Annotated in this window: 58 protein-coding genes, 2 tRNA genes, 3 rRNA genes, 1 pseudogene and 2 riboswitches (1 of these 66 only partly in view); of the genes and pseudogenes, 25 read left to right on the top strand and 39 right to left on the bottom strand. The window is 62.4% G+C overall.

The window, feature by feature from the left end; genetic code table 11:
- Positions 1-78 precede the first annotated feature (78 nt).
- The 5 genes from rrf to OKW43_RS00025 form a co-directional block, all read right to left on the bottom strand.
- Positions 79-192 (bottom strand): 5S ribosomal RNA (rrf, locus tag OKW43_RS00005).
- 211 nt (positions 193-403) lie between these two features.
- Positions 404-3285: ribosomal RNA gene (locus OKW43_RS00010) — 23S ribosomal RNA — on the bottom strand.
- Between the two features lie 366 nt (positions 3286-3651).
- A tRNA-Ala gene (locus tag OKW43_RS00015) sits at positions 3652-3727 on the bottom strand.
- 53 nt (positions 3728-3780) lie between these two features.
- Positions 3781-3857, bottom strand: a tRNA-Ile gene (locus OKW43_RS00020).
- Positions 3858-3934: 77 nt separating this feature from the next.
- Positions 3935-5467 (bottom strand): 16S ribosomal RNA (locus tag OKW43_RS00025).
- Together the 16S, 23S and 5S rRNA genes with 2 tRNA genes alongside form the textbook arrangement of a ribosomal RNA operon.
- Positions 5468-6010: 543 nt before the next feature.
- On the opposite strand from OKW43_RS00025, the gene OKW43_RS00030 reads away from it, so the two are divergent.
- The gene (locus tag OKW43_RS00030; RefSeq protein ID WP_429444376.1) at positions 6011-6955 is read left to right on the top strand and encodes a flagellar brake protein; all 945 of its coding nucleotides are present in this window, start codon (positions 6011-6013) and stop codon (positions 6953-6955) included.
- A gap of 72 nt (positions 6956-7027) precedes the next feature.
- Here the strand turns inward: OKW43_RS00030 and OKW43_RS00035 are convergent, their stop codons facing one another.
- The 4 genes from OKW43_RS00035 to cobW all read right to left on the bottom strand — a co-directional run bounded on the left by OKW43_RS00035 (position 7028) and on the right by cobW (position 13719).
- Complete coding sequence (locus OKW43_RS00035) at positions 7028-7567, bottom strand: vWA domain-containing protein (RefSeq protein WP_429444378.1); 540 nt, start codon at positions 7565-7567, stop codon at positions 7028-7030.
- 131 nt (positions 7568-7698) lie between these two features.
- Complete coding sequence (locus OKW43_RS00040; protein WP_429444380.1) at positions 7699-8799, bottom strand: ATP-binding protein; 1101 nt, start codon at positions 8797-8799, stop codon at positions 7699-7701.
- Positions 8796-12614: a cobaltochelatase subunit CobN gene (gene cobN / locus OKW43_RS00045; protein WP_429444382.1), complete on the bottom strand. Its 3819-nt coding sequence runs from the start codon at positions 12612-12614 to the stop codon at positions 8796-8798. Before cobN ends, OKW43_RS00040 begins: the two co-directional genes overlap by 4 nt.
- A 13-nt stretch (positions 12615-12627) precedes the next feature.
- Positions 12628-13719 (bottom strand): cobalamin biosynthesis protein CobW, encoded by a 1092-nt coding sequence (gene cobW, locus OKW43_RS00050; protein ID WP_429444384.1) that lies wholly within the window; start codon positions 13717-13719, stop codon positions 12628-12630.
- Between the two features lie 95 nt (positions 13720-13814).
- Positions 13815-14093: riboswitch (cobalamin riboswitch) on the bottom strand.
- Positions 14094-14173: 80 nt separating this feature from the next.
- Positions 14174-14432: riboswitch (cobalamin riboswitch) on the top strand.
- Between the two features lie 194 nt (positions 14433-14626).
- On the opposite strand from cobW, the pseudogene cobA reads away from it, so the two are divergent.
- The 5 genes and pseudogenes from cobA to bluB form a co-directional block, all read left to right on the top strand.
- A pseudogene (gene cobA / locus OKW43_RS00055) lies at positions 14627-15364 on the top strand (uroporphyrinogen-III C-methyltransferase); the annotation flags it as partial.
- A gap of 75 nt (positions 15365-15439) precedes the next feature.
- Complete coding sequence (locus OKW43_RS00060) at positions 15440-15874, top strand: cobalamin biosynthesis protein (RefSeq protein ID WP_429447269.1); 435 nt, start codon at positions 15440-15442, stop codon at positions 15872-15874.
- Entirely contained in the window at positions 15871-16473 is a 603-nt protein-coding gene (gene cobO / locus OKW43_RS00065) for a cob(I)yrinic acid a,c-diamide adenosyltransferase (RefSeq protein WP_429444386.1), read from the top strand. Before OKW43_RS00060 ends, cobO begins: the two co-directional genes overlap by 4 nt.
- 99 nt (positions 16474-16572) lie before the next feature.
- Positions 16573-17853: a cobyrinate a,c-diamide synthase gene (locus OKW43_RS00070; RefSeq protein WP_429447271.1), complete on the top strand. Its 1281-nt coding sequence runs from the start codon at positions 16573-16575 to the stop codon at positions 17851-17853.
- Complete coding sequence (gene bluB / locus OKW43_RS00075) at positions 17837-18496, top strand: 5,6-dimethylbenzimidazole synthase (protein ID WP_429444388.1); 660 nt, start codon at positions 17837-17839, stop codon at positions 18494-18496. Before OKW43_RS00070 ends, bluB begins: the two co-directional genes overlap by 17 nt.
- A 35-nt stretch (positions 18497-18531) precedes the next feature.
- Here the strand turns inward: bluB and OKW43_RS00080 are convergent, their stop codons facing one another.
- The 4 genes from OKW43_RS00080 to OKW43_RS00095 all read right to left on the bottom strand — a co-directional run bounded on the left by OKW43_RS00080 (position 18532) and on the right by OKW43_RS00095 (position 23926).
- On the bottom strand, positions 18532-19146 hold the full coding sequence (locus tag OKW43_RS00080; protein WP_429444390.1) for a DUF4136 domain-containing protein: 615 nt from the start codon (positions 19144-19146) through the stop codon (positions 18532-18534).
- Positions 19147-19187: 41 nt separating this feature from the next.
- Positions 19188-21671 (bottom strand): CHASE2 domain-containing protein, encoded by a 2484-nt coding sequence (locus tag OKW43_RS00085; protein ID WP_429444392.1) that lies wholly within the window; start codon positions 21669-21671, stop codon positions 19188-19190.
- A gap of 66 nt (positions 21672-21737) precedes the next feature.
- A complete protein-coding gene (locus OKW43_RS00090) occupies positions 21738-23189 on the bottom strand; it encodes a FecR domain-containing protein (protein ID WP_429444394.1) in 1452 nt (483 codons plus the stop codon).
- A complete protein-coding gene (locus OKW43_RS00095; protein WP_187637599.1) occupies positions 23186-23926 on the bottom strand; it encodes a response regulator transcription factor in 741 nt (246 codons plus the stop codon). Before OKW43_RS00095 ends, OKW43_RS00090 begins: the two co-directional genes overlap by 4 nt.
- A 684-nt stretch (positions 23927-24610) precedes the next feature.
- Between OKW43_RS00095 and OKW43_RS00100 the strand changes: the two genes are divergently transcribed.
- On the top strand, positions 24611-25909 hold the full coding sequence (locus tag OKW43_RS00100; RefSeq protein WP_429444397.1) for a tyrosine-type recombinase/integrase: 1299 nt from the start codon (positions 24611-24613) through the stop codon (positions 25907-25909).
- Here the strand turns inward: OKW43_RS00100 and OKW43_RS00105 are convergent.
- From OKW43_RS00105 to OKW43_RS00190, 18 genes are all read right to left on the bottom strand, one after another.
- Positions 25866-26111 carry a helix-turn-helix transcriptional regulator gene (locus OKW43_RS00105; RefSeq protein ID WP_429444399.1) on the bottom strand — a complete coding sequence of 82 codons (246 nt, stop codon included), beginning with the start codon at positions 26109-26111 and terminating at the stop codon, positions 25866-25868. The genes OKW43_RS00100 and OKW43_RS00105 overlap by 44 nt on opposite strands.
- A 61-nt stretch (positions 26112-26172) precedes the next feature.
- The gene (locus OKW43_RS00110) at positions 26173-26445 is read right to left on the bottom strand and encodes a hypothetical protein (RefSeq protein ID WP_429444401.1); all 273 of its coding nucleotides are present in this window, start codon (positions 26443-26445) and stop codon (positions 26173-26175) included.
- Entirely contained in the window at positions 26442-26579 is a 138-nt protein-coding gene (locus OKW43_RS00115; protein WP_429444403.1) for a hypothetical protein, read from the bottom strand. The genes OKW43_RS00110 and OKW43_RS00115 overlap by 4 nt, the downstream gene beginning before the upstream one ends.
- Positions 26580-26906: 327 nt before the next feature.
- Positions 26907-27455, bottom strand: coding sequence for an ASCH domain-containing protein (locus tag OKW43_RS00120; RefSeq protein WP_429444405.1), 549 nt, complete (start codon positions 27453-27455; stop codon positions 26907-26909).
- Positions 27452-27742, bottom strand: coding sequence for a hypothetical protein (locus OKW43_RS00125; protein WP_429444407.1), 291 nt, complete (start codon positions 27740-27742; stop codon positions 27452-27454). The genes OKW43_RS00120 and OKW43_RS00125 overlap by 4 nt, the downstream gene beginning before the upstream one ends.
- Positions 27739-28350 (bottom strand): hypothetical protein, encoded by a 612-nt coding sequence (locus tag OKW43_RS00130; protein WP_429444409.1) that lies wholly within the window; start codon positions 28348-28350, stop codon positions 27739-27741. The genes OKW43_RS00125 and OKW43_RS00130 overlap by 4 nt, the downstream gene beginning before the upstream one ends.
- Entirely contained in the window at positions 28347-28994 is a 648-nt protein-coding gene (locus OKW43_RS00135) for a hypothetical protein (RefSeq protein WP_429444411.1), read from the bottom strand. The genes OKW43_RS00130 and OKW43_RS00135 overlap by 4 nt, the downstream gene beginning before the upstream one ends.
- Positions 28991-29821: a hypothetical protein gene (locus tag OKW43_RS00140; protein WP_429444413.1), complete on the bottom strand. Its 831-nt coding sequence runs from the start codon at positions 29819-29821 to the stop codon at positions 28991-28993. The genes OKW43_RS00135 and OKW43_RS00140 overlap by 4 nt, the downstream gene beginning before the upstream one ends.
- 20 nt (positions 29822-29841) lie before the next feature.
- Positions 29842-30258: a hypothetical protein gene (locus OKW43_RS00145; RefSeq protein ID WP_429444415.1), complete on the bottom strand. Its 417-nt coding sequence runs from the start codon at positions 30256-30258 to the stop codon at positions 29842-29844.
- A 153-nt stretch (positions 30259-30411) separates the two neighbouring features.
- The gene (locus OKW43_RS00150; protein ID WP_429444417.1) at positions 30412-32013 is read right to left on the bottom strand and encodes a YqaJ viral recombinase family protein; all 1602 of its coding nucleotides are present in this window, start codon (positions 32011-32013) and stop codon (positions 30412-30414) included.
- Positions 32006-33061, bottom strand: a complete 1056-nt coding sequence (locus tag OKW43_RS00155) for a hypothetical protein (protein ID WP_429444419.1) — start codon at positions 33059-33061, stop codon at positions 32006-32008. Before OKW43_RS00155 ends, OKW43_RS00150 begins: the two co-directional genes overlap by 8 nt.
- Positions 33058-33243 carry a hypothetical protein gene (locus OKW43_RS00160; protein WP_429444421.1) on the bottom strand — a complete coding sequence of 62 codons (186 nt, stop codon included), beginning with the start codon at positions 33241-33243 and terminating at the stop codon, positions 33058-33060. The genes OKW43_RS00155 and OKW43_RS00160 overlap by 4 nt, the downstream gene beginning before the upstream one ends.
- Entirely contained in the window at positions 33240-33425 is a 186-nt protein-coding gene (locus OKW43_RS00165) for a hypothetical protein (protein WP_429444423.1), read from the bottom strand. The genes OKW43_RS00160 and OKW43_RS00165 overlap by 4 nt, the downstream gene beginning before the upstream one ends.
- Positions 33422-33757, bottom strand: coding sequence for a hypothetical protein (locus tag OKW43_RS00170; protein ID WP_429444425.1), 336 nt, complete (start codon positions 33755-33757; stop codon positions 33422-33424). Before OKW43_RS00170 ends, OKW43_RS00165 begins: the two co-directional genes overlap by 4 nt.
- 173 nt (positions 33758-33930) lie before the next feature.
- Positions 33931-34116: a hypothetical protein gene (locus OKW43_RS00175; protein WP_429444427.1), complete on the bottom strand. Its 186-nt coding sequence runs from the start codon at positions 34114-34116 to the stop codon at positions 33931-33933.
- A 447-nt stretch (positions 34117-34563) separates the two neighbouring features.
- A complete protein-coding gene (locus OKW43_RS00180; protein ID WP_429444429.1) occupies positions 34564-34689 on the bottom strand; it encodes a hypothetical protein in 126 nt (41 codons plus the stop codon).
- A gap of 2 nt (positions 34690-34691) precedes the next feature.
- Positions 34692-34835 carry a hypothetical protein gene (locus OKW43_RS00185; protein WP_429444431.1) on the bottom strand — a complete coding sequence of 48 codons (144 nt, stop codon included), beginning with the start codon at positions 34833-34835 and terminating at the stop codon, positions 34692-34694.
- A gap of 55 nt (positions 34836-34890) precedes the next feature.
- A complete protein-coding gene (locus OKW43_RS00190; RefSeq protein ID WP_429444433.1) occupies positions 34891-35550 on the bottom strand; it encodes a hypothetical protein in 660 nt (219 codons plus the stop codon).
- 34 nt (positions 35551-35584) lie between these two features.
- Between OKW43_RS00190 and OKW43_RS00195 the strand changes: the two genes are divergently transcribed.
- The 13 genes from OKW43_RS00195 (at position 35585) to OKW43_RS00255 (ending at position 44535) form a co-directional block, all read left to right on the top strand.
- Positions 35585-35872 carry a toxin-antitoxin system HicB family antitoxin gene (locus OKW43_RS00195; protein ID WP_429444435.1) on the top strand — a complete coding sequence of 96 codons (288 nt, stop codon included), beginning with the start codon at positions 35585-35587 and terminating at the stop codon, positions 35870-35872.
- Positions 35873-35910: 38 nt separating this feature from the next.
- Positions 35911-37695 carry a hypothetical protein gene (locus OKW43_RS00200; RefSeq protein WP_429444437.1) on the top strand — a complete coding sequence of 595 codons (1785 nt, stop codon included), beginning with the start codon at positions 35911-35913 and terminating at the stop codon, positions 37693-37695.
- 94 nt (positions 37696-37789) lie between these two features.
- Positions 37790-38008 (top strand): hypothetical protein, encoded by a 219-nt coding sequence (locus OKW43_RS00205; RefSeq protein ID WP_429444439.1) that lies wholly within the window; start codon positions 37790-37792, stop codon positions 38006-38008.
- 3 nt (positions 38009-38011) lie between these two features.
- Entirely contained in the window at positions 38012-38458 is a 447-nt protein-coding gene (locus OKW43_RS00210; protein WP_429444441.1) for a glycoside hydrolase family 73 protein, read from the top strand.
- A gap of 67 nt (positions 38459-38525) precedes the next feature.
- The gene (locus OKW43_RS00215) at positions 38526-38927 is read left to right on the top strand and encodes a hypothetical protein (RefSeq protein ID WP_429444443.1); all 402 of its coding nucleotides are present in this window, start codon (positions 38526-38528) and stop codon (positions 38925-38927) included.
- Between the two features lie 10 nt (positions 38928-38937).
- Positions 38938-39426 carry a carbohydrate-binding protein gene (locus OKW43_RS00220; RefSeq protein ID WP_429444445.1) on the top strand — a complete coding sequence of 163 codons (489 nt, stop codon included), beginning with the start codon at positions 38938-38940 and terminating at the stop codon, positions 39424-39426.
- A gap of 7 nt (positions 39427-39433) precedes the next feature.
- Entirely contained in the window at positions 39434-40120 is a 687-nt protein-coding gene (locus OKW43_RS00225; protein ID WP_429444447.1) for a hypothetical protein, read from the top strand.
- Between the two features lie 407 nt (positions 40121-40527).
- On the top strand, positions 40528-42027 hold the full coding sequence (locus tag OKW43_RS00230; protein WP_429444449.1) for a NosD domain-containing protein: 1500 nt from the start codon (positions 40528-40530) through the stop codon (positions 42025-42027).
- Between the two features lie 80 nt (positions 42028-42107).
- Positions 42108-42674 (top strand): hypothetical protein, encoded by a 567-nt coding sequence (locus OKW43_RS00235; protein WP_429444451.1) that lies wholly within the window; start codon positions 42108-42110, stop codon positions 42672-42674.
- A 2-nt stretch (positions 42675-42676) separates the two neighbouring features.
- Positions 42677-42964 (top strand): hypothetical protein, encoded by a 288-nt coding sequence (locus OKW43_RS00240; protein WP_429444453.1) that lies wholly within the window; start codon positions 42677-42679, stop codon positions 42962-42964.
- Entirely contained in the window at positions 42961-43278 is a 318-nt protein-coding gene (locus OKW43_RS00245) for a hypothetical protein (RefSeq protein ID WP_429444455.1), read from the top strand. Before OKW43_RS00240 ends, OKW43_RS00245 begins: the two co-directional genes overlap by 4 nt.
- A gap of 65 nt (positions 43279-43343) precedes the next feature.
- Complete coding sequence (locus OKW43_RS00250) at positions 43344-43802, top strand: hypothetical protein (RefSeq protein ID WP_429444457.1); 459 nt, start codon at positions 43344-43346, stop codon at positions 43800-43802.
- Between the two features lies 1 nt (position 43803).
- Entirely contained in the window at positions 43804-44535 is a 732-nt protein-coding gene (locus OKW43_RS00255; protein WP_429444459.1) for a hypothetical protein, read from the top strand.
- On the opposite strand, the gene OKW43_RS00260 is transcribed toward OKW43_RS00255, so the two are convergent.
- The 6 genes from OKW43_RS00260 to OKW43_RS00285 all read right to left on the bottom strand — a co-directional run bounded on the left by OKW43_RS00260 (position 44532) and on the right by OKW43_RS00285 (position 50927).
- Positions 44532-45158 (bottom strand): hypothetical protein, encoded by a 627-nt coding sequence (locus OKW43_RS00260; protein ID WP_429444461.1) that lies wholly within the window; start codon positions 45156-45158, stop codon positions 44532-44534. The two genes, OKW43_RS00255 and OKW43_RS00260, sit on opposite strands and share 4 nt — an antisense overlap.
- Positions 45159-45411: 253 nt before the next feature.
- Positions 45412-45804, bottom strand: a complete 393-nt coding sequence (locus OKW43_RS00265; RefSeq protein ID WP_429444463.1) for a hypothetical protein — start codon at positions 45802-45804, stop codon at positions 45412-45414.
- Positions 45805-45835: 31 nt separating this feature from the next.
- Entirely contained in the window at positions 45836-46150 is a 315-nt protein-coding gene (locus OKW43_RS00270; protein WP_429444465.1) for a hypothetical protein, read from the bottom strand.
- A gap of 233 nt (positions 46151-46383) precedes the next feature.
- Positions 46384-46614 (bottom strand): hypothetical protein, encoded by a 231-nt coding sequence (locus tag OKW43_RS00275; protein ID WP_429444467.1) that lies wholly within the window; start codon positions 46612-46614, stop codon positions 46384-46386.
- Positions 46615-46907: 293 nt separating this feature from the next.
- Positions 46908-50408, bottom strand: a complete 3501-nt coding sequence (locus tag OKW43_RS00280) for an SNF2-related protein (protein WP_429444469.1) — start codon at positions 50406-50408, stop codon at positions 46908-46910.
- Between the two features lie 246 nt (positions 50409-50654).
- Positions 50655-50927: a DUF4148 domain-containing protein gene (locus OKW43_RS00285; protein ID WP_429444471.1), complete on the bottom strand. Its 273-nt coding sequence runs from the start codon at positions 50925-50927 to the stop codon at positions 50655-50657.
- 166 nt (positions 50928-51093) lie between these two features.
- Between OKW43_RS00285 and OKW43_RS00290 the strand changes: the two genes are divergently transcribed.
- The 3 genes from OKW43_RS00290 to OKW43_RS00300 all read left to right on the top strand — a co-directional run bounded on the left by OKW43_RS00290 (position 51094) and on the right by OKW43_RS00300 (position 53357).
- Positions 51094-51849: an anti-sigma factor family protein gene (locus OKW43_RS00290; protein ID WP_429444473.1), complete on the top strand. Its 756-nt coding sequence runs from the start codon at positions 51094-51096 to the stop codon at positions 51847-51849.
- Between the two features lie 129 nt (positions 51850-51978).
- Positions 51979-52497 carry an RNA polymerase sigma factor gene (locus tag OKW43_RS00295; RefSeq protein WP_429444475.1) on the top strand — a complete coding sequence of 173 codons (519 nt, stop codon included), beginning with the start codon at positions 51979-51981 and terminating at the stop codon, positions 52495-52497.
- The gene (locus OKW43_RS00300) at positions 52494-53357 is read left to right on the top strand and encodes an anti-sigma factor family protein (protein ID WP_429444477.1); all 864 of its coding nucleotides are present in this window, start codon (positions 52494-52496) and stop codon (positions 53355-53357) included. Before OKW43_RS00295 ends, OKW43_RS00300 begins: the two co-directional genes overlap by 4 nt.
- Positions 53358-53390: 33 nt before the next feature.
- On the opposite strand, the gene OKW43_RS00305 is transcribed toward OKW43_RS00300, so the two are convergent.
- On the bottom strand, positions 53391-54302 hold the full coding sequence (locus OKW43_RS00305; RefSeq protein WP_187637593.1) for an AraC family transcriptional regulator: 912 nt from the start codon (positions 54300-54302) through the stop codon (positions 53391-53393).
- Between the two features lie 237 nt (positions 54303-54539).
- On the opposite strand from OKW43_RS00305, the gene OKW43_RS00310 reads away from it, so the two are divergent.
- Both OKW43_RS00310 and OKW43_RS00315 read left to right on the top strand, forming a co-directional pair.
- Positions 54540-55445: an NmrA family NAD(P)-binding protein gene (locus tag OKW43_RS00310; RefSeq protein WP_187637592.1), complete on the top strand. Its 906-nt coding sequence runs from the start codon at positions 54540-54542 to the stop codon at positions 55443-55445.
- Positions 55446-55477: 32 nt separating this feature from the next.
- On the top strand, positions 55478-55645 hold the full coding sequence (locus OKW43_RS00315) for a hypothetical protein (RefSeq protein WP_429444480.1): 168 nt from the start codon (positions 55478-55480) through the stop codon (positions 55643-55645).
- Between the two features lie 53 nt (positions 55646-55698).
- On the opposite strand, the gene OKW43_RS00320 is transcribed toward OKW43_RS00315, so the two are convergent.
- On the bottom strand, positions 55699-55902 hold the 3' portion of the coding sequence (locus OKW43_RS00320; protein WP_187637591.1) for a zinc ribbon domain-containing protein YjdM. Its footprint extends 141 nt past the window's final position; the window shows 204 of its 345 coding nt (coding positions 142-345); the start codon falls outside the window, past its right edge; the stop codon is at positions 55699-55701.

Genomic DNA, 55902 nt, shown 5'->3' on the forward strand with positions numbered 1-55902 from the left:
AGTGATGAAACGCGCGATATCGGCCGTGTAAACGCAAAAACCCCACCGCGAGGGGTGGGGTTTCTGACGGGGTAAGGAGCCTGACGATTACCTACTTTCACACGGGCAATCCGCACTATCATTGGCGTGGAGTCGTTTCACGGTCCTGTTCGGGATGGGAAGGGGTGGGACCGACTCGCTATGGTCATCAGGCATGACGGGTTGCTGCGTCGCGGGGTGCGCGCCACAGCCAATCTGGAAGAAGTAGTTTCTGGTGATGCTCACCAGGGTAAGGCAGGTTGTGTTGTTTCTGGCACAACACTGATCTCAACCGTGTGTGGTCTGCATAAGACCCTGCGCTTTGCGCAGGGTGGGGCATCCATAAGCGCTGAAGCGCTAACGGCTGCCGACACACACCGGTTATAGGATCAAGCCTTACGGGCAATTAGTATCAGTTAGCTCAGTACATTACTGTACGTGCACACCTGACCTATCAACGTCCTGGTCTTGAACGACCCTTCAAGGGGCTCGAAGCCCCGGGGATATCTCATCTTAAGGCGAGTTTCCCGCTTAGATGCTTTCAGCGGTTATCTCTTCCGAACATAGCTACCCGGCGATGCCACTGGCGTGACAACCGGTACACCAGAGGTTCGTCCACTCCGGTCCTCTCGTACTAGGAGCAGCCCCCTTCAAATATCCAGCGCCCACGGCAGATAGGGACCAAACTGTCTCACGACGTTTTAAACCCAGCTCACGTACCTCTTTAAATGGCGAACAGCCATACCCTTGGGACCGGCTACAGCCCCAGGATGAGATGAGCCGACATCGAGGTGCCAAACACCGCCGTCGATATGAACTCTTGGGCGGTATCAGCCTGTTATCCCCAGAGTACCTTTTATCCGTTGAGCGATGGCCCTTCCATACAGAACCACCGGATCACTATGACCTGCTTTCGCACCTGTTCGACTTGTCAGTCTCACAGTCAAGCACGCTTATGCCATTGCACTATCAGCACGATTTCCGACCGTACCTAGCGTACCTTCGTACTCCTCCGTTACACTTTGGGAGGAGACCGCCCCAGTCAAACTGCCTACCATGCACTGTCCCCGATCCGGATCACGGACCAGGGTTAGAACCTCAAACAGATCAGGGTGGTATTTCAAGGTCGGCTCCACGCAAACTGGCGTTCACGCTTCACAGCCTCCCACCTATCCTACACAGACCGGTTCAAAGTCCAATGCAAAGCTACAGTAAAGGTTCATGGGGTCTTTCCGTCTAGCCGCGGGGAGATTGCATCATCACAAACACTTCAACTTCGCTGAGTCTCGGGAGGAGACAGTGTGGCCATCGTTACGCCATTCGTGCAGGTCGGAACTTACCCGACAAGGAATTTCGCTACCTTAGGACCGTTATAGTTACGGCCGCCGTTTACCGGGACTTCAATCAGGAGCTTGCACCCCATCATTTAATCTTCCGGCACCGGGCAGGCGTCACACCCTATACGTCCACTTTCGTGTTTGCAGAGTGCTGTGTTTTTATTAAACAGTCGCAGCCACCAGTTTATTGCAACCCTTTCACCCTTCTGGCGCAGGCCAGTCAGGCTATGAGGGCGTACCTTATCCCGAAGTTACGGTACCAATTTGCCGAGTTCCTTCTCCCGAGTTCTCTCAAGCGCCTTAGAATACTCATCTCGCCCACCTGTGTCGGTTTGCGGTACGGTCACTGTGAAACTGAAGCTTAGAGGCTTTTCCTGGAACCCCTTCCAGTTGCTTCGTCGCCTAAGCGACTCGCCTCGCACCCTTGAATCCCGCGCCCGGATTTGCCAAAGCGCCTTCTCCAATGCAAGGACCGGGACTTCCAACACCCGGACAACCTTCCGCGATCCGTCCCCCCATCGCATTTCACAATGGTGCAGAAATATTAATCTGCTTCCCATCAGCTACGCATTTCTGCCTCGCCTTAGGGGCCGACTCACCCTACGCCGATGAACGTTGCGTAGGAAACCTTGGGCTTACGGCGAGGGGGCCTTTCACCCCCTTTATCGCTACTCATGTCAGCATTCGCACTTCCGATACCTCCAGCACACTTTCCAGTGCACCTTCGCAGGCTTACGGAACGCTCTCCTACCATGCACATTACTGTGCATCCGCAGCTTCGGTATATGGCTTAGCCCCGTTACATCTTCCGCGCAGGACGACTCGATCAGTGAGCTATTACGCTTTCTTTAAAGGGTGGCTGCTTCTAAGCCAACCTCCTGACTGTTTTAGCCTTCCCACTTCGTTTCCCACTTAGCCATATTTGGGGACCTTAGCTGGCGGTCTGGGTTGTTTCCCTCTTGACACCGGACGTTAGCACCCGATGTCTGTCTCCCGTGATTGCACTCTTCGGTATTCGGAGTTTGCTATGGCGTAGTAATCCGCAATGGACCCCACAACCATGACAGTGCTCTACCCCCGAAGGTGATACACGAGGCACTACCTAAATAGTTTTCGGAGAGAACCAGCTATTTCCAGGTTTGTTTAGCCTTTCACCCCTATCCACAGCTCATCCCCTAACTTTTCAACGTTAGTGGGTTCGGTCCTCCAGCACGTGTTACCGTGCCTTCAACCTGGCCATGGATAGATCACCTGGTTTCGGGTCTACACCCAGCGACTGGACGCCCTGTTCGGACTCGCTTTCGCTACGCCTGCCCTAATCGGTTAAGCTCGCCACTGAATGTAAGTCGCTGACCCATTATACAAAAGGTACGCCGTCACCCCTTCGCAGAGGCTCCGACTGTTTGTATGCATGCGGTTTCAGGATCTGTTTCACTCCCCTCCCGGGGTTCTTTTCGCCTTTCCCTCACGGTACTGGTTCACTATCGGTCGATCACGAGTATTTAGCCTTGGAGGATGGTCCCCCCATCTTCAGACAGGATTTCACGTGTCCCGCCCTACTTCTCGTACACCCAGTCCTTCCATGCTGTTTTCGTCTACAGGGCTATCACCTGCTATGGCCGCACTTTCCAGAGCGTTCGACTAACAATACAGATAACGTGTACAGGCTGCTCCCATTTCGCTCGCCACTACTCTGGGAATCTCGGTTGATTTCTTTTCCTGCGGTTACTTAGATGTTTCAGTTCACCGCGTTCGCTTCGCGTAGCCTATGGATTCAGCTACGGATACCTCAGAAGAGGTGGGTTTCCCCATTCGGACATCTCCGGATCAAGGCTCGTTTGCCAGCTCCCCGGAGCTTTTCGCAGGCTACCGCGTCCTTCATCGCCTGTGATCGCCAAGGCATCCACCACATGCACTTGTTCGCTTGACCCTATAACGGGTGTGTCTCTGTCGACCAGTGTTAGCGCTTTAGCGCTTACTCTGGTCCCATCCCCGGAGGGGACAGGTTCCCGAAGGAGTCGACCATTCACGTTCCGCTACAGGTTGAGTATTCGTGTTGCGCCGTATTCCAAAGCGATCTCTCGATCACCTTTAAAATACATCGATACAATCACAACCCTGATTCACCTACTCACACACCCATCTCCAGGCACGCTTTCGTGAATCTCCTTACTACTTCTTCCTGATTGTTAAAGAACGACAGCCGATATAAAGCTCGTGCCTCATACCGCCCTGACTGGCTCAATCGCCAATGCGCAACGCTCTGCCTTCATGCAGAGCCCTGCGCATTGAGGATTGGTGGAGGATGACGGGATCGAACCGACGACCCCCTGCTTGCAAAGCAGGTGCTCTCCCAGCTGAGCTAATCCCCCAGTCCCACAGCTATTCCAGAGGCCCCAGCCCTTCAGCTCACCAGACAAGACACTGGTGGGTCTGGATGGATTCGAACCATCGACCCCCGCCTTATCAAGACGGTGCTCTAACCGGCTGAGCTACAGACCCCTGAGCCTGTCTGCGTTTTCTTTCATCACCACAGCCGATAAGCGTGAGCACTTGATGCGAGCAATGCTCGACTCTGGAAAGGAGGTGATCCAGCCGCACCTTCCGATACGGCTACCTTGTTACGACTTCACCCCAGTCATGAATCCTACCGTGGTGACCGTCCTCCTTGCGGTTAGACTAGCCACTTCTGGTAAAACCCACTCCCATGGTGTGACGGGCGGTGTGTACAAGACCCGGGAACGTATTCACCGCGGCATGCTGATCCGCGATTACTAGCGATTCCAGCTTCACGCACTCGAGTTGCAGAGTGCGATCCGGACTACGATCGGTTTTCCGGGATTGGCTCCACCTCGCGGCTTGGCAACCCTCTGTTCCGACCATTGTATGACGTGTGAAGCCCTACCCATAAGGGCCATGAGGACTTGACGTCATCCCCACCTTCCTCCGGTTTGTCACCGGCAGTCTCCCTGGAGTGCTCTTGCGTAGCAACTAGGGACAAGGGTTGCGCTCGTTGCGGGACTTAACCCAACATCTCACGACACGAGCTGACGACAGCCATGCAGCACCTGTGTTATGGCTCCCTTTCGGGCACCCCCGGCTCTCGCCAGGATTCCATACATGTCAAGGGTAGGTAAGGTTTTTCGCGTTGCATCGAATTAATCCACATCATCCACCGCTTGTGCGGGTCCCCGTCAATTCCTTTGAGTTTTAATCTTGCGACCGTACTCCCCAGGCGGTCAACTTCACGCGTTAGCTTCGTTACCAAGCCAATGAAGGCCCGACAACCAGTTGACATCGTTTAGGGCGTGGACTACCAGGGTATCTAATCCTGTTTGCTCCCCACGCTTTCGTGCATGAGCGTCAGTATTGGCCCAGGGGGCTGCCTTCGCCATCGGTGTTCCTCCACATCTCTACGCATTTCACTGCTACACGTGGAATTCCACCCCCCTCTGCCATACTCCAGCGCTGCAGTCACCAATGCAGTTCCCAGGTTAAGCCCGGGGATTTCACATCGGTCTTACAGCACCGCCTGCGCACGCTTTACGCCCAGTAATTCCGATTAACGCTCGCACCCTACGTATTACCGCGGCTGCTGGCACGTAGTTAGCCGGTGCTTATTCTTCCGGTACCGTCATCCCCCAGGGGTATTAGCCCCGGAGCTTTCTTTCCGGACAAAAGTGCTTTACAACCCGAAGGCCTTCTTCACACACGCGGCATTGCTGGATCAGGGTTGCCCCCATTGTCCAAAATTCCCCACTGCTGCCTCCCGTAGGAGTCTGGGCCGTGTCTCAGTCCCAGTGTGGCTGGTCGTCCTCTCAGACCAGCTACAGATCGTCGGCTTGGTAGGCCTTTACCCCACCAACTACCTAATCTGCCATCGGCCGCCCCTTGAGCGCGAGGTCCCGAAAGATCCCCCGCTTTCCTCCTCAGAGCGTATGCGGTATTAATCCGGCTTTCGCCGGGCTATCCCCCACTCCAGGACACGTTCCGATGTATTACTCACCCGTTCGCCACTCGCCACCAGACCGAAGTCCGTGCTGCCGTCCGACTTGCATGTGTAAGGCATGCCGCCAGCGTTCAATCTGAGCCAGGATCAAACTCTTCAGTTCAAACCTGTTACTGTTTTCGGTCCATCTCTGAACCGGTCGCTCACTCAACGTACTGACGATGATCAATCCGTCTTCCGACAGATCAACCTTCCTCTGATACTGTGTGAGGCTTCTCGATACTGTTGCCTGACAGCAGGTTCCGCAGAACCCGCCGTCGCACCGCGCATCAAGCGCCCACACTTATCGGCTGTTAGTTTTTAAAGATCGTTCCGCCCAACCCGCAGCACCTGCACCACAACCACCGGCACCGCTTCGTTTGCGTCGCTGCATCTGCAGCAGAGAAACGAGATTATGGAGAGCGGCCCGTGCCCCGTCAATACCCTTCTCACCATTTATTTTAAAAAGTTGAAGAGCTTAAAAATTGAGCAACCTCGCGCGAGATTCCAATTGCTTAGACATCCGAGTTAATTTGCCAAAAACCCAACAAGGACAAATCAAAGTAGTCCGCGCACAGCTCGAACCCACCACCCTCCCCCAAAATTAAAGTTTTACTCTTCCCTGCCGAGAACCAGATCATCCCGCAACTTAAATCAGCCGCCGAATATGGATCATCCCGTCGACGCACACGTCGATGAAGAGCCGCCCGCCGCTGCATCGCCGGCGCTCGAGCCTGAAACGGTGCCGGTAGGCACGCCCCTACCGTGGCCGATCGTCGATGCCGACGGCACGTTGCTCTTCGCAAGCGCCACGACACTCGCGACCACCGACGAGCGTGCCTTCCTGTTTCAACACTTCCACCCGCAACGCGGCGACCTGCCCGGCCTCAGCGCACAACAACCGCCGGCGCCCACGGCCCAGCCTGAGCACGCCGGTGAACTGACGCTCAAGGAGATGCACCTCGAGATCGGCGCATTGATCGGCATGCGCTCGCAGCCCGGCAGCGGCGCCACGATGCACCCTTGCCGCATCATCGGTTTCGCGCCGAATCATGCGCTGTTCGTCACGCCGCCGATACAGCAGGGCCAACCGCTGCCGCTCACGCCCGGCGAGAATGTCGAGATCGTCGCGATCGCGAGTCAAGCCGTGTTCCGTTTCGTCTGCACGGTCGAAGCAGTCTGCCGCCTGCCGTTCGACTATGTGGTGTTGTCGCGGCCTGGCGCGGTCCGCCGGTTACGCGAGCGCAAATCGATCCGCGTCCATACGCACCTGCCCGTGCGATTTGGCATCGGCGGGGACGGCGATACCTACGAGGGCCTCGGACTCGCGAACGGCATCAGCACGCTCGGCATGTCGTTGAGTGCGCCATGGACACTCGGCGAGCTAGGCGAGCGCTTGCGCATAGCGTTCCGGCTGAAGTCGGCCGAATACGATTCGCAGATCGAGACGACGGCCGTGATCCGCAACGTTCAGAAGGGCAAAACGCCTGGCGAACCGTCCATGCACGGGCTTGAACTGGGTCAACTCGATGCCGCTCAACAGATGGCGATGAAGGTGTTCGTGTTCGATCGTCAAGAGAATGTGCAGCACTGGTCCAACGGTCTGAAATGAGCGGTACGGCTGGGAAGCAACGCACCTGCAGATGCAGATGCAGCGGGGCCGACCACGCTACGCACGCATCGATCAGCCGATCAGGTCTTCCAGCGTCAACCGCCGCGCTCCCCACGCATTGGCGAGCACTTCGCAGCGGCCGAGCCTGATCGCACCACGCTCGAAATCGACGAATACGACTTCATCGGCGCCGGCCGGACGCGCGGGTTCGTCGCGCGTGCGGCCGTCGGTCAGAATCCATAGCCAACGCTGCTGGGCCGGCCGTCGCCGCGCGCTGCGCTCGAGCAGTTGCTTGGCGCGGCGCACGCCCGACGCGAGCGGCGAACCGCCGCCTCCGCCGACCGGCGCGAGCCATCGCTCGTTCCACCAGCGCGGCACGGCGGGGCCGAAGCGCACGTCCGCGCCCGCACCGCCGAAGCAGATCAGCGCGGCCTCGGCGCGCATCGCACTCGCACGGTCGAACAAACTGATCAGCAGACCCTTCGCGAGCGCGAGGCGCTGGCCCGCCAGCATCGACCCGGAGCAATCGAGCACGAAGCAATGCAGCACCCCGCCGCGCGGCATTTCGCGTACGAAGCGCAGATGCTCGCGACGCAGCGTGCGCCCGCGCATCGCGGCGAGCGTCGCTGGCCATGCGATGCGCCGGCCCGGTGCGGCACGCGATGTATCGCGCGAACCCGCCCCCGCCCCTTGCCGCCATCGAAAACCGCTGCGCGAGTCAGCGGCGGCGCCTTTCCGATGGCTCAGCGTTTTTTTGCGTCGAGCGGAATCACGCCTTTGACAGGCACAGCCGCCATCGGCTCGGGCGGCAGGTAGCCCCAGTCGGGGTCGGCGGAAGACGTCGTGGATGCAGCTGGATGGCCAGACGCACTGCCTGCGACGTCCTGTGGCCGCGCCTCGCCTTCCTGCTGGCGCTGATTCGCATGTGGCGCATCATGCTGACGCCGCCGATGAAGCAGCACCGCATCGGCAACGCGCTCCACATGTCGCACCGTCACCGCATCCGCCCGTTCGAAAGCAGCCAGCGCGCGCGCCGCGCGCAGCATCACGAGGTCGGCGCGCAGGCCGTCGACGGCCGCGTCGATGCATAGGGCGCTCACGCGCGCATGGACGGCGTCATCGAACGACAGCAGCGGCAGCGCCGCGCGCGCCGCGCAAATTTGCTGCACGTACGAAGCCTGTTGCGCCGCATAAGCGGCACGAAAGCCAGTGGGGTCGACATCGAACGCAAACCGCGCTTTCACGATCGCTTGCCGCACCTGCGGCTCGAACGCATTCTGCAACTCCACCATCAGACCGAAACGGTCGATCAGTTGCGGCCGCAACTCGCCCTCTTCGGGATTCATCGTGCCGATCAGCACGAAGCTCGCGTCATGACTATGCGACACGCCATCGCGTTCCACGGTATTCACGCCGCTCGCCGCCGCATCGAGCAACGCATCGACGAGCGCGTCGGACAGCAGATTGACTTCGTCGACGTACAGCACGCCACGGTGCGCCTTCGCGAGCAGCCCCGGCGAGAAGCGCACCGACCCGTCGCGCAGCACGGTTTCGATATCGAGCGTGCCGATCAGGCGATCCTCGCTCGCGCCAAGCGGCAGATCGACGAACCGTCCTTCCGGCAGCAACTCGGCAAGCGCGCGCGCGGCGGTCGACTTCGCGGTGCCACGCGGTCCGCTGATCAGTACGCCACCCAGGCCCGGATCGATCGCCGCGAGCACCAGCGCCTGCTGCAACGAGGTCTGGCCGATCAGCGCCGCAAACGGAAAAACCGGCCGCAGCGCCGTGCCCGACGCACAGCCTGCGCTGCCAACGTCGTCCGCTCCCCGCATCGCTCCATTCATGTTTGTCTTCCTTCGATCTGCTGTTCGCTCGCGAGCAGATGCGTTTCCACCTGCGCGGTATAGTCGCCCGGTTGCTGCCACAGGCCGCGCTGCATCGCTTCGAGCAAACGCTCGCAGATCGAATGCAGCGCATGCGGATTGTGCCGTTGCATGAACGCGCGCGTATCGGCGTCATTCAGATAAGCGTCGGCGACGAGCGCGTATTGATGATCCGCGATCACGCGCGCGGTCGCGTCGTAGCCATACAGATAATCGACGGTCGCGGCGATCTCGGCCGCACCCTTGTAGCCGTGACGCTTCACGCCGTCGAGCCATTTCGGATTGACCACGCGCGAGCGGATCACGCGCGCGATCTCCTCGTGCAACGTCCGCACGCGCGGCGCGGCCGGATTGCTGTGATCGGCATGATAGATACGCGGCTGCTGACCGGCCAGATGCCGCACCGCCGCGACCATGCCGCCCTGAAACTGGTAGTAGTCGTTCGAATCGAGCACGTCGTGCTCGCGGTTGTCCTGGTTCTGCAGCACGAGGTCCATCGCCGCGAGGCGGGCGCCAAACGCTTGATGCGCTTGCTCGCCCGCGCTGTTCTGCGCGTACGCATATCCGCCCCACGCCTGATACGCGTTCGCGAGATCGGCGTCGCTCTGCCATTGGCGTGAGTCGATCATCTGTTGCAGACCCGCGCCGTACGCGCCGGGCCGCGCGCTGAACACGCGCCAGCCGGCGCGCTTGCGCGCTTCGGCCGGGTCCATGCCGCGCGCGATCAACGCATCGCGTTCACGCTGCACGCGCGCGCGAACCGGATTCAGCTGCGCGGGTTCGTCGAGTTCGGCAACCGCTTGCACAGCCGCATCGAACAGATGCATCACGTTCGCGAACGCATCGCGAAAGAAACCGGATACGCGCAACGTGACGTCGATACGCGGCCGGTCGAACGCCTCGATCGGCATGATCTCGAAGTCCGTCACGCGATGGCTGCCGGGCGCCCACTTCGGCCGCACGCCGAGCAACGCGAGCGCCTGCGCGATATCGTCGCCGCCGGTGCGCATCGTCGCGGTGCCCCAGACCGACAGGCCGATCGCGCGCGGATAATCGCCGTGCTCCTGCAGATGCCGCTCGATCAGTTGCTGCGCCGATTTCAAGCCGAGTGCCCACGCGGCTTGCGTCGGCACCGCGCGCGTGTCGACCGAATAGAAGTTGCGGCCGGTGGGCAGCACGTCGGGCCGTCCGCGCGACGGCGAGCCGCTCGGACCCGGCGGCACGAAACGTCCTTCGAGGCCGCGCTTCAGTTGCGTCATTTCCTGCGGACCGCAGGCGTCGAGGCGCGGCAGCACGTCGTCGCGCAGGCGCGCGATCACCTGTGCCGCATGCGGCAGACTTTTGTCGGCTACCGGTACGGCTCGCGAACCATTCGCGTCATCCCAATCGACACCGCACACGCCGCGCAACAACTCGCCCGCGAGCAACTCCAACCGCTCGCGCGTATCGCCGGAATGTCGCCATGGTGCGTCGCTGACCTGCTGCAATACTTCGGGACGTGGGCCGTCCCATACGGCTGCCCAATCCACGGTCAACGGATCGAACCGATGATCGATGCGCAGATCGCGCGCCAGCGCGTCGACGAGCCCCGCATTGCCGCGCTGTCCATCGCCGATCGGAAAGCGCCCCAGCGCGAGCAGCGTATCGCGCCGCTGCACGCCGCGCGGCGACTGCCCGAACGTATGCAGGCCATCGCGAATCTGCGCTTCCTTCAGCTCGCACAGCCACGCATCGACGCGGGTGAGCAGCGCGTCTTCATCGTCCTGACCGTTCGGAGCCGCGAGGCTCAACTCTTCGTGCAGCCGATGCTCGACGATCGTCGCCAGAATCGTGCGGCGCAGCAGCTTCGCGCGACGCGGATCGACCATCAATGCCTCGTAGTATTCGTCGACCTGGCGTTCGAGGTCCTGCAGCGGTCCATAGTTTTCGGCGCGCGTAAGCGGCGGCATCAGATGATCGACGATGACCGCCTGCGCGCGCCGCTTCGCCTGGCTGCCCTCGCCCGGATCGTTGACGATGAACGGATACAGGTGCGGCATCGGCCCGAGAATCAGATCGGGCCAGCACGCGTCGCTCAACGCAACGCTTTTGCCCGGCAGCCATTCCAGGTTGCCGTGCTTGCCGACGTGCACGAGCGCGTCGATGCCGAACTGATGGCGCAGCCAGAAATAGAACGCGAGATACGCATGCGGCGGCACGAGCTCCGCGTCGTGATAGCTCGCGTAGTCGCCTTGCTCGCGCGAACGCGAAGGCTGGATGCCGACGAACACCTGCCCGCAGCGCCAGCCGGCGATCACGAAGCGACCGCGCCGCAGCGTGGGGTCTTGTTCGGGCTTGCCCCAGCGCGCGTTCAACGCGTCGCGCACGCTGGTCGGCAATGCGTTGAAATGCGCGAGATAGTCGTCGAGTGCAAGGCTTTGCAGGGCCGGACGCAGATCGCGCACCACCGGATCGTTGGTCACGCCTTCGGTCAGCCGGTTCAACAATGCGTCGCCGTGTCCGGGCAATTCGCCGACACGATAGCCTTCGTCGCGCAGCATCGACAGAATGCCGACCACCGACGCCGGCGTATCGAGCCCCACGCCATTGCCGATGCGCCCTTCGCTCATCGGATAGTTCGCGAGGATCAACGCGACCTTCTTGTCGGTGTTATCGAGCGAACGCAGACGGCACCAGCGGCGGCTCAGCTCGGCGAGAAAACGCACCCGTTCGAGGTCGGGCTGATAGCGGACCACGTCGACCTGCGTATGCGCACAGCGATACGCGAGCCCCTTGAAGCTGATCGCGCGCGTGATGATGCGCCCGTCCACTTCGGGCAGCGCGATATGCATCGCGATGTCGCGCGAATTGAGGCCGTGATTGTCCTTCAGCCAATCTTCGCGATTGCCGCCGCTCAGGATCACCTGAAACACCGGCGCGTCGCCGGCCAGCGCGAGCGGCTCGGGATCGTCGATCGCGGACGCGGCGAACGCGGTCGTGTTCAGCACGAGCGCGGCACCATGCTGCGCGCACAGCGACTGCACGACATCGCGGCTTAGCGCATCCTTCAACGACGTGATCGCGAGCGGCAGCGGATTGAGCCCTTGCGCTTCGAGCGCATCGATCATCGCATCGAAGACCGCGGTATTGGCGGCCTGCAGATGCGCCTTGTAGAACAGGATCGCGACGACCGGCGCGTCCCGCCGCCAGCGCGCCTGCCAGTCGGCGATGGTCGGCGTATCGCGCTCAGGGTGATACAGCGACGCGGCTGGCAACGCGCGCGGCGGCTCGGGCTCGCGTCCCCAGTCGAGCACGCGATAGGCGATGCAGCGCAAAAACGCCTCGGCGTTCTGCGGGCCGCCCTCGCGCAGATAGCGCCACAACTGCTGACATAGCTCGGCGCTCGCGGTGCTGCGTGCGAGCAGATTCGGATCTTCCTGCAGGTCACCGGAAAACATCGCGAGCGTTTGCTGTTTGCGCTGCGCGAGCGCGACCACCTGCTCGATGCCGTACGGCCAATACGTTTCGCCGCCGAGATGATCGACCACGACGACGCGAGCATGCTGCAACACGTCGTCGATATAGAAATCGACCGAGGCCGGCTGACGCAGATAGGTGACGTTCGCGAGCCGCACGCTCGGGAAGCCGTCGCCCAGACGCGGCACCACGCTTGCGAGCAGCGACAGCGTGGTATCGGCGGAACTGAGCACGACGATATCGGCGGGCTGCTGATCGATGCGGATCACGCCCTGCGTATCGTCGACGAAGCCGCCCGGCGTCGTGCGCAGCAGATGCATACTGGCGCGCCCGTTATGCCGTCGCGTTCGACGTCGCGCCAAGCGCCGCGTCGAACGCCTGTTGCAGCGCGTGTCGATCGAGGTCTTCGCCGATCAGCACGAAGCGGCTCAACGCGCCTTCGCCATTTTCGCCCGCCTGCCAGCGCCGGTCGAAGTAGCTGTCGAAGCGCCGGCCCACGCCCTGGATCACGAGACGCATCGCCGCGCCCGGCAACGCGGCGAAGCCTTTGACACGGTAAATCGTGTGGCTTTCGACAAGCGCCTGCAAGGCGGCGAGCGCCGCGTCGCGCGAGCGCACACCGGCCTGCACGACGACCGAATCGAATTCGTCGTGGTGATGATCGGGGTCGTCGGCGGAACCGTGATGGTCGTGACGCAGGTGGATCGTCTGTTCCGACGCCGCTTCGAGGCCCAGCAGCGTATGCAGGTCGAGCCGCCCCTGCTGCGCGCGTACGATCTTCACCTGCGGCGGAATCTCCGCGCGGATCGCGGCTTCGACCTCGTGCTGCCGCGCATCGTCGATCAGATCGGTCTTGTTCAGAATCACCAGATCGGCCGCCGACAACTGGTCTTCGAACAGTTCGTGCAGCGGCGACTCGTGATCGAGACTCGGATCGGCCTTGCGCTGCGCATCGACGGCAAGCGGGTTATCGGCGAACTGGCCGCTTGCGGCGGCCGGCCCGTCCACCATCGTCACCACCGCGTCGACCGTGAAGCCGTTGCGGATTTGCGGCCAGTTGAACGCCTGCACGAGCGGCTTCGGCAACGCCAGCCCCGACGTTTCGATCAGCACGTGATCGAGTTCGTCACGGCGTTCCGCGAGCTTTTCCATCACCGGAAAAAATTCTTCCTGCACGGTGCAGCACAAACAACCGTTCGCGAGTTCATACAATTGCCCTTCGGTCTCGTCACCGTTTTCATCGCAACCGATGCCGCAGCCCTTGAGGATTTCCCCATCGATGCCGAGCTCGCCGAACTCGTTGACGATCACCGCGATGCGCTTGCCGCCCGCATGCTGAAGAATATGCCGCAGCAGCGTGGTTTTGCCGCTGCCGAGAAAGCCCGTGACGATCGTGACGGGAATCTTGCGCAATTGAGTTTGCATCGTGAGGTCCATCCGTTGGCGACGGCATGGCCGCGACAACGGAAATACAGAAAGCGGAGATGAGGTCATGAACGCGCCGCCGCATCCCCGCGGCGTACGTTCTGCTTCTTCAGGCCGGTATCCGGGCTGGCGAAAGCGCCGCTTCCCCTTCCCGGCCGAGTGGTTTCTCGTCCAGTGGTGAGATGTCGACGCGACCTTGCGCGAGGACATCGAAGCCGGCACCGCGGTGCCCCGGCCATCGAGCCGGAACCGCTTTTCGCTTACCGTTGCGGGGACAGCACAGGTTAGCCGTTGCAGAGCAGGTGGCTCCCTGTTTCCCGTTTAACTGCATGCGCACGAACGCGCACGCGAGCACCCAAAGTGCGTGCGAGTGTAGGCCCGCGACCTTGCGCAGTCAAGGAACCCAGCGTGCCGAAAAGCGCCGCCGACGCTTATCCGGCAAGGCGCCATGTGCTATCGTATGCGCGCGTTTGGTGCTCGCACATGCGTTCGCGTGTGCAGTTAAACGGGAAACAGGCAGCGCGTCGCGCGTTCAACCTGTGCTGTCCCCGCAACGGTAAGCGACCTGCGGCGCGCGATTCGATTCGCTGTCGATTCGGACGTGCCGCGCATGCGTTTTTGATGCCACTGTCCCGCGAATCCGCAAACCGGGACGGGAAGGCAAAGCGCGTGAGGCCGCCAGCCCGGATACCGGCCAGACGCGGAGGCGGCGCCGCATGCATCCGTGCATCAGGTTGCGCCGCCGGCCGCCGGAATCCGCGGGGAACGGATGTGAAGGCGTAGCAGCGCGGCATCGCGCGTGCCCGGATTCGCTGTACCGCATGACCTCTATGTTCACCGCCGCGCGCGCTGTCGCACGCCGCTTCTCTTCTTCCATCACCGCATGGCGCGCGCCGTGCACGCCGCGATGACGCGCGCCTGGCTGATCGGCGCCGGTCCCGGCGACGTCGAACTGATCACGCTGAAGGCCACCCGCGCGCTCGCGCAGGCCGATGTCGTGCTCGTCGACGATCTGGTGAATCCCGACGTGCTGCAGTTCGCGCGCGCCAACGCGCAAGTCGTGTACGTCGGCAAACGCGGCGGCCATCCATCGACGCCGCAAGCCGACATCGTCGCGCAAATGCTCGGGCATCTGCGCGCGGGGCGCAGCGTTGCGCGGCTCAAGGGCGGCGATCCGTTCGTGTTCGGCCGCGGTGGCGAAGAGTTGCAGGCGCTGCAGGCCGCGGGAATCGAAGTCGACGTGATCAACGGCATCACGGCCGGCATCGCGGCGCCCGCCGCGCTCGGCATCGCGGTCACGCATCGCGATTACGCGCAGGGCGTCGTGTTCGTCACCGGCCACGGCGCTGGCAGTGGCGAACCGGACTGGGCCGCGCTCGCCGCGACGCGCATGACGCTCGTGATCTATATGGGCATGCGCCGGCTCGGCGAGATCGCCCGCGCGTTGCTCGCGGCCGGCATGTCCGCCGACACGCCCTGCGCGGCGATCGAGTCAGCGACGCGGCCTGAGCAGCGTCATGTGCTCGCGCCGCTTCGCGAGTTCGCCGAGGCGGTCGCGCGCGCGGGACTCGGCTCGCCGGCGATCGTCGTGATGGGCGGTGTGGCGTCGCTCGCACTGGCGCGCGATGCGGCCGAACGCGACGCCGGCGTCGCTCGCGAACCAGCAGCGAGCGCGACACGACACGGACGCGGACGCGCGATCAAAACGCTGAGCGTCGGCATCGGTTGCCGCTTGCACAGCGAAGCCGTCGATATCGAAGCCGCCGTACGCGCAGCGCTCGGATCGAATGCCTTCGAGCAGATTCGCGCGATCGCGACGATCGACACCAAAGCCAACGAAGCAGGTCTGCTCGAATTCTGCTCACGTCATCAGCTGCCGCTGCAACTGTTCAGCCGCGAGCAGATCGCCGCCGTACCGGTCGCGTCGCCGTCGGCGGCGGCACACACGCATCTCGGCGTCGATGGTGTGTGCGAGCCGTGCGCGCTGCTGGCGGCAACGGCGCCGGACTGCACCACAACCGCGCAAAACGCGCGTCTAATCGTACGCAAGACCGCGCACGCCGGCATCACGGTGGCGATCGCAGCGGCGAACAACGCTGCCCTTAGCGACGCGACCCCATCCCATCCCGCCTCTCAAGACCAGGACCCTCGATGAAAACCGATCTGGAATCGCATCAACGCATGACCGAACGCCGCCGCGAAGGCCACGAAAAGAAGCAGGCCGGCGCGACCGTCGAAAAAGGCCTGCTGATCGTCAACACCGGCACCGGCAAGGGCAAGAGCACGGCCGCGTTCGGCATGGCCGTGCGGGTGCTCGGCCACGGCATGCGGCTCGGCGTCGTGCAGTTCATCAAAGGCGCGCTGCATACGTCGGAGCGCGATTTCCTCGGCGCAATCGCGCTGTGCGATTTCGTTACGATGGGCGACGGCTACACGTGGAACACGCAGGATCGCGAGGCCGACATGGCGACCGCGCGCAAGGGCTGGAACGAAGCGCGGCGGATGATCGAAAGCGGCGACTATCAGATGGTGATCCTCGATGAACTGAACACCGTGCTGAAGTACGAGTACCTGCCGCTCGACGAAGTGCTTGCCGTCATCAGCGCGCGCGCGCCGATGTTGCACGTCGTCGTGACCGGACGTCACGCGCCGGATGCGCTGATCGAAGCCGCCGACCTCGTCACCGAAATGCGCGCGATCAAGCATCCGTATCGCGAGCAGGGTGTGAAGGCGCAGCGCGGCGTGGAGTTCTGAGCGTTGGCCGTCTCCAAGGCGACTTCGTCCGGGGCGTCCCCCCAGGGGACTTCCTTCGGGGCGCGCCCCAAGGGGACTTGCTCCGCGGCGTGTCCCGCGCTGTTCATCAGCGCGCCCGCGTCGGGACAAGGCAAGACCACGATCACCGCCGGTCTCGCGCGCTATCACCGACGGCTCGGACGTCGCGTGCGCGTGTTCAAGACCGGGCCGGATTTTCTCGACCCGATGATCCTTGCCCGTGCGAGCGGCGCGCCGGTGCTGTCGCTCGATCTGTGGATGGTCGGCGAAAGCGCGTGCCGTAACCTGCTCGCGCGGGCGGCGCAACAAGCGGACCTGATCCTGATCGAAGGCGTGATGGGCCTGTTCGACGGCACACCGAGCAGCGCCGATCTCGCGACCACTTTCGGCGTGCCGGTGCTCGCGGTGATTTCCGCGCAGGCGATGGCGCAAACGTTCGGCGCGCTCGCGTTCGGCCTCGCGCGCTTCAGGCCACAACTGCCGTTTCATGGCGTGCTCGCGAATCGCGTCGGTTCCGCCCGGCACGCGCAAATGCTGCAGGAAGCGCTGCCGCCCGGCTTGCGCTGGTGCGGCCACATCGCCGAGAGCGATCAGATCACGTTGCCCGACCGTCACCTCGGTCTGCACCAGGCCGACGAAATCGACGATCTCGAAGCGCGCCTCGATCGCGCGGCGGATACGCTCGCGTCGACCGCGCTCGCCGAACTGCCGCCGCCGGTCGATTTCGGCGCGCCCTCCGCCGAGGTGCTGCCGCGTCTGCTGCAAGGCAAACACATCGCGATCGCGCGCGACGCCGCGTTCTCGTTCATCTATCCGGCCAACGTCGCGCTGCTCGAAGCGCTCGGCGCGCGGCTCAGCTATTTTTCGCCACTCGCCGACGAAGCGTTGCCCGCCGACACGCATGCGCTCTATCTGCCCGGCGGCTATCCCGAGTTGCATATGGCGACGCTGGCGGGCAACGCGAACAGCGCCGCATCGATCCGCGCGCACGTCGAGGCGGACAAGCCGGTGGTCGCCGAATGCGGCGGCATGCTCTATCTGCTCGACACGCTGACCGACGCGCAGGGCACGAGCGCGCCGATGCTCGGTCTGCTGCCCGGTCACGCGACGATGCAAACGCGCTTCACGTCGCTCGGCATGCAGCAGATCGACGGCGTCCACGGCGCGCTGACCGGCCACACATTCCACTACTCGAAGCTCGCGACGCCGCTCGCGCCGCAGCGCTTCGCCACGCGCGCGCACAGCGATGCGCCCGGCGAAGCGGTGTTCCGCGTGGGTCCGATTGTGGCGACCTATATGCACGCTTACTGGCCCTCCAACCCGGCTTTTACGGCCGCTCTCTTTCATGGCGAAGCCTTTTGACGACCCCGAGCGCGACGCGGTCTATCGCGCGATATACGAACGCCGCGACATGCGCCACTTCGTGCCCGATCCGGTCGATCCGGCGGTGTTGCGGCGCCTGCTCGACGCGGCGCATCACGCGCCGAGCGTCGGCTATATGCAGCCCTGGCGCATCGTGCGCATCACCGATGCGGCGCTGCGCACGGGCTTGCGCGACATCGTCGAACGCGAACGGCTCGCCACTGCGGACGCGCTCGGCAAGCGCCGCGACGAGTTCATGAAGCTGAAGGTGGAAGGCATGCGCGAATGCGCGGAGCTGCTCGTGATCGCGTTGATGGACGGGCGCGAGCGACACGTCTTCGGCCGCCGCACGCTGCCGGAGATGGACCTCGCGTCGGTCGCCTGCGCGATCCAGAATATGTGGCTCGCCGCGCGCGCAGAAGGACTCGGGCTTGGATGGGTGTCGCTATTCGATGTCGACGCGGTGCATCGGTTGCTGGGCATGCCAGAAGGTGCACGGCCGGTCGCGATTCTGTGCCTCGGCCACGTCGACGCGTTCTATAGCGAGCCGATGCTGGAAACGGAGCGCTGGGCTAGCCGTCTACCGCTCGCCGATTGCGTGTTCGAAAACCGCTGGGGGCGCGACGAGCCGGCGCAGGAATAACGGTACGCACGGCCCCGGCGATCCTAAGCTGCGTTTTAGCGCTGCAGCGGCTTCATCGCCTCGACGTTCGGCACACCGCTCGTCTTGTCGATACTGAGCTTCACGCGCCAGTCGGCCGGCGCGTCGAACGGCAGCTTCGCGAGCGCGGTTTTGACGAGCAACGGCAACGCATGCAGCGGGTCCGCATCGCGATCCATGAACACCGCGCTGACCTTGTAGCGCTCGGTGCCGCTCGCGAAGTCGAAAAAGCGCAGCGTCAGCGCATGCTGATACTCGCGCCCAAACAGCAGCGCGCCCAGACCGTCGCTGCCCGCGCCGCAATCCGCAGCCACGCAGTCCTTGCCGCCGATACCGATCGACGCCGGCCGCGTGCTATACGCGATCGACAGCAGATAATGCGCGGGCTTGCCCGCCGTATCGACGAACCCGTGTTTCGCCAGCTCGTCGCGCAGCAGCTTTTCGGCTTGCGGATGGTCGGCGCTGTCGTCCTGCGACTGCGTGCGCGCGAGCGAATAGGTCTGCTCGCCCTGCAGCGTAACGTTCCGATCGGCGCCGCTAGCGGAGACGGTGTGCACGTCCGCGCTCAGACCCGCGCAAGCGGTGAGGCTCGCCGCGGCCAGCGCGGCACAGAGGTGGGCGATCTTTGCCATTATTGCTTTCTCCCGAGTACAGCGAATACGTCGAACGCGGCTCAGGCGCGCGGTGCGCTCAATTCGTCGAGCGGCGTGTCGTCGAGCGCGGGCAGCCAGATCGTAAAGGCCGTCCCCTCGCCAGCCGCACTGTCGACCTCGACACTGCCCCCATGGCGCGTGACGACGGTTTTGATGAACGCCATGCCGAGTCCCGCGCCGCCCACTTCCGGGCGCTCGGCCGTGTGAAAGCGGCGGAACCGCTCGAACAAGCCCGCCTGCTGGTCCTTCGGGATGCCGTAGCCCTGGTCGCGGATCGTACACGACACGCGCGGCGCCTCGCTGCCCGCGCGCTTTGCCGCCGGTTGGCTCGCGAAGCTGCACACGATGCGCGTGTCGGGCGGACTGTACTTGACCGCGTTGTTCAGAATATTGACGAGCGCGCGTGTCATCAGCGAGCGGTCGGCGCAGATCCAGGGATCGTCGGCGTCGTCGCGGGCTTCCGTATGCAGCGTGATGCGCTTCGCGTGCGCCTGCGGCCAGACTTCGTCGCTCGCATCGATCACGAGTTCGGTCAGGCTCAGCGGCTCGAGCACATAGACCTGCGATTCGGCGCGCGCCAGTTGCACGAAGTCGTCGGCGAGCGTCAGCGCGCGTTGCGCATAGCGTTCAATGCGCTCGAGCAGGCTGCGCGCGAGCACCGGCTCGGCCCGCGCGCGCTCGATCTCGACCAGCGCGATGATCGATGCCTGCGGCGAGCGCATGTCGTGCGACAGCAGCCGCAGCGCATCTTCCCGCTGACGCTCGGCCACATGCAGCGCCGACACGTCGACGAGACCGGCGATCCAACCGGTCGTCTCGCGCTGCGCGTTGGTGCAGGTCGCATAGCGCAGCAGATGGTCGCGCTCGTTCGCGTCGCGCACCTCGACGCCCTGCGCCATCAGCGCGGCGAACTCGCCGCGCGTCGGATCCAGCAGCGCCGGCCAGTGCGCGTGCGCGTACAGATTGCGCCCGCTGTCAGAGGCCGCCCCCGCATCGATCGTCTTGACGAGCGTGAGGCCGCCGAGCACGCTCTGCATCGGCCGGCCCTCGGGCATCGGCGCGCCGAGCCGCGCGAAATGCGCTTTCGCCGCGTGGTTCGCGATCAGCACCATGCCGCCCACATCGCTGACGAGAATCGGCTCCGGTACGCTATCCAGGCTGTCCCACACGAAGCGCGTCATGTCCTGCACCCGTTGCGCGGCCTGAGCCATCAGCGCCATGTGTTGCGCGAGCGCGTCGCCGCCGAACTCGCGTCGGCGCTTCGGCGTTTCGGGCAGCAGATGCGGCTCGTCGGCGAGACGTTGCAGTTCGCCGCGCAGATACGCCATCGTCATTTCGAGGCGTCGCCAATTCCAGATCGGATAGACGATCACGACCCCGAGAATGGCCGGCACCGGCGATACCCACAGCCTGCCGCCGTAGAGCAGCAGCGCGCTGCCGGCCGCCGCGAGCAGCACCAGCGCGCCGGTCAGCAATAGCGAGCGGCGCGGCGACAGCACGAGGAAGCCGGCGAGCAGCGCGGCGAGCGGCCCGAGCGCGGCCGCGAACACGACCCATAGCCCGACCGGTTGGATCTCGCGGCCGGTCAGCAGCGTGTCGAGCACGTTCGCATGGATGTAGACACCGGGCAGCGGACCCAGCTCGCCCGACACCGGCGTCGCGAAGCGGTCGTACAGACCCGCCGCCGTCACGCCGATCACGACGATGCGCCCGCGCAGCCGATCGGCCGGCACCTTGCCGGCGAGCACGTCGGCGAAACTGAGCTTCGCGTAGTTCCCGGCATTCGGCCCGAACGGAATCAGGAAACGGTCTTCGCCTCCGTCGGCGCTGCCGCGCGCGGGTTCGTTCGTGCGGTGCGGCGGCAACCCGCCGCGCAGATGCAGTTTGCCGCGTTCCACCGCGTCGGCGACGGGCACCGTCAACTGCGGCCAGCGCGAGCCGTCGTCGCCCTCGAAGCGCGCGACGCTGCGCGCAATGCCGTCGCTGTCCACCTCAAAATTGATGTGACCGAGTCTGGCCGCCGCCTGCGCGAGCGGCGCGACGGGTTCCTCGACGGTGCGGGCGCCGCTCGCATTGGGCGGCGTCAGCAGCAGGGGCAAATAGGTCGGGCTCAGAGCGATTGCATGGGCGAGCCGGGAGTCGTCGGCGTGGGGCTCGGTGAACAGCACGTCGTAGATCACCGCGGCGGGTCGGGCCGCGGCGATCTGCTCGAGCAGCCGCGCATGCACGCCGCGCGGCCACGGCCAACGGCCCAGCTCGTCGATGCTCGCGTTGTCGATCTCCACGACGACGATGTCGGACAGCAGCGGCTGCGCGCGCAGCTTCAGAAACTGGTCGTACACCAGCCGATCGATGCCGGCGCCGACACGCCCGAACGACGTCAGCAGGATCACCACGAGGCCGAGACAGCCAACGCTCACCCACTCGATCAGAAAGCGTCGGCCGGCACGCCGTCCGAAACGGGCGCGCGGATCGAGGCTCAGTCGCGTAGAAGTGGCGGGCAAGAGGCGATGGAGTCGGGAAAGAGAGGACGGATCGGCCAGCAGGCCGGCCCCGAGAATCTACCAGCGTCAGCGCGCCAGCGTAAAGGAGCGGACCGGGCTGCTCTTTTCGTAGAAGTGGCCGTTGTCGAACTGCTCGGCGACGATCGTCCAGTAGTAGACGCCCGGCGGCAGATCGCTGACCACGAGTTCGCCGTCCGGCAGATCGGTGCGATCGATCACCGGATGGCCAAGATCGGCGGTCTTCGCGAGCACGAAGCGGAAACGCGTCGGCACGACGCTGTGGCTGACGAACCAGCGGAACTCGTAGTCGCGGCTATTCGCACGCTGCGCGGCCGAAGCGTCCAGCCCCAGTTGGCGGCGCTCGAACGCGTACACGTTCGGCAGGCCGTCGAGGCCGTTGCTATCGGTCGATGCGACGCGCACGAAATAGGTGCCGTCCGGCAGATCGCCGAAGTCGGCGTGCGGCGCGTTCACGCGCAGGTCTCGGACCAGATCGAGCTGATCGGCGTCGTGCGAAATCTGCAGCCGATAGCCGAGCGCGTGCTCGGCCGGGTCGACGTCGAACGCGACGGTCTTGCCGTCCTGCACGCGCGCCGGCTGCGCGAGCGAGGGGGCCGGCAACAGCTGGACCGGACTGCCGACCGCGCCGCCCGAGTTGGTGACGTTGCCGAAGCTCGCGTTGACCAGTTGCCCGGACGCCTGCAACGGCATGCCCGGCGCCGGCGCGGCGCTTCTGCCATGCTGCGTGGCCGGATCGACGCCGACCGCGCCGTCGAGCACGGCCACCGCGGTGGTCTGCATGCCGCCGTCGTAATCGACCCGGAAACGCGTGCCGCGCACCCCCGCGACGACCGACGGCGAACGGATCTGGAAGCGATCGTCGCGTCGCGTCGCATGCGTGACCTGGCTCTCGACTTCGCCGGCGCGCAGGTCGAAGATGCGATCGGCCGCGCCGGTCAGCGTAACGTGCCGCAGTTTGTCGATATTGAGTTCGCCGTTCTGCGCGACCGTCACGTACGAGCCGTCGGGCAGCTCCAGCGTCGCGAACCCGTTGGCGCCGGTACGCAAGCGATCGCCTTCGCCAAGCGTTTGACCGGTCTTCAGCGGCAGATAAGGAGTCGAGTCGAACGCGTGCTCGACCGGACCGCTGGTTGCGACCACGCGAGCCGTCTCCCGCTCCTGGCGCAGCCGTTGGGACGGCAGACGCAGCACGATGCCGGCCGGCATGCGGCGCGGCGCGGGCACGTGATTGACGCTGCTCAACAGCGCCCAGTCGGTCGGGTCGGCCATATAGCGAGCCGCGATGTCGTATAGCGTGTCACCTTCGTGCGTCGTATACGAAACGTAGACCGCCAGCGCCTTGGTTCCGGCCTTGCCACGCGCGGGCTGCGCGTGCGCGAGCGCGCCCCAGCCGGTCGCCCCCGTTGCAATCAGACAGGCAACCGCAAGCCACGCAGACGCACGACGGCCGGGTACGGCGGCGCTGCTCGACGCCGCTGCGTCGACGCAGGCCGTCACGCCCCACCCGCTTCTTCTGTAGGTTCGTCGTCGTCGGCCGGCGGCGTATCGGTTTCCATCCGCTCGAGGCGGTAACCATAGCCGTAGATCGGCGTCAGCCGATAACCGTGCTCCGGGCGCAGACCGAGCTTGCTGCGCAACATCGACACGTGGGTGTCCATCGTGCGCGACGGGATGTCCGTGGCCTGCTTCCAGATCACGTCGAGAATGTGTGCGCGCGACAGCGGCCGGCTCATATGCTGGAACAGCAGCAGCGCGAGATCGAACTCTTTCTGCGTGACGGAGACCGGCGTGCCGCGCACGACGACGTGCTTGGCGCTGAGGTCGAACTCGAAGTCGCCGAACACTTCCCTGGTCGCCGGCGGCTTCAGGTAATAGGCGCGGCGCAGCAGCGAGCCGACCCGCGCGAGCAACACCGCGGCCGACACGGGCTTGACCAGATAGTCGTCCGCACCGGTATTCAGAATCGAAGTGATGTCCGTTTCGCGGCCGCGGCTCGTCATGAACAGCACCGGCAGGCGCCCGGACAGGCTTTCGCGCACCCAGCGCAGCACTTCTTCGCCGGACATGTCGGGAACGTTCCAGTCGAGCACGAGCAGATCGAACGTCTGGCGGCGCAACTGGCGCACGAGTTCGCGCCCTGCGCCATACGCGTGACAAACGTGTCCAGCGGCGGACAGCGTTTGACACACCAGGTCGGCCTGCGCCGAATCATCATCGAGGACTGCAATTCTCATAAAACCCCACAACGCAACCGCGCCTTCGTGGCTGACACCGGTAAACCGGCTGACGACCGGGATGACGGCACCGCGCCGCCGATCCGGCTTCCAAAAAAACTCCGGCTGCAACTTTTTGACCAATGGTCCCTCGCCGTACCCCTCGCCATGACGCTGCTTTCGCGAAATCGAAATCAGCGCATATATGAATTGTCATAGCGAATTATGCAGGGCAGATCATGATAATCGAAAACCCTCTGTCTTCCCGCTTGCCACCTACCGGCAATCCGTCGCGAAAAACCCTGATTGAAAAACGGTTGACGCGCTTTCCAGGTTCTTCTGGTCCGCCAGCACTGGCCGGCGCTCGCGGGGAAGTCACACTGAAGATGGCCAATCCTTACTGGAGCGCCTTTTGGCCACGTACGCTTATCCGCTTTAAGATTCCTTCTACGTACTCTTATTTAACAATTGCGAGGTCAGTATAAGAATAATCTCAAAAGAAATCGTTTAAATATTGTCAAGTCGGTCTGACGGATTTTGAGATACGAACGCAGAAACCCGAAGAAACCATGAAAGCGCCCTTATTTCAAGGGCTTGCTGGCCGACCTCGAAAAACGCGATTTGGTGTCTGCGGGTACTGGATAGTTACAATACTTCGGCGATGGCGTAACATCCGCGGCGTAGCTTCTAAAAACCTACGCCGCCATGACCAAATTCGACGCCCGTAGGGCCAAGCAGCTGGAGTCCGGCCAGCATATCGCATTCGATGATTTCCCCGGTCTACGTCTTCAGGCGACCCAAACCCGACACACCTGGACCTACCGCTACAAGTCCCCGATCGACGGCAATATGCGTCAGGTCAAACTCGGTGGATGGCCGTCAATGTCATTGCCTGCTGCCATCGCCGAGTGGGAGAAAAAGCGCGGTGAGCGCGACGCGGGGCATGACCCGGCGCTGGCGAAACGCAGGGCGCGAAGCAGCGCCGAAGATGACCCCGCTGCTACCGGCGCATACCTGGTCCGTCATGTCGTGGCCGACTACCTCGCCGGGCACGTCGAGCACAACGCCAGCGCTGCCGTCCAGTCGAATACCAAGTACGCATTGGGCGATCCCATCAAGGATATTCTTGACCGCAGGCCGGAAAGCATCACGCGAGAAATAGCCTTCAGACTGCTCGAGGGTCTGCGTGATCGTCCGACCTACGCTAACCGGATCAAGACCGATCTGGCCGCAGCATGGGATTACGGGCTCGATGCCGGTCGCATTAAGGAAAATACGCCGAACTGGTGGCGCCAGATCATGCGCGGCAAGCTCCGCAGTAAGGGGCGCACACGCAACGGCGAGCGCGTGACTGGCAAGCGTATTCTCAAGGACCCGGAAGTCGCCACCCTGGTCCAGTGGATGCCGATCCTTGGCGCGGACGTCAACGACGTGGCGCAACTCTATCTGTGGACGGGGCAGCGCGGGAATGAAATCGTCGCGATCCGCGGCGATGAAGTCAGCGAGGAATCCGATGGCCTGTGGTGGACCGTCCCGAAGGACAAAACCAAAAACAGGCGGGTCGAGCGGGCCACTGATCATCGCGTGCCGCTCGTCGGGCGCGCCGAACAGATCATCCGCCGCCGCCTGACCGAATTTGGCCGGGGCTATCTGTTCCCCTACGCAAAACCGAAGCGCGGCAGGGCTTCGGCAAAGTCGCTGCGGCACGTGACGCAGGCCAGCATCGGGCAGATCATCGCGCGATGTATGCCCTATTGGAATGGCAACAATGCACTCGTCACCGATCCGCCGATCCCGGTGACCGGGTGGACTCCGCACGACCTAAGACGGACGGCCCGGACGATGCTCGGCGCGATGGGATGCTCGAATGACGTCGCAGAGGAAATCATCGGTCATATCAAGCCGGGCATCGTTGGCGTGTACAACCTGTACGAATACGACTCCGAAAAACGCGAATGGCTCACGAAGCTGGCTGAGCGACTTGATCGGCTTGTCGCCGTTTGACGCCGGTATTTTCTGGTGGCAGCAAGTCTGCCAGTGGGCGCGCCTCCGCCCAATTCTGCACCTCTCGAGCCAGCCAGCCGACCCGGCGCCCGGACAACAGCCTGGGTTCCGGAAACGTCTTGTCCCGGACCATCTTCTGGACCGTCGTCGGCGACAGCGAAAGCGCGTCGGCCACTTCTTTCAGCGAGTAATAAATCTTCATTCCCTCTCTCCCAATCCCCAATCACGTTTCGTTGTGGCGATTACGCGTTCCGCTGCTTTCGTCATGCCGCCTGCTTCCTGTCCGGTAGAGGCGCCCGCCGGATCGCGTACGTAAGCGGCGACTCGTTCGCGTCTGCGTACCTGCACACTGGGTATCGCTTGCGCACCGCATCCAAGTCGAACTTGATCCGCGGGCACCCGACGTACTCGAAGACGGCCTTGCGCAACCTGTTCCGGTAGACGCGAACCAATCCGGAGTTCGGGTACTCGATAAACTGCGGTCCCCATACGGGGTCGTTGTAGACGTCGCAGAAGATGATGTAGCTCGTGCTCATCCCTTCACCTCCCCTTCTTCCACCCGTTCAATCGCTTCCAGCGCCAGTCGCAGGGCGAATTCCGTTCGCGGCCGGTCTGCGTTGTTGGTGATAGCCCATTCCAGTTCGGCCCTCAAAGTTTCGAGTTCGGTCATTGCGGCTCCCTGCCACACAAAATTCTCACCATCAGCGCGCACCGTACCGGCTGATTCGGAAATCGCTTCCACAGCCATTCGATCATGCGTTCTGTCTCAGTCATCGTCGCCCCCCTCAAGCCCTCATCGCCGCACGCCCAACCTGCGGACTCGGTTTCCGAACCACTGCGAACCCAAGTAGCCCGACTGACACTGGCCCGTCAAGATCATCGGCCAGCATCTGCGCGAATGCCGTGCATAGGCCGGCAATCAGTTGTGGTGTCGGCTGGCGCGCTTGGGTGTAGGCGTGGGCTTGGTCCATGAAGGTGCGGCGGTTGTAGGTACGGTTCATTCGTCCTCGTCGTGTTTATCATGCGGACAGTGACGCCCTGACTTGACCGGCTCGCCGTCTCGTATCTGTGGGCAGTGCGCCCACGAGCACTCGCCGTCACGGGCTGCGTGGCATCGGGCGGCCGGCGCACGCATCACGCGGAGAATCGCAGCGACGTCTGGCGGAATGTCAAAGAATCCCAGCGCGCCCTTGCACGCAACCAGTGGGAGAGCCTTCGCGTCGGTCAAATGGAATCCGAATTGGCCTTCCATGTGCCACGGCGACAGGCGTTCTTGGCTGGGTATGCAGTTAGATACCGTCGCTACGCCGACTATGCCGCCGCGCTCCAAGTCAGCCATTGCGGGCAGTCGGATTGCCTTCATCCCGTCGAATCCACCGAACATCAAATAATCTTCGACGTCCTCGTATTCCGCGCGCGTCATGCCTTTGCTTGCGTGAATAAGCACGCGCCCGCGGAACCTCGTCGACCACGTGCGGTTTTCGATATCCTTGTAGCCGTTGGTGATCAGCCACGCCCATGGTTGGCGAATGGATAGCGCTTTCATCCCGCCTCCGGTGAAAACATATCGATGGTCTTCGTGTCGCGCTCTGGCTCGGGTTCGACCGGCCCGATGAACTTGGCGTGCTGCGCCCAGTCCTCGGCGAGTTGCTTGGCGTGACTGGCGGCGCTACCGGGCCATGTGATGACTTCCATCGACACGTAGCACGGCTTTCCTTGCAGGCATTCCAGCATGGCTGCCATCAACTTCTCCGCGAGCACTTCCGCCTCGCGCTTGCCCGGTGCCGCAATGATGTCGTCCGGGCCTTGTATGTGGACTGCGTAGAGGGTCATGGCTGTTCCTTGGGGGCATCTGGCAACGGCATCCAATGCGTCGGCTTCCACATATCAAACAGGAAGTGATTGCCGATGACCTTGATGTTCGGGTGATAAACCCCAGTTTGAATCTGTGGCTCTCCTTCTGGCATGTAGACCAAAAACTCGCCCTTATCTGGCGCGGTCTCAATCGGCTGCCACGAATCCCGCCCGCCTCCATTCTCAAGATCGGTGGCGGGAGCGGTGTAACCACTGTGCTTATCGGCGTCGTAGTCGAGAATGAACGGCTCGACATCAAACTCGCCGATCAGCCAGCGAACCCGGTCCGCCTCGTAGCGCACACGGTCGGGATACTCGGAGCGGTCAATCGTCATGCCGCTGGCAATGTCGCCACGGTGCAGGATGGCCGTCCAGTTCGTCTTGCCGTTGCTCTCCAGCACCGATCCGTACCATACCGACAGCTTCGGCACCGCCGACTTTGCAGCGGATTCAAGGGCGGCGATCTTCGCGGCTTGCTGCTCGATCAGGTCGGCGGCCGATCGTGCGGCCTCGCGCCGGCTGAATAGGTGGCCGCTTCCCGGCTCCGCTATCTCGCGGAGAATCTTCAGGGTGAGTTCTTCGGTCATGTCGTCTTATCCTTTGAAAGCGCGCGGATGGCATTCGCGCAGTTTTCTGCGCCATCCGACATCCCTTCGACGTGCGGATTTGCTCGATTGACGTCATCGATCGGAGATTTCTTGTAAGCATTCCAATATGCCTCCGACCGCTCGTCGCACACCTTCGCTGCTTCCTCAAGCGCCGCATCCCTGATCTGCGATCCGTCCTGGGGTGGGGTGGCGTTTATTGCCCACAGTTTCCCGCACGCTTCCAGATGAGCCTTGCGCGATTCCTCTAGAGAGCGCTCCACCCCAAAGTAGGCATGATATAGCGTGCCCCGGCCATCACAGTGCTGGCAGTTGATCGTCTGTTCATAGGCGTCGGGACCGTTGTCGCTCATTACATTTTCCTCGCCTGAACCTTGGCAGCGCGGACACCATGCGTCGCAATGCTCAGGATCGGTCGTCACCGCCTGCACAGTCGCCTGATCGCTTGCAGCGGCGCAGCCCGGAAAGCGTGCGATCGTCTCTGCGACGACGTTCCATGCGAAGGTGTGCAGCTTGTCCAGTTGATCGCCGTCCGGATGGTAGGCGCTCACGCCAGCGGCTTGCAGAAGCGTGTCGATGACTCGCGGCGGAAATTCGAACGCCGATCCGCTGTCTTTTGTGGTCATTTCGGCTCCTTTGCGCGAGTGTTGTGTTCCTCCACCGTGCGCAGCGGCAGCGATGGGTTCTGCTCGAACGTCGATTCAACAAGCCACACACCGAATGCCGTCGTCGAGTACTTGCCGAAACCGAGACTGTTCACAACGCCCAGCTCGGCGAGGCGTTTCATCGTTTCCTTCCGCACCGTGTAACCATCGGCGTCGCTGTCTTCCAACTGGCTATGAAAAACGAACAGTTGCGCCGCGTCTTGTTCACCGAGAAAGCGTTCCGCCAACTTCGCCTGATCCGTCACCGCCTCGTCTGCTTGCTCGCTGGCGCGCGGAAGGATCGCGTCCTGCATCCACGCTGCCGCCTGATTGAATCCCTTCGCATAGCCGTCAGCCCATTCGGTTTCAATGCTCCAGCCTGTCAACTGGATATTGACCAGGAACACGGCGCACATCGGTCCCGTCCCGCCTGAGCGAACCACGTGCGCATTACGGCCACCGAGCAGCGCCTTGTTGATGTACACCGGCTCTTTCAGCGGCTCGATCACTTCCCGATCCGGCTCCCTATCTGTCACCGTGGCTTGCGTGGATGCGGCGCGGGCATTGCGCTGATGCCACGAATCGACACGCCATGCTAGTGACTCGTCCGATTCGTGAAGCAAGCGCGCCGGGTAGCTGTCGTCGCTCACAGTCGCGGCAGAGTGAGGGAGAGGTGCGACGGTGGCGAGAGCGGCTTGCCATGCGGCCCAGCAATGATTGAAGTGAAAATTGTTGATGCCTTCTTCGCTGGCCCATTGCTCAAAGGCTTCGCTCGGCTCGCTGGCTTCGGGTTGGTTGATGTTTGGCATGGCAGGGTTCCTTTAGGCGCTTACTGCGGCTTGCGCGATGCTTCAAGAATTGGAAGGTTTGCCTCTGTCGGAACGTAAATGACCTGACCGTGACCTTCCGCGTCCTTCAGGTTGTTGATCCACAGATAGCGCAGATACGCCTCGTTGTTCTTCAGCGACTCACCGATGATCGCGTTGGCCTTCGCTACGCCTTGGGCGCGCACCACTTCAGCGTCTGCGTAGCTCTTAGCACTCTCCAGCTTCGCTTGGGCGTCTTGCACCTGGACCTGCTTCGAATATTGCGCCTTGGCCAATTCGGCCTCGCCTTCCATGCGCTGCGAATAGACGCGATACGGAGGGTACATATCGCAGCCCGAAAGCAAAATCGTTACAACGGCGGTCAACAGGATTACAGTCGTTTTCATATCGTCTCTCGCAATATCCGCCAGCCGGAGCACTTATCCGTCCGCAGTTAAAAAGAACCGCCCGTACTGCGGCGGCTTAAACACACGCGAGCGGGGATTGCCGCTCGGTTTTGGGGTGCCCACCTCCCAGCGCTTACCGAGATCAGCGCCGGAAGGCTTCATCGTGGCTGGGTGGTGGGCGGTGAATCAGGCGGCGTGCGCAAGCCCGTGTGCTGCCGCTTCGATGTGCCGGATCAACGCCGCACAGATTTGCGGGAAGACTTCCTCGTGATATAGCTTCGCCGCCTTGTCGGTGGCTGCGTGCTTGAACCCGAGCGTAGCCAGGCCTTCGGCGCTCAGTGCGATCGGCGCCAGGCGTTCATTGATCTGGCCGAGGCGAAGCGTGGGGGCGCCAGCCGGAGTTGTAGCAACCCATGGCGCAACCTGCACTTGCTTCGCTGCGATCGGTGCCGGCGCGATGACTGCCGGCGCGGGGATCGGCGATGCCTTGGCCTTCTCCGCTTCCGCCTGCTTGTGGTGCTCAATCCGCGTCGTGACTGCCAACTGGAAATCTTCGGCCGCCTTCTGAATCAGCGTCTGCAGGTCGCGGAACAGGAAAGCGTACTCCGCATGCTGCTTGTACCAATCCAGCTTGGCTCGCAGGTCACGCGCAGCGGCGTCCGCAGCAATCTTGCCATTTGCGAGCGCCGTATCGATCGCATCATGCAGGCTTTCAAGGGTCCGCTTGTTCTTCGCTGCACTCACAAAATCCGGCGCCCCCACTTCGAGCCGAACGTCACCAAGACCCAGATCGGCAATCAGCGCTGCGCAGTGATCCGCGAACTTCTTTCGGCCGCCCGCGATGATTGAATCCTTAACCTCGGTCTTACGCTTCGTGACCAGTTTGTCGAGATCGAGACGCACGCGGCGAGCCTCGGCGCTGATGTCGTCGATCGCGCGGAACAGTTCGTCGATGCTTTGCGTCTGACTCAGCGCATGTTCTTTCGCCGCCTTGAGTCGGGATTCGACGTCTTCGCACCACTTGACCGTCTTTTCCGCGTCCGCAAAGTGCTGGTCGGTCGTTAGTTCGCGGTTGATGCCAGCGAACACGGCCAGCGCGTGCGCCTTGAAATCTCGCAGGTTGCTATGCTTGACGACGCCGGTGAGTTCGATGTGCAGGGCGGGAAGAGTTTCCGGCGTGTGGCCTACTGGCTTGGCTTCGATGATTTCCGGAACGTAGGAGGCCAGATCCTTTTCGAACTGCGCCCAGCCCGCGATGATTCGGTCGAACCACGACCGATCCGGGTAGACCTCCATGTATTCCATGTTCTCGCGCGTACCATCCGAGCACACGAAGATCACCTTTTGAGCGCCGGCAACCAGCATGATTTGTTGGCATTGCGGCTGATATTCGTCTGGCAATACCTTGTTGTGTACCGATTCAGCCAGCGCCGTGTTCCACTGCTTGTGCTCGAAGGCGATCTCGTCGTCGAGCGTCAAGCCGTCGCAGGATGCCGACAGCACGCCCAGCGAGCGCGTCACCGGATACAAGTCCTGCCCGATCAGTTCTTCGATGATCGGACGGGACAGCGCTTCGACCTCATGGCCGTAGTCCAGAATGTTCTTCTGAACCCAGTCGCTGAATTCCTTGGGGTTCCCGGTGTGCTTCATGTGAAGCAATTCCGTCCTCTTGGCCTTTGTCGAGATGCCCAACATTGCGGCGGCCTCTGAGGCGCCAAACTTCGTCAAGCGGAACTGCGCCCATTCATCGCTGCCCTGAATCAGATCGTGTGTGATGCGCTCAGTCATTCTCATGGCTCCAGGCGTCAATGGTTAGCTTCATTTGTTCGGAAAGCCGCGTCTTCGTCTCGATCATCTTGACCAGCTCGGCGGGCGTCTTTTTCTTATCGACGATCAACTTTCGCCATTCAGGCGACTTCTTTTCGAAATCCTCATCGGAGCAAACTGGAATCACCTTCGCCGTCGTGGCGCCGTCATTCGATCCACCCTCGCCGCCCTGCTCAGCCTTGTTCTCCATTACCGTCTTCCAGGTGGCCTCGCCGTCCTTGATCGCACCGTAGATACCGCGCAGATCAACCAGCTCGGTCGGCGAGCAGGCGTCGAGCGAGTGACCCAGATACTTCGTCAGGTCTTCGACCTTCACCCCGATTTCGGCGAATGCATCGGCGATGCGCTTACGCTCCGCGCCAGGGTCACGCGCGGCTTCATTCATCCTGACAGCCTTGATGATTTCCTCGGCTTCGTCCTGCAGATCGCCGGGGATAATCCGCAGACCAAGCGTCCGGACCGCCTTCGAGATAAGTGCACCGCGCTTGTTGAGCAAGTCATCATCGTTGGCCGGGACGGTGTAGACCATCTTGCCGTAGCTATTCTTGCGGACTGAGACATACGAACCATCGTCGGCCGGCTTCGATCGCTCGACCGTCTTCGACACCCGCACATCCAGCGGATAGGTCAGATTCGATTCGAGGTCCGTCACGCTGACGCAATGAATCTCCTTCGCGTCGTCCTCAAAGGTCATGGACGTCTCGACCAGCACGTTCTTCATGCAGCGTAGAGCGACTTCCACGAAACGAATCCCGAGACCCTCGACACCCTGCCCGATCGGCTTACGGTAGTAGGCGCTCTTGTTATGCGCGAAGGATGGACGTTTGCACTCGGCCATCAGGTCTTGCCGCACCTGATCCCAGTTTCGAGGCTGGCGCATCGCCATGACGTAGCGGGCCTCGACCATCGCTTTCGCCTTGGCGGCGATGGCCGTCGATGCGGTTTCGACCAGCGCATGCGTGGATTCATTTGCGCCGAATTCCTGGCGCGTTGTAAGTGCTGTGCTCATGCTGCTTCCTTTATCTGCATTGGTATCGGCTTGAATGCCGTCTCCAGATCGATCCGCGCTATTGCCAGATCCGTCATCAGCCGCGACGGCATCGCGCAAGTCGGATCACGGTTCCATGCATCGTCTATTGCCTTCATAGCGGCGATTGCTTCAGCTATGCGGGTGGCGGAGATGTCGCTCATGCCGCACCCCTCGTCCATTCCCCATAAGGCATAGCGCGCCGCTGCACCCGATTTGCTGGCGCCAGAAGATACTTATCGCCCAGCGCCTCAATCGCCCGTTGCCGGCGTTCCTCGACGGAATCGACGTACTCGCTCATCTGGCGAATGGCCCGCTTGCGTTGTGCTTCGTATGCGTCGGTCATGCCTGCTCCTCAATAGCTTGGATTTCCGCGAGCCGCGCGAGAAGCGCGGTTTTCTCTTCTAGCAGCGCGTCTTCGAACTTCTTCTGCATGATCGCTAGTGCCTTGTCAGCCAGGGCGGGGAAGTTGCTCCTGATCACCTCATCAAGAGCGCAGTCGAAATTCGTGTCCTTCCAGTAGTTCTGAGCGCTGGGGCTTTCCTGGTGGCAAATCTCGGTATCGACGTCCACCTTATGGAGCTTTCCGGTCGTGTGCAGATGAGGCTCCGGCGCGCCATATTTGGCCACGTATTCAGCGGCATCTTTCCATTGCTGCTTCAGTTCATCGGCTTTCATCTACCCTCCGATCAATCGGTTAAGGACAAGGCCGGCAATCGATACAACCGATGCGGTGACGGTCCACATGAGTATTTCTGCTTGGCGCTGGCGTTGCTCGGCGGCCAAGCGGTCTCGACCGGCGTCTGATATCAGCGTTGTACAGCCGTCGTGTACCTCGTATGTGGCGCTCATCAGAAACCTCCGTATTGCCTGTAGGTGCGCGAGTAGGCGTCGACCTTCTGCCAGCGCTCGTCGTCCCATTCCGATGCACGCTCGGCCTCAGTCAGCGGCGGCTCATCGTCCAGATGCGAATCCAGCTCGCGATCCCGTTTGGCCTCGTATTCGCGCCAGGCCTGCGCATTTGCAAATTTGCCCACGGCTATCTCCTATCTCAAAAGGAGTACTACGTATTGAAGAAGGCTACTCGCTGCATCTGCCCTCACCCAAGTTGTTCCGCCTACGGCCAGCTGCGCAATAACGGCTCGGGATCGCGGGACAGCATCCGCTTTGGCCCTCATGGGTGACGACGAAAGGCGCTCTGTTTCAGGGCATCCCGCCCGCTACCGATCATCGCCACACATCAGGGCGGTGCCTTACGGGCACCAGTCGAGCCACTGCTCACCAGAGTTAGCCCGCTATCTCGCTTGCGCGCTTTCGCGGACCCCAATCATCAGGAATCGAACCTGACTCCCGCCTCTCCAGACCTCGGCCAGCGAGCCGGAATCGAACCGGCCTTTCTCGGAGCGCTTACGCGCAATTCTTGGCCCGAATCCCACGGACCCCGGCAATCTAGAAAATGAACCAGCCGCCGTGGCTTAGCCTGCTCAATCCAGCGGCCCAAACAGAGCCGCCCGAAACCGTATCCACGCCAGCCAGTCAGCCAGCTTCTGCTCGCTGAAAGCCGTGTTCGCGACGTCTGCCCAATAGGCCCAGATATCGTCGGTGTACATACTCACACTTCCCTCCGTTCCTGCCATTGATGCTCGTCGGTGAACCCGCTCTCACGATCCTTCCGATAGGCGCCGTTGATGAAGGCCAGAGCCATCAGCACAAGCGCGGCGTACGCGAGAATTCCGGGGATGATGTATTGGTTCATAGTTGCCTCACAGGTGGGTCGCGAAAGGGGGTCGCGGAGTGTTTGTGCATCATTCCTATTGCGAGGCATCATATTGAGTTACCGCGAACCGTCCGTATGTCGGGCGAAAGTCCGCAACGCCGATCAGGATTCCAGCCTGTGTCAACACGCTATGCAGGTCGGATGGTTCGATGTATTCCGGCGTCAGAACCATAAAGTCAAACTGCGCTTTCCAGCCCTTCTTCATGGCTGGCCGGGTACGGTTGACGCCCGCGCGCTGAATCACGACACGACGGCGGTCCTCGTAGTCCCACCTATCGGTTCCGAGTGATGCGAGTTGCGTCAGGCTGACAGCACCCGCCTTGTACAAATCCATCGCGCTCTTTCGCGGGCTGCGTGGATCTTGTCGAAATTTGGCCGCGAAGATGATCGACTGGCGCACATATTCGCCAGGGAGCGCGATCATTCCGTCATCGTCTCGATAGACGTACGACTCGATGTCGTCGGTCTTCTTCGCCGTCGATCCCTTCTTGGCCTTCGCCTTTTCGTCGACCGCCTCGTTATTCCATCGATGCATCAGCAGATCGCTCGTGCCCGTCAATGTGAATGTCACGCGGTATGGCTGCGATGCGTTGATCGTTGTTTCGCCGCCATTGCTGAAATTCGAAAGTTCTGTCATTGCGTTCATGTTTTCCTCATGAGGTAACCATGCCTGTCCGTGCCATTTAGCCTTCATGGTGAAGGCGTATCTGCACTGTACGACAATCTCTATGATGAAGGCAAGCGAAACCTGCCTCTATCATGAAGATTTTTTGTGCTATCCTTTGCGCATGGCTACCTCAATCGACCAGTCCGACTATATGAAGACGGCCCTTCGGCTGCCGCGCGATTTGCATGCGTGGCTGATGGAGTTTGCCGCAGCGCAAGACGTATCACTGAACGCTGTGATTGTTCAGGTGCTTGACGAGAAGCGCGGGAAATTGCCAATCGTCGAGATCGGCGAAAAGTCGCTCGACGCGATCGAAGCCCGATTACGACACGCGCTCAAGCACAAATAGCGAAGCCGCCCACGAGGCGGCTTTTTTACGACCCAAACTTGATCAGCCGCCTTCCCGGTGGCTTTTTTATCCCCGCCGCCATGCTCAAACGCCTACTCGCTACCCTCCTGCTTTTCGCCTCGCTGCCCGCTTTCGCACAGTTCACGCCGGGCCAGATCCTCACCGCTGCGCAGCTCAATAGTGCGCTGTCGGCAAAGCTGCCCATTGCGGGCGGTACACTCACTGGGCCGCTGACGGTGCCGTCTCTGTCGGTTACCGGATCTCCTATTCCGCAAGCGTCGGGTGGGACTGGGGCGACAAGCATCTCAGCACCTGGAGGGGCTTTTGACACGCTGTGTTCGTCGACCATTGGTCAGTTGTGGGTGCGAGCTACTGGCGGCTGGGGATGTACTGCGCTCGGGTTTGTTAGTCCGGTTTGGTGGGGTGCCGATCCTACTGGAGTAGCGCTCAGCACGTCTGCGTTCAATAGCGCCATCACGGCCGCCCAATCTGCCGGGTCACAAAGCGGTGTGGTCTCGGTGCCAGTCGGTAAATTTTTGGTCAGCGGCATTACGGTATCGGCCGCCAATCTTTCTTTCATTGGCGCTGGTGCGCCCGGCGTCAATTCCGGGCCGACCATCGTCGCGGCCAGCACGAGCGCGGACGTTTTTACGATCACCGCGCCGTATGTGAATTTTCAACATCTCTCATTCTATTCACCGACGCCGATGACGGCGGGGGCGTTCCTCAATTACCAGTCTGGATCGACTCTTTCGTACCTCGAAAATGTCTACATGGTGAACGGCTATAACCCGCTGATGATAAACGCAGCGGGCGCAATTCACGCGCATGTGCTGGAAATCCGCGATTTCAATGGGAAAGGGATCACGATCAATGGCAGCGGTGACCAATATTTAGATGGCGTCATCATTGACATGGACAGCGGCAGCTACACGCCGCAGGCAGGTATCGCAGTTTCGAACAGTAACGGCTCCATTACGATCACTAATTCGGATATTCTGCATGCCCATCATAATCTGTTGATCAACCCCGGTTCAGGGCAAGCCGTTAAATGGCTTTACATCGATGACTCATATTTCGACAGTTGCGACTGGACATACAGCAGTTCAACGGGCAACGGCATCAATGTCGCTCCGACCGGGACAGGTAGCGTACTGGGTCTGATGATCTCGAACTCGTGGACCGCAACCTGCAACAACGGCATTTACCTGGGTGGACTGTCAACGACAACTATTGATGGGGTCCACCTATCGAACGTCATGTCGGTGAACAATGTCCAGGACGGTCTTTACGCGACGTATGCGAACCACATCAATTTGTCCAACGTTGCAGTCGCCGGAAACTCGAACGTCACAACGGGCACGTATTCAGGCCTCGAGTTCGGCACAGGTGCGAACAACATCACGATCACGGGCGGCGTGATCGGCGTGACGGCCGGATTCGCGTCTCAGCAGAAGTACAACGTCCAGTTTGATTCGGGGTTCACCGGCGCCGCATACTTGTCAAACGTGAATTTGCTGGGCGCAACTAGCGCGTCGATCTCTAACGGGAATGCCAGAAACAACACCGTCAATGTCGCAAACGCGGCCGGTTATAACTCGCAGGGCCCTGCCGGTATCTCGCTTGGCGCTTCGCCCTACACATACAACTCTACATTCATGGGTCCGCTAATGGTATCTATGTACGGGGGAACTTTATCTTCGGTGACGGTGGGCGGAGTTCAGGTGTGTAACGCGACCCCCTGCACATTCGAGATACCCAGCCAAGGCTCCTTCATTGCGACGTACTCGTCCGCGCCAAGCGTCGCAATCTTCCTGCCATAACACCCATTCGCTAGAACACCCAGCCGCTCTCGCGGCCTTCTTTCCGAGCCCGCCACGTGCGGGCTTTTTCTTTTTCTGCACGGGGCCTTCCCCTATGACCATCGGCGATCAGGCCGCAGAACTCGCGCGCAGCGACGTTATTGCGAGCGCGGTTAAATCTCTCCCCCCGGTATCAGTCGCGAGCGCGACGTTGCTCGGTTATCCGATGGCTGACTGGGTTCTAGCCGCGACGCTGCTGTACACGATATTGCAAACAGTGGCGCTAGTTCGAGACAAGTTCTTGCCGCATCGCAGGAAGCAAAAGAAGGAGTGAATCGTGACGCCTCAAGACTTCATCGCAGCGATCTCGCCGGCCGCCAAGACCTCCGCGCTCACCACGAAGATTCCTGCCAGCTTCACCGTCGCCCAAGCCGCTCTCGAGTCAGCATGGGGCGCACACTGCCCATGTTTCAACTTGTTCGGGATTAAGGCCGATCCATCATGGAAGGGCCCGGTCACTTCGCAGATCACGCATGAAGTCGTCAACGGCAAAACCGTCACTATCACCGCGAACTTTCGCGCGTATCCAGACTGGCTGGCGTCGATCAACGATCACGCGCAATTCCTGCTGACGAACCCGCGGTATCGGCCGGCGTTCGCCTATACCACGGGCGCGCTGTTCGCTCAGGCGGTCCAGGCGGCGGGGTATGCGACCGATCCTCTTTATTCGGCAAAGATCGCGTCGATTATCAGGGCACACAACCTTTCGTCGCTCGACGTCTGATCCCGGAACACCCTCACCCCACCGACCCGGCCGCGCGCCGGGTTTTTTTTGCGCCCACAGGATTCCTATGGCTGATCAGCTTGATTTCGTTATCGATCAAGGTGCCGACTGGCCCGTTCAACTCGTCCTCAAGAACGATGATGGCTCGCTGATGAAGCTCGCTGGCTGCCAGGCGCGCCTCACATGCCGCGCATTTCCCGCAAGCCCTATTGTCTTGATTGACCTATCTACGGTGGCCGGGACGATGACGCTCAACGGCCTCGACGCTCAGATCAATTGGACCGTTCCCGGTGCTCAAACAGCACTCTACACACCACAGTCTGGCGCATTCGTTCCGAATGCCCTGATGCCGCAGGGCACGGTGCCATTCGGTGTCTATGACCTGTTCATCAAGACGGCTGGCGGCCAGCTTATCAAATACCTCTGCGGGAAGATCCTCCTTTCCCTCGGCGAGACCTCTCCTTTTTAAGGATTAGCGCATGGCTATTGTTCAAGTCAGTACTCCCGGTCCGCAAGGGCCCTCGGGACTCAATTGGCGTCAAGCATGGTCTGCGACTGCAACCTATGCGCAAGGTGATGGCGTGTCGTACAACGGCGCCTCGTACACCGCACTCTCCGCGAGTGTGAATGTCGTCCCCGGCACGGCACCGATGCAGTGGAGCTTGCTCGTACAGGCGCCCGCGATGGCTGGCTCGACTGGCTCCGCTGCTGGCTCATCGGGCTCGGTTCCAGCTCCCGATGCGGACGACCAGGGCTGCTTTCTACGCGGTGATGGCACCTGGGCGGCGGGCGCAGTCTCGGGCCTCACCTATAACGGCTCCGGACAACTCACTGGCTACACGGAAGACGGTATCGCCTACGCGCTCGCCTACAACGGCGACGGCACGCTCAACACGATCACGGGCGGCGGCTCGGTCGGAACGGTCGCGTACAGCAATGGCGCCGTAACCGGCATCTCCTACACCTGAGGACACGATGGGCTTTCTTTCTTACGTCATCAATCTGCCGGCAAAACTTGGTCGAACCACGAGCGCGGGCAGTGTGTCGGTTACGCTTTCGAGCGACGATGCGGCAGTAGCGGCACTAAATGCCATTGAGGCATCGGTGGCCGCTCCTTCCCTACCGAGCGGCGCGTCCACATCGGCCAACCAGACGACTGCCAATACGGCGCTGTCCGCTATCGAAACTAGCGTCGCAGCGAGTGCAACGGCGGCCAACCAGACGACGGCGAACACGTCTCTTGCAACAATAGCCGCCGCTCAGGGTGCAGGCGGCACGAGCATTTCTGAGCCCGCTGGAGGCTCCGGGTTGTTGGGTTGGCTGTCAGGTATATACAAATCCCTCACCGGCACGCTCACCGTCACGCCCTCTGCGGCGACGCTGACCGATCACAGCGGAACGATCACGACCGGTGGAACAGCTCAAATCCTCATGGCTGCGAATGCGACGCGCAAAGGGTGGCGCCTGCAAAACACGTCGGCCGGCGATCTGTGGTTCAAGGACGTTGGAAGCACGGGAACGGACGCCAGTTCGGGCGGCATGGGCTGCTTCAAGGTCGCATCTGGCGGCTATTACGAAACGCCGTCTGGCGGCTCGTCGCAAGGCGTAATCAGCATCTTCGGCGCGACAACTGCGCAATCCCTTAGCGCATCGGAGTGGTAAGCCATGCTTGATAACAATAGCGCTGTAGCCCAGGCCGTAGCCAAGGGCTCATCGTCGGATGCTGGCACGCTGACGGGTGCGGAATTTGTCCCGCTGAGTCGGGGCGCGGGACTCCTGCAAACGACGCTCACGAAGATCGCCACCTTTGCGATCCAGACGTTTCAAGGATTCACGCAATCCGGCACGGGCGCCGTAGCGCGCACGGTGCAAAGCAAGCTGGCGGACGGGGGGCCGACGCTTCTCGATTTCATGCTACCGGCCATGCGCGCGGATGCACTTTCTGGCGCCCCCTCGCAGGATCACACGACGGCCGTGCAGGCCGCGTTCAATAGTGGCGTGCCTACCCTCAATGTACCAAGCGGGGCAGTGTTCCAGTTGACGACGGACCGCTCACGATCACCAGCAAAATGCGCCTCACCGGCAACGGCGAGCTGCGCTTTGTGTCCGGTATCACCGGCTCAGCAGCGATTACGGTTAGCGCGGACTATTGCGAGTTCGACGGCGTCTTCGTGACAAACCCGAACCTGCTACAGGAGCAGACGGGTAATCGGATGTCAGCCATTACGTTTCTGGCTAACTACGGGAAAGTCGTCAATTCGACGGTCCAGTATTTCCAGCATGGCGTCATTGTCGAGTCTACTGGCGAGTACCACGACTTCATCATCAGCAACAACAAGATACTGGATTGCATCGGTGCGGGAGACGGGCCGAGCAACACGACCTCCGGTAACGGTGAGGACCGGGGCGACGGCATCACAGTTTGGGGCTGCTGCGCCACGATTACCGGCAACCTTGTGACGGCCAAAGCCGGGCAGGACTGCCGCATCGGCATCCACATGGAAGGAATGCCGACATACCACGCCGATAGCTACCCGCTGGAAGAAAACCTCGGCACCATCAGCGGCAACGTCGTGCGCGGATCGTTCCGCCGCAGCATCGTACTGGAACAGGTCAATAACGTCACGGTCTCGGCCAATACCTGTCAGGGTGCGACATGGTGGGGGATCGCGGTTATCAAGGCGATTGCCTGCACCATCAATGGCAACACCATTCTGTACACGCGCGCTAGCACCGACCAGACTGGCGGCTCATGGTCGCCCATCCATGCTGGCGTCAACCTTTACGGGGGTTGCATCAACTGCGTGGTGAATGCCAATACTATCGACACGTCGCGAGGGTTCGCCGATACGGGCATCTACCTACAGGGTCTGAACTCCGACTCGCAGGTGCAGGGCACGCAGGCTGCAACATCGACCGGCACTGCGACGCTCACGCTAAGCGCAGTCAATCCGGTCATTGACGTTGGGCAGCTTGTCACCGGTACTGGCGTACCTGCCGGGACCTACGTACTGAGCGTGATCGGCACCACGCTCTATCTCAGCAATGCGGTTACCGCTGGCACGCCCACGCTGACCTTCACAACGCACGACCGTGGCGTGGGCAATGTGGTCACTAATAACACCGTGTTGTGCAACGGGGGCCAAACGCAAAGCGGTATCTGGGCGCAGTACCAGGATTACCCGGTTATCAACAACAATGGCGTGCGCAATCCCACGACCTACGGCGTCACCGGCTACGACATCGCTTATCCGGTTATCAACGGCAACAATCTCGCTGGGTTCAAGGGCGTCAACTACGGCATTCAGTTGGTCTCCAATACGACCGCAGTAGTCATCAACGGCAACCTGATTTCAGGCTTCACCGTGGCCGGCGCCGTGGGCATTGGGGTTCAGAACCGGGTAGGGGGCGTGATTTCGGGCAACTTCGTGACCGGGTCTCCAACGGATATCGACCTGTGGGCCTGCACTCAGATGGTGGTCACAAGCAACAATTCGGTGGGCGCAACCACGCACTACAGCAACGGCACCGGAACCGGCATGACGCTCGCGAACAATACCTACAGTTGATGCTGGCCGGATAACCGTTTCCGTTAGTCCCTCTTCGACACAATGCATAGCCACCTTCGGGTGGTTTTTCTTTTTCTGACATGACCAATCAAGCGCCAACCGTCCCGCGCGAGCACATCGTCACCGAGACAATTGTCGAGACCGAGTATTTTCCAGACCATCCGCCACGCACTGAATCGGCAACGTTCCGCCATACCAAGTCAGCAGGCCACAAAGCCGGTTTGCGTTGCGCCATCAGCGGCCAGCGGAACCCCGAATATCACCACATATGGTGCGAATGGGCTGACGCGGACGCCGTCGACTGGGTAGCCGTGAAGGCAATCGCAACTGGCGAGATCACCGAGATTCCAGTGTTGGACGCGATCACCGACCAACCGACCGGCGAGACGTTTCCGGTAGAGCAATCCGCCATCTGGATGATCTGCAGGATTACCGAGGCGCGCGGCTTCGACTGGCACGCATTCGAGCCGACCAAGCCCGAAACCTTCATCGACAGCCCGCAAAACATGCTGCCGCTCGCCGAGAAATTCCACCGCTCGGCAACGCACGGCATCCATCACAGAACAATGCCGACGTTCGTTTTTCAGGGCTATCCCCGCAAGTCCGGATTCGTTTTCACGCCCGACGAGATCCCCACCAAGGAGTAAGCATGAACAAACTTTCCCCCGCCCAAACCGGTGCTGCCGGCGCGGTAACGGCCGCTGTCCTGTCCGTCCTGGCTGCCATCGTCAAGCACTACCACATCGATCTCGACGGCGACGCTCAAGTCTCGATTGCTGTCGGCATTGTGTCCGGGGCTCACTGGCTAGCGCAAACGCTCGTCTCGCGCGCAGCGAAGAAGCTGCCGGGTGTACAGCAATTTCCGACCGGCACGCAGGTAACGATCAATCCGCCAGTGTCAGTGCTGAACACGGCGTCGACGCCCCCACAGCAATGAGCCGCCTCGCTATCGCGCTAACGCTGGCTGGGCTGCTCGGCGGCTGTGCCGGAAGCGCCACGTTCAGCGTTCGCCCATACACCGACCCGGCCACGGGAAAAGTTGAATGCTGCGAAGTATCAACGATGGACTGGCGCGACATCGGAACTCTGAACATCGACGCCACGAAAGGCGCTGATGGCGCAATCGTCGTGCACTACTCAGCCGCGGCTATCGGTGCTACAGCCCCGCTCAACGCCCAGGGCACCGTCATTTCAAACGTAGCAACGGCGGCCGGCAATACGGCAGCCGCCATCGTCAAATTGGCCCCTTAGCCGTTCACTTCCTCTCGCCGTTCACGTTCCGTGGACATCGGCGCTTTCTGAACAAGGATTCCATCATGCGTTTCATGCCCTTCGTTGCGGCAGGCGTTGTTGCGTCTGTCGCGTTCCTCGCTGGTTGCAGCGGCACCGCACCCACTCTCACCTTCCAACAGCAAGTACAGATCACGTGCGGCCTCGCCAGAGGCGAAATGACCATCCTGCAATCCGATGGTGTCTTCACTGGCGGCGCTGCGGACACGGCGTCGAAAAAGGTCCAGCCGGCGATCGATGGTGTGTGCGCTGCCGCCGCGAATATCACGGACATTCAAGCGCTTGTGAATGCTGCACTGCCGGCGCTTAAGGTCGTCATCGCTGGCTCGTCGCTCTCGCCTCAAGCGCAGAACGAAGCAAAAGCTGCAATCGATACTGTCATCCTGGCGGCGAATGCGGCTATTGCGCTGCAGCCTGCTGTGGTTGCTACGGTTCCGGCATCGGCAGCCGCGGCCGCTTCCGCCCCTGTCGCGGCGAGCCAGTAAGATGGACTGGCAAGCGCTAGCATTGGCTTGCCGGCGCGCGAACGCGGCCTATATCGAAAACGATGGCGACTCGAAGGCCGCTTTCTATGCGCTCGGCGATACATGGATCTCGCAGCTACAGGATGAGTCTCACCAAGCCGTCCTGTCGGTCGACAAGGCCGGCGCGACGTGGTTGTCGATCAGTGGCACGCGCGCGAGCGATGGGCAATTAGCCGATGTCTGGCGCGATGTTGCGCTGACTCCGGTCTCCATCAAGGGCGGCCATGTCACGCGGGGCGCACAGTCGGGCATGGTCCATGTGTTCGATTGGGCCATGTCGACCGCTCCTGTGGGCACGGTGTTCAACCTGACGGGCCATTCGTTGGGCGCGGTCTCCGTAACTCTGGCTCCCGGCTATCTGGCGGCCAATCAGATCGGCACCATCACATCTCTAGCGGCGCCCAAGTTCATCGCGGCGGATTTCTTCGTGTCGCATGCCGCAGTGTTTCAGCGGTTGACGGCGGTAGTCTCGGGCGCAGACGGCTGGTGTTCTTTCCCTTGGTTCGATTCCCGTTGGCAGTGCCGCGCCCCCACCAGGACTATCTGGTTGAAAGACGATATCGGAACGTTTCAGGTGTTGATCGACGGCAATCAATGGCCTGGCGGCTGGAGATTCGGCGACCACGATATCGGCCATTACCAATCTCGGATCGAAAGGATCGCCTCGCTGGATTTGACGCCAGAGGCAGCCTAGGGCATATCGGGCCAGAATTTATTGCCCTTCGACATATTTTCTGCGCCCGGTATCACCTGCAAGTTGGCTTCGCAATGCAGCCCGCACACTAGGCGATCCCCTGCAAATGGGCCTGATACTGCTTTCGGCCCAAGGATGGGCACGATGTGGTCAACGTGATGCCATTCGCCCGTCACCATCCCGAGAAAATCGGCGGCGAAATAGAATTCGGACATCTTGTCCCTATTCGCCCAAAATGGTGTTACCTGGCGTATAGTCAATCGACGATGGATGACGCTTGTCCGTTTGGCTAGTTTGTGCCTACCTGGATTATCCTTTGCCCATTGCCTCGTAGCGGCCCTGGATGCTTCCGGGTTCTTCCAGTATTGCTCCGCGCGCTTCTTTCTGAATTTCTCAATGTTTGACCGATATGCGAGAGACAACCGCGTCGATACTTTCTCGTGGTTGGCTTGCGCATAGACCTGTGCCGCTCTTGATCCGCAGGGTTTGCAGTGAGATTTCCACTTACCAGCGCCATTCGGCGAAAACTGGTCAAAGGGCTTCAGTTCGCTGCACTGACTGCAGCGCTTATAGAACAGATCGCTCTGCACGTCGAGCGATAGGGTATGCTTGGCCTTAGCCATTGCCGCATCTCCGCAATAGATGGGGTGGTGGTTAGGGGCATCAAGCGTTGGCGCGCTTGGTGCTCCGCCTCATCATTCTACTGTGTTTTTATACAGTTGTGCGCAAGATTTAGGCAATACACGGTGGCTGGCGATTCTCTGATCACGACATCGACGGCTATCAGAAGCGACTTGAGGCGCTAGCTGCCGGGCAAGTCAAGCCCGCAGCCTAGTTCAGTCGTAACTCCGCCCGTAGTCCGATAGCGTTTACCTATCAAAGCCTGTTAATGCGGTTTACAGCCTCCGGGCTGTAGCCGCTACTTCCTTCCTGCATCTTCGCAATCAGCCGCATCCGGTAGTCCTGATCAGGCTCAGCGCTGTTCCGCATCAAGTCCACGAACGGAAATGAGCCGATCACATCAAGGTCTTCGCCGACCATGAACGTTACTGAATGGCGCGGATCGCCATATTGATGCATTCCGCCAAGGTAGTACACGATCGCGTAGTCGATTGCATCGCGAGCTGACGCATGGAAAGAATTCCTTGTCACGATCCCATCGCCGTAAAAGCGCGGCGTGAATTCGAACACTTGCCACTCGCCGTTATCGTTCTCTGAAACGCTCAGGCAGTGCTTCGCCATGAAGTCGAGCCGTTCGGTATCTGTCACACTCCCTCCTCTAGCCTGCCACTCGGCAGCGTCAATTATCCTTCCCGATCGCAGCAGCGGCGCACGTGACGGCGCGACGCACGGATGCCGCCACATCATCGTCGATCGGCTCTGAATGCCCACCCGTTCCGCCATACACCGAAACTTCTGGTCGATCGTCCGGATGATTGAAGGCGATCGATAGGCGCAGCTTCGTTGCCAGCCGCAGCGCGTCTCCGTCGTCAGTGAGTGGGTCCCACGGCGTCAGAAACACGTCTCCGGCATCGTGGGAGGACTGCTCATTCTGCCATTCGATTTCTATCCCTGCCGCTCGTGCCGCGCGTTCGAGCAGTTCTCTGTCGGTCATTGTCCGTCCTTTGGTTGTTCTTGGTCGTCAGCGCCTATGCATCGCACCCACCAAACGCACCCGCGCTCGGGCTGCGCCTGCACCTGTTTTCGGTCGCCGTATAGGCATAGCGCATGTTCGCCGCCCGCGACGTCGCCGGCCAGTGTTCACATTTTCGACACTGTCGATCGGTTGTGGCGTCGGGATAGCGGAAGTGGGACATCAGGCAATTCTAGCTTTCTAATCGGATTCGCTCACTGGCGTAGGAAAATCCGGCGTTGTTTTCGGCGTAGGTTTTGTATCACCGTACCACCAGATAAGGCCAGAAACAATCGTTTAAACATTGTTAGATTTCGCCGCGCATCAGTTGCCATTCGAGGCAATCGGCCAGGGTCGAGCACGAGATTGAAAGCGACGCCGAGCGGCAGATCGCGGGCAAAAAAATGCGGCGCCGCCCCTGTCGAAGCAACGCCGCCGATAAACACTACACACGCTCGCCGGGGTCTAACCGCACGAGTAACGTCACGTTAGCCCGGCCGAAAGTCGTCCTCAAGATGAAAGAACTGCCTTTGTAACCGCCGCCAAAGTAGTTATTACGCGCCGCCCGCAGCCCCCGGTTCGCAAGCCCCGCACGGCGCGAGTTCGAAAATTGGTATGAATTGAAGCCACGCGAAGCGGGATTTACAACCCAGACGTTTTGTTACAGTCTGGCCCCCTTTGGTGTTGGGGCCGCGCGTCAGAATGCCCGGCAGCCTCGTCGCGCCGCCGGCTCGCGCGGTCAGCGGGCGCCTTCAATCTCCGGCATCGGCGCGAACAGCGCGTCGAGGTCGTCGTCCGAAAACTTTGCGGCGCCGGCTGCGTCTTCCGCAAGAATGCTGTCCGCGAGCCCCGCCTTGTGTTCCTGCAGCTCGACGATCTTTTCCTCGATGCTGCCGGCCGCGATCAGCTTGTACACGAATACCGGCTTGTCCTGTCCCAGCCGATGCGCACGGTCGGTCGCCTGATTCTCGGCGGCCGGATTCCACCATGGGTCGTAGTGGATCACCGTGTCGGCGGCGGTCAGGTTCAACCCCACGCCGCCCGCCTTCAGGCTGATCAGGAACAGCGGCACCTCGCCCTGCTGGAACCGGTCGACCGGCGTCACGCGATCGGCCGTGTCGCCGGTCAGCATTACATAGGGGATCGCGGCCTCGTCGAGCGCTTCGGCGATCAGCGCGAGCATGCCGGTGAACTGCGAGAACAGCAGCACGCGGCGTCCTTCCTCGATCAGTTCGGGCAGCATCGACAGCAGCAGATCGAGCTTGGCCGAGCGCATCGCGCGTTCGCCGCCATTCGGGGCCGCGCCGTCCGTGATACCACTCGCGATGCGCACGAGTCGCGGATCGCAGCACACCTGACGCAGCTTCAGCAACGCGTCGAGCACGATGATGTGGCTGCGCGCGAGCCCCTGCGCGCTGACCGCCGCGCGCACCTTCTGCTGCATCGCCGTGCGCACGGTTTCGTACAGGTCGCGCTGCGCGCCTTCGAGATCGACCGGACATACGATTGTCGTCTTCGGCGGCAGCTCCTTCGCGACCTCGTCCTTGCGACGGCGCAGCATGAACGGCCGAATGCGGCGCGCGAGCAACGCGCGGCGCACGTCGTCGCCATTCTTTTCGATCGGGTTGCGCCAGCGTCGCGTGAAGTCTTTCTGGCTGCCGAGAAAGCCCGGCAGCAGAAAATCGAACTGCGACCACAGCTCGCCGAGATGATTCTCGAGTGGCGTGCCCGTCAGACACAGCCGATGGCGCGCGCGCAACCCGCGAATCGCCTGCGCGGCCTTGGTGGTCGCGTTCTTCACGTACTGCGCTTCGTCGAGAATCAGCAGATGGTAGTCATGCTCGGCGAGCACCTTCTGATCGCGCCACAGCAGCGCGTAAGTGGTCAGAATCAGTTCATGTTCGCCGATCAGCTCGAACCGCTCCTTGCGCTGCGGCCCGTTCAGCACCAGCACCTTCAATGCCGGTGCGAAGCGGCGCGCCTCCTCGCGCCAGTTGTGCACGAGCGTGGTCGGCACGACGATCAGCGCGGGATGCGCGAGCCGCCCCGCTTCCTTCTCCGCGAGAATGTGCGCGAGCGTCTGCACGGTTTTGCCGAGCCCCATATCGTCCGCGAGCACGCCGGCCAGATCCTGTTCGCGCAGGAACTGCATCCAGTTCAGGCCCTGGTGCTGATACGTGCGCAGCTCCGCCTTCAGACCGCGCGGCACCGGCACTTCGCGCAGGCCCGGGCCGGCTTGCAGACGTCGCGCCAGCTCGCGGATCGAGTCGTCTCCGCTGAACTGCCAGCGGCCGGTGTCGTGCAGCGCATCGAGGCGGCCGGCATCGACCGCGGGCACGCGCAGCGGCGCGCCTTCGGCAAGCGCGCCGCCGAGCGAATCGAACAGATCGACCAGCACACGCACCACCGGCTTCAGACGATCGGCGCGCAGCCGCAGGCGCTTGTTCTCCTCGGTCTTCAGCTCGATCGGCTCGTCGTCGCGGATGCTCTCCAGCGCGCCCGACAGCCAGCGCCGGTCGCGCCGGAACAGATCGGCCAGCAGCGGCTCGAGCCGCACGTTGCGCTCGCCGACGCGGATGCCCATCTCCAGGTCGAACCAGCCGTCGCCGGCTTGCTGCGCGGTGCCGTCGATCGCGTCGATCTCGATCACGTTGTAGCGGAACTCCGGCGCCATCGTCACGCGCCAGCCCTTCGCGACCAGATCCGGCACCGCGTCGCTGACGAACCCGGACCACGCGTCGCTGTCGGGCAGACCGAGCATCGTGTCGGGCAACAGGCGCGACGCGTGCAGGTTGCGCGTCGGCACCTTTTGCAGACCGGTCTTGCGCAATTCCAGCAGACGCTTTTTCTCCGCGTCGTAGCGCCGGCGGATGTGGATCACGTCGCCGCCCGGCAGCGGCACCAGCGTCACGTTGCTGTCGGCGTTGATGCTGACGCCGTCGTAGTCGAAGCTCGCGGCGGCCAGCTCGACTGCGGCGGCGTTGCGCTCCGACGCCTTCGCGGTCTTCGCCGCTTTCAGCCCCTTCGCCGTGCCCGGCGGCACGTGGCTGTTCAGCGCCAGCACGGGCACCGGCTCGACGTCGATCACACGGATCGCGGGCGCGTCGTGGGTCGGCGGCAGCGGCAGCTCGGGCGCGATCTCGCGCAACACCGACGCGACCAGCGGCGCCTCGGCGAGCGAGATCGGCGGCATCGCGAGGTAGTCGGGCAGTTGCTGGAACGGCAGCGACAGTGGCACGACGCCCGCTTCGTTGGCGACGCCGTCTACGTACCAGACCGGCTCGGTCGGCAGCACCATGCTCGCGCGCGGTTCGGTGCGCAACACCGGACGCAGGCGTTCGTCGGCGAGCGGCTCCCACTCGATGCGCCCGGGGCGGTCGGCCGCGCGCGCGAGCGGCGTCGGTCCGGCCTGGCCCGGCGCGGTCCTGAAGTCGAAGAACAGGCGCCCGGTCGCGATCAGCTTTTGCAGCGTTTCCGCGCCACTCGTGCCACGCAGCACGAACTGGCCGAGATCCTCGCGCGAGCGGCCGAGCCACAGGCCGCGCAGGATCGACAGGTCTTCGTCGGACACGAAGCGCGGCTGCCTGAGCAGCGCGCCTTCGACGTCGCCCCAACTGTCGCCGACTTCGATGATCACGCCGTCCGCGTCGCAGCGCGCGCGATGCAGCACGACCTCGTGATGCATACGGAAACGCGACCAGTTGAGCAGATACGCGAGCGTTTCCTTGCGCGCGGCGGGCGTCTTGCGGGCGGCATCTTTTTCGGCGGCGGCGTCGGCCGCGCGGGCGCGCGCGCGAAAACGCTCGAGCCAGCTGACCAGTTCCGGTCGCACGCCGGGAGATGGAGATGAAGACGGCGATGGCACCGGCGGCACGCCCGGGATCGTAATCCGTCGTGGGATGAACACCTCCGACGCGGCTGGGTCGCTGTCGTCCTCGACCTGCGTGATGTGATCCATCTCGTCGTGGTAATCGAGTTCCGCGAGCAGCAGCGCCGCAACGTGCTTGCAATTGCGGCCGACCGGGCACGAGCACTCGCCCACTGCCCACGGCGACCCGCCATCGGTACGAAAGCGCACCCGCGTCCGGTACGGCTGCGGCTGCGAGCCCTGCACATCGCCGGACAGCATCTCGCCGTGCCATTTGACATTGCTGACCGCGCCCACCGAGCGCGCCTTGGCGACGGTCCGCTCACCGAGCCATTCCGCAATGCGTTCCCGATCGAAGAAAACTGACGACATGCGCGTGCATTCCTGTTCAAACCGGCGAAGGCAAGCGCGGGCGGGCCATGACCGGGCGCCGCGCGACGCTTGCTCGCGACGCCCGGCCGATTCTGTCCAGCTGCGACTTGCCAGTGATAACCGGCCATTTTACGCGTTGGACGAAAATCGCTGGGGCGGGCGATCTGGACAGTTTAGGAATGGTCCTGCCATCCGGCACCGGCGCCCCCGTTCAAACCCATGCGCGCGCCGGTGGCCCTGGCGGCATCAATGGGTGCCGACAGCCGGCGCGCCCGAGTTCGCGACGTGGCTCGCGGCGACCGCCGCTTGCGCGGCGAGCGCCTGCTTGCGCTGCTCGACCTGGCGTGCGAAGACGGGACTGACATCGGGGTACGACGCGTCGGTGATGTAGTCGAGACCATTTTGCTGCGCCTCGATCAGTTCCTGGTACACCTCAGCACGCGTCTTGCCCTGCGCAAACGCGCTAGACGAAGCGGCGAGAACGACGAACGACAAAGCGAGAAACGAAAGCTTTTTCATGATCGACTCCTGAGACAGTTGTGCGGGTTCGCACCACGGAGAACCACGGGTCGGCGGCGTTTATTCCTCGATTCACGGTGTGAAGAAAACATGGCTAACCCGGGGAATAAATGCGCACCGGCCCGTGTTTGCCTTCTGATAGCCGCAATCAAGATCGCGCATGATCATGACCTCGACCCACCACCCCCGCGGCGCCCCGCCCTCCGAAGACGACATCCAGGCGTATGCCGACGGCACGCTGACGCCCGAGCTTGCCGCGTCGCTGCGCGACTATCTCAGCAAGCATCCGGCGGAAGCGCGGCGTGTGGCCTTTTATGATCGGCTCAACGCACAGATCCAGGCCACGTTTCAGACCACCGAGGAGCCCGAGCATGGCCACCACATTGGCGCATCGCGCCGCTTGCGCAGGCGCGCGCGACCGGCCGGTCGCGCGCGCAGAACGCTGGTCGCGCTGGTCACGCTCGCACTGTTGCTGATCGCCGTCAGCGGCTGGCTCGCAGCGACTCAGGTGTCCGCGCAAGCGCTCGATAACGCCGCCGTGATGGCGCTCGCCGAAGCCACCGCGCGGCCCTTTTCCCCGGCATCGCCGACGCGCGTCGATCCTGCCGCGCCGGATCTCGGCGCGATCGGCCTGCGCCTCGTCGAGCAACGCGTGCTGCGGCTCGGGCCATGGCAGCGCGCGAACAAGCTCGTCTATCTGAACGGCGATCAGCAGCCCGTGGTGGTGCTGTCGGCGGCGGCGCCATTTGCGCGCGAGGAGCCGCAGTGGGCCGCGCGCCGCATCGGCGAGCTGCGGCTGTTGACGTGGAGCGCGCGGCGGCAGCGCTTCGTCGTCGCGGGCAATGCGCGCACTCACGGCCTGATGCGTGCCGCCGATGTGATGAGCGGCGCTGACGTCGGCGCGCGCCGCCCCGCGGAATAAAATGCGCTGACAGGTGTTTGCAGCTCGAACGCATCGTGCGACGGCAGCCTCCGCACCCGGCCCGACGCGAATCGATGCCGACGCAAGTGAAGCCGATGCCACCCCCAACGGCCCCTGACCGGATCAACCATGGATGTTCGTGACGAGCTGATGGAGCACGTGCCGCGTCTGCGGCGCTATGCGCGGGCGCTGATCAACAATCGCGAGCTCGCCGACGACCTCGTGCAGGACACGCTCGAACGCGCGCTCGGCCGCACCCGTCTGTTCCAGCCGGGCACCGATCTGCGCGCGTGGCTCTTCACGATCATGCACAACGTGTTCGCGAATCAGGCGCGCAAGGCATCGGCGCGCGCGGTCCACCTTGCGGTCGACGACGACAGCATCGCCGAAAGCGAGCTCGCGGTGCCGTCGGGCCAGACGCGATCGCTCGAAATGCGCGACCTCGATTACGCGCTGCAGCGGCTGCCGGTCGAGCAGCGCGAGGTGCTGCTGCTGGTCGGTCTCGAGGAGATGAGTTATGCCGATGTCGCGCTCGCGCTGAACATTCCGATCGGCACGGTGATGTCGCGGCTGTCGCGCGGACGCGAACGGCTGCGGGCTTTGATGGCGGGCGCCCAGCCCGGTGCGAAATTACAGGTGGTGCGATGAGCGAGCCGCAAATGCCAATCGGCGAAGAAGACTTGCACGCGTACGTGGACGGCACGCTGTCCGGCGAGTGGCGTGACGAGGTGGAGCGCGCGCTCGAACAGAATCCGGAGCTGGCCTCGCGCGTCAGCGATTATTTTTCGTTCAACGGTCTGCTTCACGAGCGCTACGACCGCGTGCTTAGCGAGCCTGTGCCGAAGCGTCTTCTGACGAGCGCGCCGCGTCGCGCGCGACTGGCCGCGAACTGGCCGCGCTTTGCCGCGCAGTTCGCCGCGCAGTTCGCCGGTATGGCCGCGGCGCTCGTGCTCGGCGTGGGCATCGGCATGCACCGCAACGATCTGATCCCACCCGTTGCGATCGATTCACCCGGCACGGTTGCCGAAACTCAAACAGGAAATCGTGCGGTCAGCGCGGACAGCGCCGAAGGTTTCGCGCGCCAGGCGGCGCTCGCGCATGTCGTCTACATGCCGGCGATCGATCGGCCGAGCGACATGAACGCCGATCACGAACAGGACTTCGTGCAATGGCTCGCGAACCGGCTCGGCACCCAAGTTCACGCGCCGATGCTGTCGAAGAGCGGTTTCATGCTGTCGGGCGGCCGCCTGCTGCCCGGTGACGACGGCCCGACCGCGCAGTTCATGTATCGCGGACCGAACGGCGAGCGCGTCACGCTGTGCATCTCGCATCGTCGCGAGAACGCGAATACGACGGCGTTCAGGCTGTATCAGGCGGGGCCCGTCAACGTGTTCTATTGGGTCGACGGCGATTTCGGCTATGCGGTGTCGGGTGGAATCGATCGCAACGAGCTGTTGCAGCTCGCGCATGATGTCTATGCGCAGTTGACGGGGGCGGCGCCTGGTTGAAGCGCAGGCGTGCCGCGCCACGCGGTTCGCGCATCAACGTAGTGGGTTGTGCTGCTCCGACATCGCCGCGTCATCGCGCGCGGTGCCGCGCACTTCACGCGGCGTCACGCCCAGCAGACGCGACATCCACTGCGCCATATGGCTCTGATGCGAGAAGCCGGTATCGAGCGCGATCTGGCTTGCGCTGAGGCGTCCTTGCAGCAGCAGTGTTCGTGCGCGCTCCACCCTGCGCTGTATCACGTACTGATGCGCGGGCACGCCGAGCGTGTCGCGAAACAGCGCCTTGAAATGCGGCACGCTCAGTTGCGCGTGAGCGGCGAGCTCGTCGAGCGTCAGACGCTGATCGAGATGCGCGTCGATAAACTCGATCACGCGCGCGGCCGTGCGCGGCGCGAGCGTGCGCCGCCGCTTGCCGGACACGGGCTCGGCACCGATCAGACGCACCAGCATCGCCGTACACAGACTTTCGGCGTAGAGCGGATCGGACGCGTCGTCCGCTTCGAGCTCCGCGCGCAATGCCCACGCGAGATGCTGAAAGCGCGGATCGCGCATCTGAAAGCGCGGGCGCAACTGCGCGTCGGCCGATTTCAGCGCGAGTTGTTCGACGGTTCGTCGCGCGAAGTCCTCGGCAAACCAGATGCTGAAAATCGTGCAGGCGGCATCATCGTTCCACTGACCTTCGAGCCCCGCGGGGATCACGTCCGCATCGCCGTGCGCCTGAATCCGTGTGAGGCGGCGCGCGTCGCACAGACAGCGTGCAGTTACCGGCGCGCCGACATGCACGCCCACGCGGTGATGGCGAAACGCGGGTAGCCGATGCAAACCAGCCGACACGTTGACCAGCTCCGCACCGAAGCCCTGCCAGCCGAGCGCCCTGCTCGTGCGTACGGCGACGCGCGAGCCGCTATGCGGCGCAGGCGCGCGAATCGGGGTGACGGCGTTCATCGCGGGTCTCCTGAGTGTCCTGAATGACGGCGAGATGCCTGCATTGTGCGGTGTTTTTGGCGGCTTCGCCGGCGTGACGGAATTTCGTAGCTCGCGGGCGGCCGACGCGATTCGCGCGACTGCCGGAGCGTGGCTGCAAAAAATCATCCCTATCTGCGCAAAAAAATCCATATCTGAGCGCGCGGCGAGCGCGACGTCCCTACCATCAATCCAACGCGATCCTCAAAGGAGCACAACGTGTTCGTCATATTCGGAGCTTCGGGTCATGTGGGACATGCGAGCGCCGCCGCCTTGCGTCGCGCGGGCCACGAAGTACGCGCGGTGGTGCGCGACGCAGCGCAAGCCGAAACGCTCGCGGCCATCGGTTGCGAGATCGCGCTCGCCGACCTGAACGACGCGAGGTCGGTCGTGCGCGCCATCGACGGCGCGCACGCGGTGCAATGGCTCTGTCCGGTGCCGCGCGAGCATGACGATCCGGCGGCGGCGATGCAGCACATCATCGACACGGGCGTCGCCGCGTTCCGCGCGGCCGCGCCGCCGCGGCTCCTCGCGCTATCCGACTACGGCGCCGAGCACGTGGGCGGCACCGGCATCACGACGCTGTTCCACTACCTCGAAACGCAGTTGCGCACCGTCGCTTCGCCGCTGACCTTGCTGCGCGCCGCCGAGCACATGCAGAACTGGGCACGCGTGCTGCCGGTCGCGCTCGGCCGGGGCGTACTGCCGAGTCTGCACGATCCGCTCGACAAGCTGTTTCCGACCGTCGCCGCGCAGGACGTCGGCGACCTCGCCGCGCAGTTGCTGCTCGATGGCGGACCTGCGCGCGCGACGCCGCGGGTGGTCAGTATCGAAGGGAAAGAGCGGGTGAGCGTGCTCGACGTTGCGCGCGCCTTGGCGGAACTGTCGGGGCGGCCGGTCGTCGCTCGCCAGGTGCCGCGCGACCAATGGAGCGCGATGCTGCGCGGCGCCGGGCTTGGCGAGCGGCACGCGCAACTGATCGTCGATCTGTACGACGCGCACAACGCGGGCCGCATCGACGTCGAGGCGGGCATCAGCGAGCGACGCTTCGGCGCCACGACGTTGAAACAGGTGTTGGGGGCGCTGCTACCGCGCGTGGCCGGTGCCGAGACGGCGGCGCGGTGAGCCGCATGGAGGTCCGATCAACGAAAACCGCAATGCGACGGATGCGCTGCGTAACGCCTGCACCGCCGACGAACCCAGGCTCACGCGCCGAGCACTGGCTACGCGCAGCGATATCGCTATCGAGCCTGATCGGCTGGCGCGCGCTTGCAAACCTGCTCGCTGCGGTTCCCGACAGCAACGACGATTTCGGTGTGTTCTAGTTTCTCAATCATGGGGCGCGCGCGGGAAATGCGCCCCTAAGGCGCACGCTTCGTCACGCCTTCCTGACGAATTCAGACTTCAGACTCATCGCGCCAAAGCCATCGATCTTGCAATCGATATCGTGATCGCTATCGACGAGACGGATGTTCTTTACCTTCGTGCCCATCTTGATCACACCGCCGGAGCCCTTCAGCTTCAGATCCTTGATGACCGTGACCGTGTCGCCGTCCTGCAGGATATTCCCGGCCGAATCGCG

The organism is Paraburkholderia sp. WC7.3g, from assembly GCF_050436345.1.
Taxonomy (GTDB): Bacteria; Pseudomonadota; Gammaproteobacteria; order Burkholderiales; family Burkholderiaceae; genus Paraburkholderia; species Paraburkholderia podalyriae.

Excerpts from the sequence above, each read along its gene's own strand:
- OKW43_RS00030 (WP_429444376.1), top strand. The coding sequence starts at position 6,011 with ATGGATCATCCCGTCGACGCACACGTCGATGAAGAGCCGCCCGCCGCT.
- OKW43_RS00035 (WP_429444378.1), bottom strand. The coding sequence starts at position 7,567 with ATGCGCGGGCGCACGCTGCGTCGCGAGCATCTGCGCTTCGTACGCGAA.
- OKW43_RS00040 (WP_429444380.1), bottom strand. The coding sequence starts at position 8,799 with ATGAATGGAGCGATGCGGGGAGCGGACGACGTTGGCAGCGCAGGCTGT.
- cobN (WP_429444382.1), bottom strand. The coding sequence starts at position 12,614 with ATGCATCTGCTGCGCACGACGCCGGGCGGCTTCGTCGACGATACGCAG.
- cobW (WP_429444384.1), bottom strand. The coding sequence starts at position 13,719 with ATGCAAACTCAATTGCGCAAGATTCCCGTCACGATCGTCACGGGCTTT.
- cobO (WP_429444386.1), top strand. The coding sequence starts at position 15,871 with ATGAAAACCGATCTGGAATCGCATCAACGCATGACCGAACGCCGCCGC.
- bluB (WP_429444388.1), top strand. The coding sequence starts at position 17,837 with ATGGCGAAGCCTTTTGACGACCCCGAGCGCGACGCGGTCTATCGCGCG.
- OKW43_RS00080 (WP_429444390.1), bottom strand. The coding sequence starts at position 19,146 with ATGGCAAAGATCGCCCACCTCTGTGCCGCGCTGGCCGCGGCGAGCCTC.
- OKW43_RS00095 (WP_187637599.1), bottom strand. The coding sequence starts at position 23,926 with ATGAGAATTGCAGTCCTCGATGATGATTCGGCGCAGGCCGACCTGGTG.
- OKW43_RS00100 (WP_429444397.1), top strand. The coding sequence starts at position 24,611 with ATGACCAAATTCGACGCCCGTAGGGCCAAGCAGCTGGAGTCCGGCCAG.
- OKW43_RS00105 (WP_429444399.1), bottom strand. The coding sequence starts at position 26,111 with ATGAAGATTTATTACTCGCTGAAAGAAGTGGCCGACGCGCTTTCGCTG.
- OKW43_RS00110 (WP_429444401.1), bottom strand. The coding sequence starts at position 26,445 with ATGAGCACGAGCTACATCATCTTCTGCGACGTCTACAACGACCCCGTA.
- OKW43_RS00115 (WP_429444403.1), bottom strand. The coding sequence starts at position 26,579 with ATGACCGAACTCGAAACTTTGAGGGCCGAACTGGAATGGGCTATCACC.
- OKW43_RS00120 (WP_429444405.1), bottom strand. The coding sequence starts at position 27,455 with ATGAAAGCGCTATCCATTCGCCAACCATGGGCGTGGCTGATCACCAAC.
- OKW43_RS00125 (WP_429444407.1), bottom strand. The coding sequence starts at position 27,742 with ATGACCCTCTACGCAGTCCACATACAAGGCCCGGACGACATCATTGCG.
- OKW43_RS00130 (WP_429444409.1), bottom strand. The coding sequence starts at position 28,350 with ATGACCGAAGAACTCACCCTGAAGATTCTCCGCGAGATAGCGGAGCCG.
- OKW43_RS00135 (WP_429444411.1), bottom strand. The coding sequence starts at position 28,994 with ATGACCACAAAAGACAGCGGATCGGCGTTCGAATTTCCGCCGCGAGTC.
- OKW43_RS00140 (WP_429444413.1), bottom strand. The coding sequence starts at position 29,821 with ATGCCAAACATCAACCAACCCGAAGCCAGCGAGCCGAGCGAAGCCTTT.
- OKW43_RS00150 (WP_429444417.1), bottom strand. The coding sequence starts at position 32,013 with ATGACTGAGCGCATCACACACGATCTGATTCAGGGCAGCGATGAATGG.
- OKW43_RS00155 (WP_429444419.1), bottom strand. The coding sequence starts at position 33,061 with ATGAGCACAGCACTTACAACGCGCCAGGAATTCGGCGCAAATGAATCC.
- OKW43_RS00160 (WP_429444421.1), bottom strand. The coding sequence starts at position 33,243 with ATGAGCGACATCTCCGCCACCCGCATAGCTGAAGCAATCGCCGCTATG.
- OKW43_RS00165 (WP_429444423.1), bottom strand. The coding sequence starts at position 33,425 with ATGACCGACGCATACGAAGCACAACGCAAGCGGGCCATTCGCCAGATG.
- OKW43_RS00170 (WP_429444425.1), bottom strand. The coding sequence starts at position 33,757 with ATGAAAGCCGATGAACTGAAGCAGCAATGGAAAGATGCCGCTGAATAC.
- OKW43_RS00180 (WP_429444429.1), bottom strand. The coding sequence starts at position 34,689 with ATGTACACCGACGATATCTGGGCCTATTGGGCAGACGTCGCGAACACG.
- OKW43_RS00185 (WP_429444431.1), bottom strand. The coding sequence starts at position 34,835 with ATGAACCAATACATCATCCCCGGAATTCTCGCGTACGCCGCGCTTGTG.
- OKW43_RS00190 (WP_429444433.1), bottom strand. The coding sequence starts at position 35,550 with ATGAAGGCTAAATGGCACGGACAGGCATGGTTACCTCATGAGGAAAAC.
- OKW43_RS00195 (WP_429444435.1), top strand. The coding sequence starts at position 35,585 with ATGATGAAGGCAAGCGAAACCTGCCTCTATCATGAAGATTTTTTGTGC.
- OKW43_RS00205 (WP_429444439.1), top strand. The coding sequence starts at position 37,790 with ATGACCATCGGCGATCAGGCCGCAGAACTCGCGCGCAGCGACGTTATT.
- OKW43_RS00215 (WP_429444443.1), top strand. The coding sequence starts at position 38,526 with ATGGCTGATCAGCTTGATTTCGTTATCGATCAAGGTGCCGACTGGCCC.
- OKW43_RS00220 (WP_429444445.1), top strand. The coding sequence starts at position 38,938 with ATGGCTATTGTTCAAGTCAGTACTCCCGGTCCGCAAGGGCCCTCGGGA.
- OKW43_RS00225 (WP_429444447.1), top strand. The coding sequence starts at position 39,434 with ATGGGCTTTCTTTCTTACGTCATCAATCTGCCGGCAAAACTTGGTCGA.
- OKW43_RS00230 (WP_429444449.1), top strand. The coding sequence starts at position 40,528 with ATGCGCCTCACCGGCAACGGCGAGCTGCGCTTTGTGTCCGGTATCACC.
- OKW43_RS00235 (WP_429444451.1), top strand. The coding sequence starts at position 42,108 with ATGACCAATCAAGCGCCAACCGTCCCGCGCGAGCACATCGTCACCGAG.
- OKW43_RS00240 (WP_429444453.1), top strand. The coding sequence starts at position 42,677 with ATGAACAAACTTTCCCCCGCCCAAACCGGTGCTGCCGGCGCGGTAACG.
- OKW43_RS00245 (WP_429444455.1), top strand. The coding sequence starts at position 42,961 with ATGAGCCGCCTCGCTATCGCGCTAACGCTGGCTGGGCTGCTCGGCGGC.
- OKW43_RS00250 (WP_429444457.1), top strand. The coding sequence starts at position 43,344 with ATGCGTTTCATGCCCTTCGTTGCGGCAGGCGTTGTTGCGTCTGTCGCG.
- OKW43_RS00255 (WP_429444459.1), top strand. The coding sequence starts at position 43,804 with ATGGACTGGCAAGCGCTAGCATTGGCTTGCCGGCGCGCGAACGCGGCC.
- OKW43_RS00260 (WP_429444461.1), bottom strand. The coding sequence starts at position 45,158 with ATGGCTAAGGCCAAGCATACCCTATCGCTCGACGTGCAGAGCGATCTG.
- OKW43_RS00270 (WP_429444465.1), bottom strand. The coding sequence starts at position 46,150 with ATGACCGACAGAGAACTGCTCGAACGCGCGGCACGAGCGGCAGGGATA.
- OKW43_RS00280 (WP_429444469.1), bottom strand. The coding sequence starts at position 50,408 with ATGTCGTCAGTTTTCTTCGATCGGGAACGCATTGCGGAATGGCTCGGT.
- OKW43_RS00285 (WP_429444471.1), bottom strand. The coding sequence starts at position 50,927 with ATGAAAAAGCTTTCGTTTCTCGCTTTGTCGTTCGTCGTTCTCGCCGCT.
- OKW43_RS00290 (WP_429444473.1), top strand. The coding sequence starts at position 51,094 with ATGACCTCGACCCACCACCCCCGCGGCGCCCCGCCCTCCGAAGACGAC.
- OKW43_RS00295 (WP_429444475.1), top strand. The coding sequence starts at position 51,979 with ATGGATGTTCGTGACGAGCTGATGGAGCACGTGCCGCGTCTGCGGCGC.
- OKW43_RS00300 (WP_429444477.1), top strand. The coding sequence starts at position 52,494 with ATGAGCGAGCCGCAAATGCCAATCGGCGAAGAAGACTTGCACGCGTAC.
- OKW43_RS00305 (WP_187637593.1), bottom strand. The coding sequence starts at position 54,302 with ATGAACGCCGTCACCCCGATTCGCGCGCCTGCGCCGCATAGCGGCTCG.
- OKW43_RS00315 (WP_429444480.1), top strand. The coding sequence starts at position 55,478 with ATGCGACGGATGCGCTGCGTAACGCCTGCACCGCCGACGAACCCAGGC.